This window comes from Sphingomonas sp. (genome assembly GCF_026460985.1).
Classification (GTDB): Bacteria; Pseudomonadota; Alphaproteobacteria; order Sphingomonadales; family Sphingomonadaceae; genus Sphingomonas.
The window spans coordinates 1-56,405 of the sequence record NZ_JAPKNM010000117.1; the positions used below are offsets into that span (position 1 = coordinate 1).

Genomic DNA, 56,405 nt, shown 5'->3' on the forward strand with positions numbered 1-56,405 from the left:
GGGCAATGAGTCTTTTTGAGCGCGCAGACGCGCGCACCCACCCATGATCGGGTGAACAGCGCCCCGCGCTGTTCAGGCCATGCCGGGGGCATGGCCGGCCCGATCATCCCTCCCTTGCAGGGAGGGGCGTACTTGCGGTTCAAGCCGCGTCGCGCCGCACCGCGAGCTGGTCGTGCAGCTGGCGGATCGAGCCCATCAGCTGCGTGCGGTCGATGCGGGCGGCGGCGAGCTCGACCTGGGCCTCGCCCAGCTCGATCGCGCGCGCGGCGACGCGGGCGTCGAGCGCGAGGTTGGAGCGCTTGAGCTCCTCGACCCGGGCGGCGCGTGCCAGCGTGCGCTCGATGCGCGCGCCCAGCACCTCGAACGCGAACGGCCTGGCCAGCAAATCGTCCGCGCCCGCGCCGAACGCCGCCACCGCGGCGGCCGGGTCGGGCGTCTCGCTCAGCATGATCACCGGCAGGTCCTCCGTGTCGCGCGATCCGCGGATCTCGGCGAGCATGTGCAGCGCCGCGCTTTCGGGCGCGAGCGCGTCGATCAGCACGAGGTCGAAGCCGCGCGCCGAGACGAGCTCGAGCGCCTGGCAGGCCGAATCGGCGAGCACGACGAGATAGCCGAGATTGCCCAGCCGCTGGGCGATCTCGTTCAGGCTCGCGCGGCTGCTGCCGGCGGCGAGGACGGTCCGCATCGCCTTGCGGCGCGTGCCCGCTGCTGCCTGGACCGAAGCCTGTTCCATTCGCGCTCGAAATCCTCCGATTCAAAGGGGGAGGACCTTAGCCCCGAGCCTCTCTCGAAAGCGTTAAGCGCGGCGATCAGCGGCGCAGGAAGTCGAAGATCTGGCCGACCATGATCTCCATCTGCGGGCGGCTCCTCGCGATCGCGTCGCCCGGCTCGGCGACGTTGATCGCCAGCCCCATCGGGGTCGGCCAGCCGCGCAGCGAATGGGTGATGGTGCGCAGCGCCTGGAGCGTCGATACCGACGCCTGCCATCCGCCCGCAGTGGCGATCAGCCCCACCGGCAGGCCGTCGAGATAGACGCGTTCGTCGCCGCGGAGCTGCTCGACATAGTCGAGCGCGGTCTTGACCAGCCCGGAGAGCGTCCCGTGATAGCCGGGCGATCCGACGATCACCGCGTCGGCGGTGCGCAAGGCCTCGAGGTAGCGGCCGATCGCCGCATTGCCCTCGGCATTGCCCGGCTCGTAATGCGGGAAGGCGATGTCGTCGCCGGTGAGCAAGGTGGTGCGCGCGCCGCGTGCCTCGGCGATCTCGAGCGCCGCCGCGAGCAGCCGCCCGGTCGTCGATTGGTTCCGCAGGGTTCCGCCCAGGGCGACGATATGGGGTGCGCTCATGACGCTTCCGCTAGCCCAAAGGCGCGGGCCGCGCCAGCATCGCGGCCGAACGCTTCAGCGCGTCCCGCCGGATAGTTTGGCGGTGCCGCTCGTTCCGCGTGGATCGTAGAGGAGAGAGTGATGCTCGAGCATGTCCCCCATTGGCTGGGCAGTGCGCTCAAGGGGTTGCGTGCCGGCGTCGACAAGCTCGCGATCGCGCAGCCCGAATTGGGCGCGTTCGAGGCGCTGCATCTTGCCAGCCCCGCCTTCGCCGACGGCGCCCGGCTGCCCGAGCGCTTCACCGCCGACGGCACAGGCGTATCGCCGCCCTTGTTCTGGACGGGCGTTCCCGAGGGCACCGAGCGGCTCGCATTGATCGTCGAGGATCCCGACGCGCCCGCCCCGCAGCCGCTGGTCCACGCCGTCGTCTGGGGGCTGTCGCCCGAAGGCGCGTTGGCCGAGGGCGCGATCCGCGCTGACGGCGCCGGGGGCGGCGATGGCAGCGATGTTGGCCGCAATTCCTATCTCGGCGAAGGCTGGCTGCCGCCCGATCCGCCGACCGGGCACGGGCCGCATCACTATGCCTTCCAGCTCTTCGCGCTCGGCCCCGGCCCGGATCCCGGCGACACGCCCGGCCGCGGCGCGCTCCTCAAGGCGATGGCCGGCCGCGTCCTCGCCGCCGGCCTGCTCACCGGCACCTATTCGCGCGGCGAGGAGGCGCCGGGCGGGCCCGTGCGGAGTACAGCGGTGGCTTAGGGTGAGATCGATATTCTGCCCCTCCCTGCAAGGGAGGGGTAGGGGGTGGGTGCGCGCGTCTGCGCGCTCAAAAAGACTCATCGCCAAGCTGAAAGCGACGGACGAGGCATCGAGCCTCGCCCGTCACTACCCACCCCTGACCCCTCCCTTGCAGGGAGGGGAATTCAAATGCCTGTCGATCCTAACCGTTGACGATCGTCCCCCCGTTCGGGTGGAGCACCTGGCCCGACATGTAGCTCGCATCCTCGCAGGCGAGGAACAGGAAGCTGGGGGCGACTTCGTTGGGCTGGCCCGGGCGGCCCATCGGCGTGTTCTCGCCGAAATGGGCAAGCTTCTCGGGGCGCGCGCCGCCCATCGGGTTGAGCGGAGTCCAGATCGGCCCGGGCGCGACGGCGTTCACGCGGATGCCCTTCTCGACCAGGTTCTCGGACAGGCTGCGCGTGAAGGCGGTGATCGCGCCCTTGGTGCTCGAATAGTCGAGCAGCTCCTTCGAGCCTTGGTACATCGTCACCGAAGTGCAGTTCACGATCGCCGCGCCCTGCTTCAGGTGCGGCATCGCGGCCTGGGTGAGGAAGAACATCCCGAAGATGTTGGTCTGGAAGGTGCGCTTGAGCTGCTCTTCGGTGATGTCGGTGATGTGCTGGTCGGGATGCTGCTCGCCGGCATTGTTGACCAGCACGTCGATGCGGCCGAACTTGGCGACCACCTCGGCGATCGCGCGGTCGCAAAAGGCCTTGTCGCCCAGGTCGCCGGCGATTGTCAGCGCCTCGCGCCCCTCGGAGCGGACGATCTCGGCGGTCATCGCGGCGTCGTAATGCTCGCAGAGATAGAGGATCGGGACATGCGCGCCTTCGCGGGCATAGAGCGCCGCCACGGCGCGGCCGATGCCGCTGTCCGCGCCGGTGATCACCGCCACCTTGTCCTTCAAGCGGCCGGAGCCGGGGTAGCGGGGTTCCCAATCGGGCTTGGGCTCGAGGGCGCTTTCATGTCCGGGCAGCGCATCCTCGTGGATCATGTCGATCGTGTCGGTCTCGCGCATCGGCCTGGCTCCAAAGGGAGGGACTTGCCGAAGGAAACCGGTGCGGAATGCCGGAAGTTCCGTTTGTTTGTCGCCGCTTGGCCGCGGCGGGGCAGGGTTCAGGCGAAGAGCGACGAACCCTGCGTGGCGGTGGCGAGGATCATCGTCGCGGTGATACCGAACGAAGCGAGACCCAGCAGGACAGAGCGAACCATGGCGAAATACTCCTTGTTACCGGACCGGCTCAGGCGATCGGGACGACCGGGGTCGAGAAGACCACGAAAGCGACGGTGAACAGCACGGCGCCGACGGCGGCGAGGGCATGATGGAACGAGTCGAGACGAGCGGTCATTGATCTTACTCCCTGGTGGTATCGGCTGCCGGACCATCCGATTGCCGATGCCAGCTTTATTGCAGGGGGCGTGCCAACTTTGGTAAGTAGTTGAAAACTATGATAGCGCGTTCAACGCGCCGCGAAAGTTGGGAAAATTTTCGCGAGAGGTTGGCGTAAATTACCAATCAGAAGCGGACAGCGAGTGTCCGATATCGGTCACCCGACCAGGAGGCAGTTCCGGCCGGCGGTCTTGGCGGCGTAGAGCAGCCGGTCGGCGCGGTGGAACACGGTCGACAGGCCGTCGCCCGGCTCGGCCGCGGCGAGGCCGGCGGAGAAGGTGATCTCGCCGAGCGGCGCGTCGGTCTCGCGCAGCCGGTAGCGCTTGGTGGCGACCGTGGCGCGCGCGGCGTCGAGCGTGGTGCGCGCGGTCTGGATGCTCACGCCGGTGAACAGCACCGCGAACTCCTCGCCGCCATAGCGCGCGACGAGGTGGCCGGCGCAGGTCTGGCTCAGCGCCTCGGCGATCGCCTTGAGCACCCGGTCGCCGACGGCGTGGCCGAAGCGGTCGTTGACCGACTTGAAATGGTCCACGTCGCACACGGCGAGGCAGATCCGGGCGCCGGACGCCGCCTGCGCGGCATAGGCCTCCTCGAGCGCGCGGCGGTTGGGCAGGTCGGTCAGCGGATCGCGCCGGGCATTGTCGCGCGCTTCCTCGAGCTTCTCGCGCAGCTCGCTGGCCTCGCGGGTCGCGCTCTCGAGCCGCTCCTCGGCGCTGCGGACGCGTTCGATCATCGTCGCGGTGATGCGCGCAACCTCGCCGATCACGGTCGAGCCGCTCCCATCGCTCGAGCGCGAGATCGCCTCGGCGCTCGCGGCGAGATCGCGGCCGAAGCCCTGGGTCTCGGCGCGCATCGCGGTGACCATATCCTGGAAGCCCTCGACCTGCATCTGCGTCGCGGCGACCAGTCCGTCGGCCTTCTCCTTGGCGACCTTTGCGTTGGGTTGGACCTCGGTTCCGAGCTTCTCGATGTCACGCTGGGTGAGACGGACGCCGCCATCGGTCAGCGCATGGACCGCGCGCGCGAGCGGCCCTTCGGGATTGGCGAGCAGGTGATAGGCGAACGCATAGTTGCCGGGATCAGGGTCGAGCCGCTGATCGACAAGGAAATCGCCGATTCGGTCGTAAAGGCGGCGCGACGAATCGCTTTGACTTGCCGCCCGGACGGCCCTTGCGCCGACCATATGCCTTAAACCCCTGTGCATTCGGTTGCGTACGGTGCTTGCGGTCCCGCCCGCATATCTGTTCGATCAGGGGTTTAGAGGCGAACTGCTAACATCCGGTGAGCAAATGCTTTCCCAAGCGTGAAGAACCTAGCCGCGCTTCGCCGCCTTGTATTTCCGCACCGCGTCCAAGGTCAGCCGGATGTGATCGGAGGGGTTCATGTCGGTGTGCGCGAACAGGATCTTGCCGCTGGGAGCGATCACATAGCTGGTGCGGCTGGTGACCGTCGTCGGCGTGCCGTCGGGCTTCTTGAGCAGCACGTCATAGCCCTTGATCACCGCCGGGCTCGCCGCGGCCACCGCGAACTTGCCCGCGCAATGCTCGCTCGAAAAGGCGACGAGCTTGTCGACATTGCCCGCGGTCATCCCGATCACCGTCGCGCCGGCCGCGGTGAAATCGGGGAGCTTCGCGGCGAAGGCGGCCGCCTCGGCATTGCAGCCGCCGGTGAAGGCGGCGGGGAAGAAATAGAGCACGACGGGGCCCTTTTTGAGCGCCGCCTTGAGGCTGACGCTCAGCGGCTTGCCCGCCATCGCGCCCGCCGCGCTGAAATCGGGCGCCGTCGCCCCGGGAGCGAGCGCCGCCTCGACCGGCAGCGACAGCGGCAGGAGCAGGGCGGCGAGGAGAAGCTTGGTCCGCATGGCGTCACTCCTTGGGTTATCGGGTCAGTTTGAGTCTATCGGGTCAGGGCGATTCCGATTCGCGCGTGCGTATCGTTCACGCGATAGTCGTCGAGCGCTTCACCATAGCCGGTAAAGGCCTGGCCGAAGAGATAGAAACCGACGCCCCCGCCGAGCGCCGCGAGCGGATAGGAGGCGAACAATTCGGCGCCGCCGCGCCTGGTGTCGAAATTGCCGCGGCCGGTGAGCGCGATCTTGAGCCCGTCCTTCTGCTGGATCGTGGCGGTGAGCGCGGTGTAGCCGAGATAGTCCTTCACGTCGGGTGCGGTGCCGAAGCGGCCGACATAGAACCAGGCCTGGGGCGCGACGTCGAGCCGCCAGTCGCCGCCCAGGTCGAAGCTCTTCTCGACTCGGCCGAAGATGCGATTGACGTCGATCGAGTCGACCATGCCGCGGCCGTTCGAATCGTGCCGCCAGCCGAGCGCGACCCTGGTGGTCTCGTCGAACGGGATGTCCGCATAGACTTCGGGGCTGTAATTGGTCGAGCGGAACGGGCCCGAGGGTTCGCGCAGCGCCCAGAACATCGTCTGGGTATAAGCGAAGCGGAGGTTGCCGAGCTTGAGCGGCGCATCCTCGGCGAAGGGACGGAAGGCGAAGCTCACCTGGAGCTTGCCGCCCGAATCGCCGGTGCCGAACACGCCATAGACCGGCTCGTGCGGCTCGAAGCGATCGAGGAAGGCCGAGGACGTGCCCGTAGAGCTCTGGACCACGGTCTCCTCGGCGGCGATCTTCGCGGGCGGATGCTGGTCGGAGGGCGGAATGGCGACGTTGGCGACGCTCACGGGCACGTAGCGCGCCTTGGCGAAGCCGCCGGGGGCGATGGTCGGCGTCGGGCCAGGGACGCGCTCGAGCACGAGGCGGGTGCCGTCGACCGCGGTCACTTCGATCTGGCGCGGCCCCGCATCGGCGATCGGCGCGGCGGTCTCGTTGACGAGGAACACCTCGACGCCGCGCAGCGCCTCCACTTCGGAGGCTGGCTGGGCCGGCACCGCGCGCAGCTGCGCGGCGGCGGGCGTGGCGGCGCAAAGGCCCAGGGCAAACAGGATCAGACGCATTGCCGAAACGACTGGCAGCGCTTTGTGACCTTGGCGAGTCAAAAACGGACGCGTAGGGCGGCGGGCATGGCCGTTTCCGAGACCGATATCGCGCTTGCCCAGCGCCTTGCCGACGCCGCCGGCGCCGCGATCCGCCCGCGCTTCCGCGGCTCCTTCGGGCTCGAGGCCAAGGAGGACCTGTCTCCGGTGACGCTCGCCGACCGCGAGGCGGAGGAGGCGATGCGCCGGTTGATCGTGGCCGAGCGGCCGATGGACGGCATCATCGGCGAGGAATTCGGCGTGCGCGAAGGCAGCAGCGGGCGCCAATGGGTGCTCGATCCGATCGACGGCACGCGCGCCTTCATCGCCGGCCGACCGATCTTCGGCACGCTGATCGCGTTGATCGAGGACGGCTGGCCCCTGCTCGGTATCATCGACCAGCCGATCATCGGCGAGCGCTGGGTGGGCGTCGCCGGTCGCCAGACCCTGTTCAACGGCAAGCCCGCCCAGGCGCGCGCCTGCCGCGAGCTCAAGGGCGCGATCCTCGGCACGACCTCACCCGCTCTGTTCGACGATCACCAGCTCCACGCCTTCGAACATCTCGACGCGGCGGTGACGAGCACGGTGCTCGGCGGCGACTGCTACAATTACGGCTGCGTCGCGAGCGGCTGGCTCGACGTGGTCGTAGAGGCGGGACTGAAGCTCCACGATTTCGCCGCTTTGGTACCGGTGGTCGAGGGTGCGGGCGGGCGGATGTGCGACTGGCAGGGCGACCCGCTCCACGCCGGCAGCAACGGCGAGGTCGTCGCCGCGGGCGACCCGGCGCGGATCGAGGAGATCCTCGAGGCTTTGGCCTGCCGGGGGCATTGAGGCGGCCACTGCTGGGGTCAGAAATTAGCCGTCACCCCGGCCTTGGGCCGGGGTCCACGGTGCCGTCATACGAAATCCTCTCGCCGCTTGTCCAACGCCAGCCTCCCGGTGGACCCCGGAACAAGTCCGGGGTGACGGGGTAGGCAAGGTCGATCGGTGCTATTCCTTCACCGGCCCGCCGATCGTCCAGGTGTGGCCGAACGGATCGACCACCTCGCCATAGCGATCGCCCCAGAACTGGTTGTCGAGCGGCATGCGCACCGTCGCGCCCGCGGCGAGCGCGCGTTCCCACCATTGATCGGCGTCGTCGACGCGTAGGTGCAGCCCGACGCCTGCGGGGACCGAGACGCCGCCGGTATATTCGGGGAAGTCGTCGTTGAGCATCAGCGAGCCGCCGTTGATGAGGAGATGGCTGTGCATGATCCGCTTGCCGTCGTCGGTGAGATGGCGGCCGGTTTCCTCGGCGCCGAAGGCGGCCTTGTAGAAATCCACCGCCGCGCTGCCCTTGCCTTCGCGGATGGTGAGGTGCGGGGTGACGCCGGGCATCGCAATCCGGTCTTCGGCCATGCTCGTTCTCCTTCGAGTCGGGTGGAGGGAATGTAGTCCGAACAGGGATGGTGCAGAAATCCTCCCCGGAACGGGGAGGGGGACCATCGCGTCAGCGATGGTGGAGGGGAGCCCGCTCTCCACCAGCGATATCGTGTGAGGAGGCCGGGGCCCCTCCACCACGCAACTGCGTTGCGCGGTCCCCCTCCCCGTTCCGGGGAGGAATTTTTGCTCAGAAAATCCCCAGGAACTTCTTGCGCTGCTTCCGGCGCTCCTCGTTCGAGCGCGTGCCGTCCTCGGACTTGGCGGTGGTGCCCTTGCCGACATCGTCGCGGGGCTTGCCCTTGTCGGTGCGCTGGGCCTGGGCCGCGGCGCCGGCGAGCACGGGGCCGCAATCGGCGGCCTTGGCGTCGCCGATGTCGACGAACGCGATCACGCTCGCGAACGGGCTGGCGAGCACGCCGAGCCCGAGCCCCGCCCCGGCGCGCGCGAGCAATTCGGGGCTGATCACTTGGATGCTCGGCCGCGCGAAATAGCCGCCGATGCCCACCGGCGACTGGCCCGCGAACAGGCTGAACTTCTTGCCGTCGGCGCGGAAGGCGAGGTCGATCGCCTCGTTCCTGAAGCTGAACCCGCCGCGGCCGAGCATGACGTTCTTCTGGGTGTCGATCAGGATCGGGTCGGCGGCGGCGATGCCGTTCCGCACGCTGAAGCCGATCAGCCCGCAATTGATCTGGACCGGCTCCTTCAGTTTCTTCTCGAACATCTTCTGGATGAACACGCCGATATCGAGCTCGGAGAGCTGGACGTTGCGCGTCCAGAAGCTGCCCTTGGGCAGGATCACCGCGATGCGGCCGTTCGAACTGGCCAGCGAATCGCGCACGCTGTTGCCCGATCCGGTCATCTGCACGCGCGCCTTCAGGGTGCCGCTCGTCCCCGATTCCTCGACGCCGAAGCCGGCGAGCAGCACGCCCATCGGAGTGGGTGAGAGGCGGATGTCGTAGTCGGTGAAGACCGGATCGCGGCGCGCGTCGATCGTGATGTCCGAAGAGACCGTGCCGCGCGCCATGCTGAAGTTCAAAGGGCTCAGCTTGAGCAGGCGGTCGTCGAGATCGAGGCCGAGCGTGATGTTCGACACCGGCAGGCTCTCGGCGCGGACGGTGCGCACCGTCCAATGCACCTTGGCGTCGAAGTTCCTGAGCGCCTCGACCCGCAATGGCGCGTCGGGGAGGATGCGTGGGGTGCCCGTCGCCCGGGTCACCACCGCGCCCACGGCCGATGCCTGGGGGCTGTAGCCGACGAACGGCCCGGCATCGACGATGTCGAGCACGTGCGTCGCGAGATCGGCGGTGAGCAGCAGCCGCGGCTCGTGCATCGCCAGGGTGAAGCGGCCCGCGAGATCGCTGGCGCCGAAGCGGCCGCGCAGCCCGGTGAAGCGCCATTCGTCGCCTTTTTTGGTGAGCGCCGAGCGGAGGCGATAATTGCGCGTGTCGGGGACGGCGATGCCCGCGACCGAGAAGACGTCCGCCAGGTTCTGGCCGCGCGCGTCCATATGGAGGTCGGCGCCTTCGATCTCGGTCGCGCCGGGGAGCGTGCCCGAGACGTCGACCGCGGTACGGACGCCCTCGACATGGAGCTGGAGTCGGTTCCGGCCACCCGACACGGTGGCGTTGGGGGTGAGCAAGGCGCCCGCCATGGTGAAGCGCGTGCCCCGCGCCGTGCCGTTGCCGTCGAAGCGGATCGTGCTGGCGAACTGGGTGTCCTTCGCCTCCACGGTGTGGATGCGGATGCCCGCGGCGATCTGCATCCGCGGGTCGACATAGCGGATCAGCGTGCCCTGGACGAGCGCGCGGCGGATGATCGGCAGGTCGAGCGGCTCGCCTTTCTCCTCGCTGAAGGTCCAGGTGTTGCGCCGGCCCTGCGCGTCCCATTGCAGGTCGACATGGCCGTCCTCGAGCCCGAGCCAGTTGATCCGGCGGTTGCCGGTGATCAGGCTCCAGGTGGAGATGCGCGAATCGATCCGCTTCGCCGAGAAGAAGTTGCCGCGTCCGGCCCATGCGGGGTTGGAGATGGTCAACCCCTCGGCGACGAACCGGAGGTTGAACGGCGCGAAATAGAGCTGGAAGTCGCCTGCGACCTTCACGTCGCGGTGTGTCTGCGCGGCGACGACCTTCTCGAAGCTGGGCTTGAGGAAGCGGCCCTTGGTGACGAACAGCATTGTCCAGGCGAGGACGAGCAGCCCCAGGAGGGTGGCGACGACCGCGATGGCGCTGGCGAGCGGCGTGCCGAGCGCGCGTGCGGGGCGGTCGGGCGAATCGCTCGGCGGGGGAGCCGTCTCACGGGCGGCGATGGGCGCGTCCCGATCAGCCATCCCTAGGAAAAAGCCTGTAGGCTCCGAGGGTTCCGCCTCCATCATTACCCCGGCAAGGGGTCGGAGCGAGGGCGGCGGCGGGACTCCGGTTGCATTGCGGCCCGTCTGCGGCTATGCGCCCCGCTTTCCTCGAACGTCAGGAACACGCCCGGCCATCAAGGGCTGCCGCGGCTGCTCGCACGTTCGAGTTTGTAAGGAGACCAAAATGCCCAAGCTCAAGACGAAGAGCGGCGTCAAAAAGCGCTTCAAGTTCACCGCCACCGGCAAGGTGAAGCATGGAGTCGCCGGCAAGCGCCACCGCCTGATTTCGCACAACGCGAAGTATATCCGCCAGAATCGCGGCACCTCCGTGCTCGCCGATGCCGATACGGCTCACGTGCGCCAGTGGGCGCCGTACGGCCTGAAGTAAGGAGGGCCTGACACATGGCACGAGTTAAGCGTGGCACGACCACCAAGGCGAAGCACAAGCGCATTCTGGATCAGGCGAAGGGCTATTACGGCCGTCGCAAGAACACGATCCGCATCGCGCGCCAGGCCGTCGAGAAGGCCGGCCAATACGCCTATCGCGACCGCAAGGTTAAGAAGCGCACGTTCCGCGGCCTGTGGATCCAGCGCATCAACGCCGGCGTCCGCGCCGAGGGCCTGACCTATTCGCAGTTCATGCACGGGCTCAAGCTCGCGGGCATTGAGCTCGACCGGAAGGTTCTGGCCGACATCGCGATGCACGAAGGCGAGGCGTTCAGCGCCATCGTCGCGCAGGCGAAGGCGGCACTGCCCCAGGCCGCCTGAGCCAGGGACACACGCAGGAATATGGGGCGTCGGTGGTATCCACCGGCGCCCTTTTTCTTTTGGAATGCCGTCATCCCGGCGAAAGCCGGGATCTCGTGCCACAAGCCGACCGCTCGCCGCCTGAGGTCCCGGCTTTCGCCGGGATGACGAAAGCGGGTCGGCATGAAGAAAAGGGCAAGCGAAATGGCGATGCAGACCTGGTGGATCTACGTCACGGCGGTGTTCCTGATCGCGGGGACGCCGGGGCCGAACATGCTCCATGTGATGGTGCAGAGCATCCACCATGGGCCGCGCCGCGCGCTCTTCTCGATGGCGGGGCTGATGAGCGCCGTCCTGCTCTGCCTGCTCGCTTCCGCGGCGGGGCTCGGCGCGCTGCTCAAGGCGTCGCCCGCGCTCTATGAGGTGCTGCGCTACGCCGGCGTCGCCTATCTGGTGTGGCTGGGGATCAAGGCGTGGCGCGCCCCGGTCGGCGGTGCCGCGCGCGATCCGCACACGCGGCGCTCGGCCCGCGCGCTCTACGCCACGGGGCTCGCCACCGGCCTTTCCAATCCCAAGCTGATCATCTTCGCCGCGGCGCTCTTCCCGCAGTTCATCGACATGGAGCGGCCCTTCTGGCTCCAACTCGCGGTGCTGGTGGCGAGCTTCGTGGCGATCGAGGCGCTCTGGTACGGCGTCTATGCGCTGGGCGGGCGTTCGCTCGCCGGCTGGCTGGCACCGGCCAATCGCCAGAAGCTGTTCAACCGCGCCACCGGCGTGATGTTCATCGGCTTCGGCGGCGCCCTGCTCGGCAGCCGGGCGTAGCTGCTGGGACAGGTCCGAAAACACGCCCCTCCCTGCTTGCAGGGAGGGGATGGGGGTGGGTGCGCGCGTCTGCGCGCCTAAGAAAGACTCATTGCCCAGCGTCGAAGCGACGGACGAGGCACCGAGCCTCGCCCGTCGCTACCCACCCCCAACCCCTCCCTGAAGGGAGGGGAATAGAGTAGCGATTCGCCCTAACCGTCGAGATACGCCCGGTAGAACACCGTTCGGAACTGGCGCGTCCACGGTACGAAGACCTTCGGCTTCCCCTTGAGCGTGCTCTTCACCAGCTGCTTCGCCGCCCAGAGCGGGTGATCGGTGCGGCGGCTCCAATGCTCGACGCGCCCGAAGCCCAGCCGGCCGAGCGTCTGCTTCATCTGCTCGATGCCCGAGAAAACGAGATGGTCGGGCAGCAAAAGCTCGCCCGGATAATCGGCGCGCGAGGGCAGGTCGCCGCCGTTTCCGGTCTCGATGAACAGCGAGCCGCCTGGCTTGAGCCGGGCGCGGATCAGTCCGCCGAAATGCTGGAAGTCGGGGATGTGCGAGAAGACGTTGATGATCGAGATCACGTCGTAGCTGCCGGTCACTTCCTCCAGCGTCTGCGCGGTGATCGGCACGCCGCGCTGCTGGGCGCGCGCGACCTTCACTTCCATCGGATCGATGCCCAGGGCCTGCACGTCGGGCAACGCGCGCTGCACCGCCTCGACGAACTCGCCATTGCCCGCGCCGACGTCGAGCCAGCTGAGGCCCTTCTCGCCTTCGAAGAAGCGGCGGACGATGCCGGCGTAGAAGGGCACCTTCCAGCCCTGGCGGTGCAGCCTCTGGTCGAGGGTGCCGTCCTCGGTCGGGTGGACGCCGTCGCGCGCGGCGGCGGAGATGTCCTCGGCGCGCGGGCGCTCGCGGATATAGACGGTGCCGCAGCCGGCGCATTTGACGGCGTTGTAGCCGTTCTCGGATGCCCAATGCCGATGCCCGTCGCCTTCGCAGCAGGGGCAGTCGACGGTCTCGAGTCTTGCCTGCATCAACATCGGTCGCCTCCACGCTACCCAGTCGGCGACGCGGGTGGTCTCATGAGTCGGGAATGGCGGGAAGCGGGCTGCGTCGTCCCGCCCCGCCCCCGCGATGGGCCGCGCGGGCGGGCGAATCTTGCGCGGGAGGGTTGACCTCGTGCGCACTCTGGGGTTCGGGCCTTTTCCATGACCACCGATCTCGAACAATTGCGCAGCGACTTGCTCGCGTCGATCCAGGCCGCGGCGGGGCTCGACGCCGTCGAGGCGCTGCGCGTCCATGCGCTCGGCAAGCAGGGCGCGATCACCGGGCTGCTCAAGACCTTGGGCGGGATGAGCCCCGAGGAGCGCCAGGAGCAGGGCCCGCGCATCCACGGCCTGCGCGAGGCGGTGACCGCGGCGCTAGCGGAGCGCAAGGCGGGCCTCGAGCGGCTGGCGCTCGACGCGCGGCTGGCGCGCGAGACGCTCGACATGACGCTGCCGGTCGACGCGGTGCCGGCGGGCTCGGTGCATCCGGTCAGCCAGGTGATGGACGAATTGGCGGAGATCTTCGCCGATCTCGGCTTCGCAGTCGCCACCGGTCCCGAGATCGAGGACGACTGGCACAATTTCACCGCGCTCAACATTCCCGAGAGCCATCCGGCGCGGGCGATGCACGATACCTTCTATTTCCCGCCCGAGGCAGATGGCAGCCAGAAGCATCTGCTGCGCACGCACACCTCGCCGGTGCAGATCCGCACCATGGTGAAGGACAAGCCGCCGATCCGGATCATCGCGCCGGGCCGCGTCTATCGCTCGGATTCGGACGCGACGCACACGCCGATGTTCCACCAGATCGAAGGTCTGGTGATCGACAAGGGGATCACGCTCGGCCACCTCAAATGGACGCTCGAGACCTTCCTCAAGGCGTTCTTCGAGCGCGACGACATCGTGCTCCGCCTGCGCCCGAGCTACTTCCCCTTCACCGAGCCTTCGGCGGAAGTCGATGTCGGCTACTCGGTGGTGGGCGGCAAGCGCGTGATCGGCGGCTCGGAGGGCTGGATGGAGGTCCTCGGCTCGGGGATGGTGCATCCCAAGGTGATCGCCGCCTGCGGGCTGGATCCGAACGAATGGCAGGGCTTCGCCTTCGGCACCGGCGTCGACCGCCTCGCGATGCTCAAATACGGGATGGACGATTTGCGCGCCTTCTTCGACGGCGACCTGCGCTGGCTCAGACACTACGGCTTCTCGGCGCTCGACGTGCCCACGCTGAGCGGGGGAGTCGGCGCATGAAGTTCACGCTGAACTGGCTCAAGGAGCATCTCGAGACCGAGGCTTCGCTCGACGAAGTGGTCGAGGCGCTGACGCGCGTCGGGCTCGAGGTCGAGGGCGTCGAGAATCCGGGCGAGAAGCTCGCGGCGTTCCGCGTCGCCAGGGTGCTCACCGCCGAGCGCCATCCACAGGCCGACAAATTGCAGGTGCTGACCGTCGATACCGGCGAAGGTGCGCCTTTGCAGGTCGTGTGCGGCGCCCCCAATGCGCGCGCGGGGCTGGTCGGCGTGCTCGGGCTCCCGGGCGCGGTGGTTCCGGCCAACGGCATGCAGCTCAAGATCGCCGCGGTGCGCGGAGTCGAATCGAACGGCATGATGTGCTCGACGCGCGAGCTCGAGCTGGGCGACGACCATGAGGGGATCATCGAGCTCCCCGCCGACGCGCCGATCGGCACTTCCTATCCCGATTATGCCGGATTGAACGACGCGGTGATCGACGTCTCGATCACTCCCAACCGCCAGGACTGCATGGGCGTGCGCGGCATCGCGCGCGATCTCGCCGCGGCGGGGCTGGGGACGCTCAAGCCGCTCGCTGTCGATCCGGTGCCGGCCAGCGGTGCCGGGCCCGAGGTGCGGATCGAGGCGCCCGACGGCTGCCCGGCTTATTTCGGCCAGACCGTCAGCGGCGTGACCAATGGCGCCTCGCCCGGCTGGATGCAGCGCCGCCTCAAGGCGATCGGCCAGCGTCCGATCTCGGCTTTGGTCGACATCACCAACTATGTGATGATCGATCTCGGCCGCCCGCTGCACGTCTACGACAAGGCCAAGCTCTCGGGCGCGCTCGTCGTGCGCAAGGCCAGGGCCGGCGAGCAGGTGCTCGCGCTCAATGAGAAGACCTACACCCTCGACGAGACCGTCACCGTGATCGCCGACGAAAACGGCGTGCACGATATCGGCGGGATCATGGGCGGCGAGGATACCGGCGTGTCCGCGACCACCACCGACGTGGTGATCGAATGCGCCTTCTTCGATCCCGACCATATCGCGCGGACCGGACAGAAGCTCGCGCTCACCAGCGATGCGCGCTCGCGCTTCGAGCGCGGGGTGGATCCGGCCTTCCTCGAGGACGGCATCGCGATCGCGGCGCGCTATGTGGTCGACCTGTGCGGCGGCAGCGCGAGCGAGGTGACCCGCGCGGGCAATTTGCCGCATGTCGGCATCGTCACCGGTTACGATCCGGTGCTGGCCGAGACGCTGGGCGGGCTGGCCATTCCCGTGGAGCGGCAGAAGGCGATTCTCGAGAGCCTCGGCTTCCGTGTCGAGCCGCTCGACGCGAACGGCGATCCGACCGATCTTTCCGCCTTCGATGCGCTGCGGGTCACCGCGCCGAGCTGGCGCCGCGATGTGGACGGCCCCGCCGACCTGGTCGAGGAAGTCATCCGCATCGAGGGTATCGACAAGGTCCCCCCGACTCCGCTCGACCGCGTGCCCGGCGTGGCGCGCCCGACCGCGACGCCCGAGCAGAAGCTCGAGCGCAAGCTGCGGCGCACCGCGGCGGCGCGCGGGCTCAGCGAGGCGGTGACGTGGAGCTTCATCTCCGAGGCCGAGGCGGCGCCCTTCGGTGGCGGGGCGTGGAGCCTCGCCAACCCGATCAGCGAGGACATGAAGGTCATGCGGCCTTCGCTGCTCCCCGGCCTGCTTGCCGCGGCGGAGCGCAACCTCAAGCGCGGCGCGAGCGGCGTGCGGCTGTTCGAGATCGGCCGGCGCTATCTCGCCGACAAGGAGCGGCTGACGCTCGGCGTGGTGCTCGCGGGCGATCGCTCGGCGCGCGGCTGGCAGGGCGGCAAGGCGCAGCTTTTCGGCGCGTTCGACGCCAAGGCCGAGGCGCTGGCCCTGCTCGAGGCCGCGGGCGCGCCGGTCGCGAACCTGCAGGTGATGGGCGAGGCGGGCGAGGTCTACCATCCCGGCCAGTCGGCGACGCTGCGGCTCGGCCCCAAGACCGTGCTCGCTTCGTTCGGCATGGTCCATCCGAGCGTGCTCAAGGCGTTCGACCTCGATGGCGACGTCGCCGCGGTGGAGATCTATCTCGACGCATTGCCCACGAAGCGCGGCAGCGGCTTCATGCGCCCGGCCTATACGCCCCCGGCATTGCAGGCAGTGACGCGCGACTTCGCCTTCCTGGTGCCGGCCGATCTGGCCGCGGGCGATCTCGTCCGCACGGTGAAGGGCGCGGACAAGGCGGTGATCGTCGACGCGCGCCTCTTCGACATCTTCACCGGCACCGGCGTGCCCGAGGGGCAGAAGAGCCTCGCGGTCGAGATCACGCTCCAGCCGGGCGAGAAGAGCTTCACCGATGCCGAGCTGAAGGCGGTGGCCGACAAGGTCGTCGCCGCGGCGGCGAAACTCGGCGCGACGCTGCGGGGATAGGCGGATGATCGACCGGTTTCTCGAAGGGTTCAACGCCCTGCATGAGTATCCGGGCGACATTCCCACGCCGATCCTGCTCGCCGGTGATTTCGATCCGCACGAGCGGCATGATCGCTGGGGACTGCACATCGATGCCGAACTCCGGATGGTGGGGCTCGGCAGCGCTGGCGGCGGCTGGCAAATCTCGACGGGGGACGAGGACGGTGACGACTGGGAGGTCGCCTATTCGATCATCGACGCCGATGTGACCGACCTTGAACTCGGTTGCGCGCTCATCCGGCTGCAGCTGGCCGAGCTGGGCTGCCCGCCGGGGACGCTACTCCAGCACGGTGACTTCGAGGATCGCTGGGACGGCGAGCGCTGGCATCTTGGGGAAGCGCGGTCGATCTATGAGGACGATCTGTAACGAAATACCACGTCACCCCGGCCCCTTCGGCTGCCTGTAAAGCAGGCGCTCAGGACAGGCTTGTGCCGAGGTCCAGCGGGAGGCAAGGGCAGCGTTAGAGGCTCCGGCGTCCCGCGGGAGGCTGAGTGGATCCCGGAACAAGTCCGGGATGACGACATGGAGAAATGCATGCCCATTGCTCTCATCACCGGCGTCACCGCGGGGATCGGCGAGGCCGCGGCGCGGGCGTTCGTCGCGGCGGGCTGGAAGGTGATCGGTACCGGGCGGCGCGCCGATCGGCTGGCGGCGCTCCGGGCGGAACTGGGCGACGCGCTCCACACGCTCGAATTCGACATCCGCGACGAGGCTGCGCGCGACGCCGCGCTGGACGGGCTGCCCGAGGCGTTTCGCGGGATCGACCTGCTGATCAACAATGCCGGGCTCGCCTTGGGGCTGGAGCCCGCGCAGCAGGCGTCGCTCGCCAACTGGACGACGATGATCGACACCAACATCGCCTCGCTGGTCTCGATCACGCATAAACTCCTGCCGGCGCTGATCGCGCGCAAGGGTGCGATCATCAACCTGTCGTCGGTCGCGGCCAATTATCCCTATCCGGGCGGCAACGTGTACGGCGCGACCAAGGCGTTCGTCCGCCAGTTCAGCCTCAACCTGCGCTCGGACCTGATCGGCACCGGGGTGCGCGTCACCTCGATCGAGCCGGGGATGGTCGAGACCGAGTTCACCCTGGTGCGCACCGGCAGCCAGCAGGCGTCGGACAAGCTCTATGGCGGAGTCGATCCGATGACCGCCGAGGACATCGCCGCGACCATGCTGTGGGTCGCCCAGCAGCCGCCGCGCCTCAACGTCAACACGATCGAGTTGATGCCGGTCAACCAGGCCTGGTCGCCCTTCCTCGTCCACCGCGCGGGCTGAAACGCGCTAGCGCAGCTTGCGCCACACCGACCAGGCGATGGTGCCGTTGCCCGAGGCGCTGGCCGGCACCGCATAGCGGAGCACGCCGTCGCGGTAGCTATATTCGCGCCTTTGCTCCTTGCCCTCCCAATTGGGCCAGGATGCCGATTCGACGCTGAAGACCAGGGTCCTGCCGTCGGGAAGCGCGCGGACCCGGCCGAAATGCGTGCTCGAGCCGAGCGCCGCGGCGCGATATTCCTCGGCCGTGCCGCGCGTCTTGTCTCCCGCGGCGAAGAGCGGGCGATCCGGGCGGAAGATCTGGATCGAATAGCGCCCATCGGCATCGACCATCATCCGCCCGCGCGGATGCTCGCCATAAGCGGTGGCGCGGCTGCCGTCGGCGAGGATCTCATAGGCCGAGGCGAGCTCCCAGCTTCCCTCCAGCACGAGCGGTTCGGGCCGCGGCTGAGCCGTCGCGAGCGGGAGCAGTGCGAGTGCGATGAGCATGCGAATCTCCGTAACCAGTTAATGAGGTTACAGTAGAGCGGAGCAGTGGATAACTTGTCAAGCCGGTTACTCGCTCCTAGCTTCGCCCGCATGGTTTCTCCCGCCCCTCCCGCGGAGCAGCGCGACGGTTTCCGCTTCCGCGGCGGGCATCGCGCGCTGGATCTGGTCGCCACGCTCGCGGCGCGCCTCAAGCCGGTGCCCCGCGATCTGCTGGCGCTTCCCGGGGACCTGGATCGCTGGCTGTGCGCCGCCGGACTGCCTGCCGACATCCGCGCTACCGACGCCGATCTCCAGTCGGCGCGGCGATTGCGCGAGGCCGTTCACGATCTCGCCTTGGCGCGGATTGCCGGGCGACCCGATCCGGCTTCGGCGCGTGCCGATCTCAATGGGCTCGCGTCGGGGCCGGCCGCGGCGCCGCAGCTCGATGCGGAAGGTGCGCTGGCGTGGCAGGGGAGTGCCACCGGACTGCTGGCGGAAGTCGCGCGCGAGGCGGTGCTGCTGTTCGGCGGCGCCCAGGCCGCGCACATCCGGCAATGCGAGGCCGACGGCTGCGCTATCCTGTTCCTCGACACGTCGCGTTCGCGCGACCGCCGCTGGTGCTCGATGGCGGCCTGCGGCAACAAGGCGAAGGTCGCCGAGTTCCGGCGCCGCAAGGCTTCGGCCGAATGAGGGATATTGGATGATCGAGATCGGCTCCAGCGAACTGACCGCGGCGATCAACCCGCTGGGCGCGGAGCTTTCGCATCTGCGCGACGCGGAGGGGCGCGAGCTGATGACCGATGCCGATCCCGCCTTCTGGAACGGGCGGGCGCCCTTGCTCTTCCCGATCGTCGGGCGGCTGATGGACGACAAGTACAGGCTCGATGGCAAGGAATATCCGCTGCCGCAGCATGGCTTCGCGCGGCGGCAGGCGTTCGAGGTGATCGAGCAGGCGGCGGACCGGGCGGTGTTCCGCCTGACCGACAATGACGCAACGCGCGCGGTCTATCCCTTCGCCTTCACGCTCGATGCCGCGTTCACGATCCGGGGCGCGACGCTGGCGATGGACATCACCGTCGCCAACACCGGCGATCGCGACATGCCGGCGAGCTTCGGCTTCCACCCCGCCTTCGCCTGGCCCCTGCCCTATGGCGCGGCGAAGGCGGCGCACCGGATCGTCTTCGCGCAGGACGAGCCCGGCAGGCTCGCCGCGATCGTCAGGGGCGGCTGGATCGACGCGGACGGCTGGGAGAGCCCCGTCGAGGGTCGGGTGCTGCCTCTCGACGATGCGCTGTTCGAGCGCGACGCCCTGGTGTGGAACCCGGTGCGCAGCCAGTCGCTCGCTTATGGCGCCGAAGGCGGGCCGCAGCTCGTCTGCGACTTTCCGGATACGCCCGCGCTGGGGCTGTGGATGAAGCCGGGCGCGCGCTATCTGTGCATCGAGCCCTGGCACGGCATCGCCGACCCGCACGGCTTCGACGGCGAGATCTGGGACAAGCCGCTGATGCAGCGTTACGCGCCGGGCGAGGCGCGCACCTTCACCATGAAGGTCACGCTGGCTTAGGTCGAATCGACACTAAATCCTCCCCCGCCAGGGAGTGTTGGGTTGGATTGCCCCGGCAATCCAAGCCCGTGCCGGGGGCACGGGCGACCCAACACTGTGGCGCCGAAGGCGACGGAGGGGGAGGTAGGCAGCGCCCTTTCCAGTTGAGCGCAGTGATTCCGCCCCCTCCGTCAGCCTGCGGCTGACACCTCCCCCTGGCGGGGGAGGATCAAGGAAGCCAAATATCGCTCCGTCTCAGTCGTCGAGCGTATAGACCGTGTCGCCGATGAACAGCATGCCCCGGTCGATCTGCGGCGGCGTCTTGCGCGAGCCGAAGGCGAAGAAGCGCCGCTCGCTGCGGCCGTCGGGATGGGTGAAGGTGATCGTGTGGCGATCGACCGCGAACCGGCCCTGGCCGGCGCGCTTCGCGGCCACGCTCGAGGCGACGCCGGTCATCGCGCCGCTGTTCGTGGCGCCGGTCGAGCGGGCGGTGGTGAACACCCCGCCGGCGAGGAAATTGTAGCGGTTGTTCGTGGCGATCATCACCTCGCCGCCGAACGCGGTATTGCCGCCGCCGCCGACCGTCTCGTAGCTGCCCGAGAGCGCGGCGGCGCCGGCCGCCGGATAGGCCTTGAAGAAGCGGCCCTGCTGCAGCGCATAGTCGTTCGCGCGGCCCTTGGAATCGGTGAGGACGAAGCGGTCGCCCTGGCGCGACCAGCGGCCCCAGTCGTCCGGGCGGCGCGCGCGCTCAGCGGCGAGGTCGACATCCTCGAGCGCGGCATCGTCGATCTCGTAATAGCTGCCATCCTTGAACAGCACGATCGGCTCGAAGTTCAGCGTCACCATGCCGCCCACGCCGAAGCCGCCGACCGATCGGAAATAGACGTCCGCGACCCTGGCCCAGTTGCCGCCATGCGCGGGCGGGGCGCCGCGGGCGGCAGGCGCAGCGGGTGCGGCGGGTGCCGGCGGTGGCGACCCGGCAGCGGCGGTGCCCGCCGGCGCGGCGCCGGTACCCATGGCGGAGAGGCACGCTTCGCCGGTCGGCATCGCCGCCTTTTTCTCCTGGCCCAGCGGGATCGCGGCCATGCAGATGGCGCGGCCGCGCGGCACCGAGAGGAAGAAGAAAGCCACGCCCGGCGCGCTGTTGAACGACACGGCCTCGATGCGCATCGGCGTGCCGCGCATGTTCACCTGGGTCGGCTTGGCATGCCGGCCGATGCCGCCCTGGCCCGCACCGACCTTCTCGATCACCCCCGGCAGCACCGAATCGACATCGGCGCCTTCGGGAACCGGGATCAGCATCAGCTGGACATCGGGCGCGCCGGGCACGGGAATCCGGGTCTGCGCTAGCGCGGGCGCCGCCGCGCCGATCGCCAGTGCCGCCGCGCTCGATCGCCACCACCGCCGTGCCGCCATCGCCTCACCTCGATCAGGACCGTCCCGGTTGCGCCGGAGGATTGCGACTACGGGGTTGCGCGCCCAGCCGGCATGCTTCGGGCCGTGGCCGGATCGGGACGAACAGTGGCGCCGGCGGGATCATCGCAGGCGTTGCGGGTATCGAGCACAGACCCTAGAGGGCCGCATGCCTTCCGACCACACCAACGACCGTCGTACCTTCGCGATCATCTCGCACCCCGACGCCGGCAAGACCACGCTCACCGAGAAGCTGCTGCTGTTCGGCGGTGCGATCCATCTCGCCGGCGAGGTCAAGGCCCGCGGCGCCGCGCGCCGCGCGCGCTCGGACTGGATGAAGATCGAGCAGCAGCGCGGCATCTCGGTGACCAGTTCGGTGATGACCTTCGAGCGCGAGGGCATCACCTTCAACCTGCTCGACACGCCGGGCCACGAGGATTTCAGCGAGGACACCTATCGCACGCTCACCGCGGTCGATTCGGCGGTGATGGTGATCGACGTCGCCAAGGGCATCGAGAGCCAGACGCGGAAGCTGTTCGAGGTCTGCCGCCTGCGCAACGTGCCGATCATCACCTTCGTCAACAAGGTCGACCGCGAGGGTCGCGAAGTGTTCGCGACGCTCGACGAAGTGGCCGACCTGCTCGCGCTCGACGTGACGCCGATGACCTGGCCCGTGGGCATGGGCGGCAATTTCGAGGGGATATACGACCTCGCCACCAGGCGCCTGCTGCTGCCCGAAGGGAATAGCCGCGAATTCCAGGGCAAGGTGATCCAGACCAGCGGCCTCGACGATCCGCAGCTCGATGCGATCCTCTCGGCCGAGAACCTCGCCAAGCTGCGCGAGGATGTCGAGCTGGCGCAGGTCGGCTATCCCGAGTTCGATCCGGTCGCCTATCGGCACGGCGACCTTACCCCGGTCTATTTCGGCTCGGCGCTCAAGGAGTTCGGCGTCGATTCGCTGATCGAGGCGCTCGCCGCCTTCGCGCCGCCACCGCGCGCCCAGCCCGCCGAGCCCGCGCCGGTCGAGCCGACGCATGACGAAGTCACCGGCTTCGTGTTCAAGGTCCAGGCGAACATGGACCCCAACCACCGCGACCGCATCGCGTTCATGCGGCTCTGCTCGGGCACCTTCAAGCGCGGCATGAAGCTGACGCCGACCGGGCACGGCAAGCCGATCGCGATCCACTCGCCGATCCTGTTCTTCGCACGCGAACGCGAGCTTGCCGACGAGGCCTATCCGGGCGACATCATCGGCATCCCCAACCATGGCACGCTCAGGGTGGGGGATACCCTGTCGGAGCGCGCCGACGTGCGTTTCACCGGGCTGCCCAATTTCGCGCCCGAAATCCTGCGCCGCGTCGCGCTCAAGGACCCGACCAAGACCAAGCAGCTGCGCAAAGCGCTCGACGACATGGCCGAGGAGGGCGTGACCCAGGTCTTCTATCCCGAGATCGGCTCGAACTGGATCATCGGCGTGGTCGGTCAGCTCCAGCTCGACGTGCTGCTCAGCCGGCTCGATGCCGAGTACAAGGTCGCGGCGGGGCTCGAGATGGCGCCGTTCGAGACCGCGCGCTGGATCTCGGCCGAGGACCCGAAGGACCTCGCCGAGTTCATGAGCCTCAATCGCGGCGCGATGGCCAAGGACCGCGACGGCAACCCGGTGTTCCTCGCCAAGTCGGCGTGGGAAGTGGGCTATATCGCCGATCGCTATTCCAAGGTGAAGTTCGCCGCGACACGGGAGCGGTGACCTCCGTCGGCTTCCCCTCCCTGCAAGGGAGGGGATCAAGGGGTGGGTAAGAAAAGGTCGGGCTCGATGCCCGGCCTTTTCTTCTTCACGATCCGCTCCATGGGCTCGCCTGCGGCTCGCACCCACCCCCAGCCCCTCCCTTGCAGGGAGGGGAGCAGTTCAATCCACCCAATCGCGCCCCAGGAACCGGCTAGCCAGCGCCATCAGCGCGCCGGCGACGAGGTACAGGCACAACCCCGCCGCGATCGCGTAGCGCAGGGCCTCGTCGCCATAGCTGGGCGTCAGCGCCTTGGAGAGCGATCCGATCGCCCAGCTGCCCAGGCCGAGCCCGATCAGGTTGTTGATCAGCAGGAAGCTCGCCGAGGCGGTCGCGCGCATGTGCGCCGGCACGAGGTGCTGGACCGCGGTCAGCACCGGGCCGAGCCAGACATAGACGAGCGCCTGGGGCAGCAGGAACAAGGCGAAGGCGAGTCCCCAGCTGCTCGCCAGCACGCCGGCGACGAACAGGGGCGCCCCCGCCGCATAGCAGATCGCCGGCGCCAGCGCGTACCAGCGCCGGTTGCGCGCGCCGAGCCGGTCGCCGAGCCAGCCGCCGATCAATATGCCCGCGACTCCGCCGGTGAGCAGCAGCGCGCCGAAGAACTGGCCGGTCTCGACCAGGCTCAATCCGAAGCTGCGCTGCATCAGGCTCGGCAGCCAGAACGCGACGCCATAGCCGCACATCGATCCCGCCGCCGCGCCGAACGCCATCAGCCAGAAGGCGGGCTTGGCGGCGAGGATCCCGAAGACGCGGGCGACAGGGACCTGGTTCTCGGGGGTGGCGGGGGCGCGCGGCCGATCCCTGACCACCAGCTTGAACAGGGGCGCGATCAGCAGGCCGGCGAGCCCGACGGTGACGAATGCGGTCCGCCACTCGATATTCTGGGCTATGTAGCCGCCGAGCAATACGCCACCGGCCGCGCCGAGCGGGATGCCGAGCGAATAGATCGACAGCGCCCGTGCCCGTCGCTCGGGCGGGAAATAGTCTGCGATCAGCGCATAGGAAGGCGCGACCCCGCCCGCCTCGCCGACGCCGACGCCCAGGCGGAAGAGGAACATCTGCGTGAAGTTCTGCGCGAGCCCGCACAAGGCGGTGAACGCGCTCCACACGCCGAGCGACACGGTGATCACCCAGGTCCGGCTCGTCCGGTCGGCGAGCAGGGCCAAGGGGATCGCCAGCGTCGAATAGAGCGCGGCGAAGGCGAGCCCGCCCAGCATGCCGAGCTGCGCGTCGTCGAGCCCCAGGTCCTTCTTCACCGGCTGGGCGAGGATCGAGAGGATCTGCCGGTCGAGGAAGTTGAAGGTGTAGACGAGCAGCAGCATCGCCAGCACGACGGCGGGGTAGCGGCGGCTGGCGGGGGCGGTTTCGGGCATCGGGGTTCCCTGGAAGCAAACGAGCCGGATGTCATCGGACACCCGGCTCGGAAAATGTCAGGCGCGGGCGCCTGGGATCAGAACCGCACCTCGAAGGTGCCGGTCACGGTACGCGGCGGGCCGTAATAGCCGATCACCGAATTGCCCGTGAGCGCACCGGGGAAGTTGTACCCGCCGACGCGGTAGCGCGTGTCGGTCAGGTTGCGGCCGGCCACGCCGATCCGGTAGCGGCCGCCCTCCGAGGTCCAGTTGAGCGCGGCGTCGACCAGCGCATAGCCGTCCTGATCGAGCGCGGGGGTGGCGAGCTCGAACATCTGGGTGTCGCTGCGCAGCGATACCGACGGGGTGAACGCGATCGTGCCCCCGGCAAGGTCTTCCGACCAGGTCGCCGAGACGTTGGCGGTCCATTCGGGCGTGTTCTGGAACGCGCGCCGATCGGCGACGTCGACCGGAGTGGTGCCGCCGGCGATGAAGGTCAGGAACTCCTTGTAATCGGCATGGGTGTAGCCGATCGCGGCGCTTGCGGTGAAATGCCGCGAGGGCACCGCGCGCATCTCGAGCTCGAAACCGTAGATCTCGGCCTTGCCGGCATTGTCGACGAAGCTGGCGATGCCACTCGGCAGCGCCGGCACCTGGATCGTGACCTGCTGGTCCTTGTAGTTCGAGAAGAAGCCGGCGAGGTTCACGAACAGCTGGCGGTCGAGGAATGCGCCCTTCATGCCGAGTTCCCAGCTGTCGATCGTCTCGGGCGCATAGCCGTCGACCGTGGTCGGAGTGAACACCGCGTCGCCGCGCATGTCGAAGCCGCCCGATTTGAAGCCCTGGCCGTAGCTCGCGTAGAAGTTGAGGTCGGCATTGGGCTGGTAGCTCAGGCTCACGCGCGGCGTGAATTTCTCGAAGCTGCGGCTGTTGGTGTAATCGGTGCGGATCAGCCCGGGCACCGCGGCGGCATTGCCGAAGACGGGGCTGCGGATGCCGGTATAGTTGCGGCGGAAGACCGTGCCGGTCTTGTCGTCCTTGGTATAACGCGCGCCGACCGAGATCTTGAACTGCTCGGTCAGATCGAAGCTCAGGTCGCCGAACGCGGCATAGCTCTTGGTGAGCACGGTGCCCGAGGTCAGCGTGGTGGTGTTGAGCAGTCCGACGACCGTGTCGAACGCGCCGCTGGCGCGGCCGTTGAGATAATAGAGGCCGACCACGCCCTGCGCGCGGTCGCCCTGGTAGAGCAATTGCAGTTCCTGGGTGAACTGGCGGTCGTCATATTGCGCGGGCACGTCGAGCGTCGGCAATTCGGTGTTGTCGAAGTCGATCAGCGTGTCGGTATGGCCTTCGCGCCACGCGGTGATCGACTTGAAGGTCAGCGTGTCGGTCAGCCCGATCTCGCCGGTGACCGAGAGGCCCTTGGTCTCGACGCGATTGTCGTCGCCGATGCCGGCGCGGGTGTCGTAGACGCTTTCGGTCGGCGTGTAGATCGGGTTGGTGCCGTTGGGCAGCAGGCGGGTGCCGTGGCGCGGCAGCGAGGTGTCGAGGATGCGATCGCCCGCGACGCGCACGAAGATATTGTCCGACGGCGTCAGCTCGGCCGAGAGCCGGGCGGCGAGGACGTTCTTGTTGTACTGGTCGACGCCGGTGGTGAGGTTCTCGCCATAGCCGTCGCGCCAATATTGCGCGATCGCGCCGCCGAACGACAGGATGTCGCCGACCGGCACGGTGACCTGGCCGATCAGATCGACCTGGTTGTACGAGCCATAGGCGACGCGCGCCTTGGCCTCGAAATCATGGCCGAGCCGCCGGGTGACATACTTCACCGCGCCGCCGATCGTGTTGCGGCCGTAGAGCGTGCCCTGCGGACCGCGCAGCACTTCGACGCGTTCGACGTCGAAGATGTCGAGCACCGCGCCTTGCGGCCGCGCGACATAGACGTCGTCGATATAGAGCGCCACGCCGGGCTCGAAGCCCCAGAGCGGATCCTGCTGGCCGACGCCGCGGCTGAACGCGATCAGCGTCGAGTTCGAGCCGCGCGCGATCTGCAGCGTCAGGTTGGGCGTCTTGTCCTGCAGCGCGGTGATGTCGGTCGCGCCGGTGCGCGCCAGCGTGTCGCCCGAGACGACCGACATCGAGATCGGCACGTCGATCAGGCTTTCCTCGCGGCGGCGCGCGGTGACGGTGATCTCGCCGGGATCGTCGGCGGCTGCCTCTTCGGTCGTGGCCGCGGGGGTCTGCTCCTGCGCGAAGGCAGGCGCGGCGGCGAGCGCGGTCAAGGCCGCGCCGGCGTACAGAATCGTGCGGGCGGTATTCAGGCGTGTCATGGTTTCCTCCCCAGAATTCGACCCGGTCTCGTGCGGGTTGTAAGCTGTTGCAGGAGGCTATACTGAAACCTGAACCGGGTTTCAACTTGGAAGAATGTTCGGATTGGAAGACAGGGGGAGAGGCAGGATGGCGAGCGGACAGGGCAACGTCCCGGCACCGCCTGTGCCGGCAACCGACGCGGCGAGCGCGGGCAAGGAGCCGCGCACCGCGCGCGGGCGCAGGACGCTGCGCGCGATCCTCGACGCGGCGGCGGCGGAGTTCGGCGAGAAGGGGTTCCACGAAGGCTCGATCAGCGGGATCACCCGCCGTGCCGGCGTCGCGCTGGGCAGCTTCTACACCTATTTCGATTCGAAGGACGCGGTGTTCCGCGCATTGGTGCGCGACATGTCCGAGCAGGTGCGCGAGCATGTCGCGCCCGCGCTCAAGGACGCGCCGGGCCAGATCGCGGCCGAGCAGGCGGCGCTGCTGGCGTTCATCAAGTTCGCGCGCACCCACAAGGAGATCTACCGGATCATCGACGAGGCCGAGTTCGTCGATCCCGAGAGCTTCCGCATGCATTACGCCACCACCGCTGAGCGCATCGCCAGGCGGCTCCAGGCGGCCGCTGCGCGTGGCGAGGTGCGCAGCGACGTCGGCGAGGTCCATGCCTGGGCGATCATGGGGATGAACGTCTTCCTCGGGCTCCGCTACAGCGTCTGGCAGGAGGACGTCTCGCCCGAGGCGATCGCGGAGACCGTGGCGGCGATGCTGGCGCACGGCATAGCCCCCGGCACATAGCGAACCGCACCTTCGGCCCGCCATCCCTCTATAATGGAGGGTCGGGATGGTTCCGGCGAAGCCGAGGGTCGAATGCGTATCCTGTTCTACCTGCCGGTGGTGACGCCGCTCTGGTTCGAGGAGGTGATCCTGCCCCTCGTCCGGACGTTGCGGGCGCATGCCGAGGTCCATGTGCTGGTGCCGCTGCTCTGGCGCAATACCGGCATCGGGACGGCGCAGCTCACGGAATGCGCCGGGCTGGGCGACGTGCACTGGCATGTGGTGGACGGCGCCGGGCATGAGAGCCTGCGCACCGCGCCCGACGATCCGGAAGGGCTGATCGCCTTCGTCCGGAGCATCGCCCCCGATTATGTGCTGTGCCGTTCGGCCGAGACCGATACGGCGGCGGCGTTTCCCGGCACGGTGCGCTACCTGATGGAGGCAGGCGCGCCGCCGCTCGCGATGGACCCCTGGGCGCTCGCGCTGCACGAGGGCATCTTCGATTTCGGCGCGATGCCCGAACTCGACGCGGATGCCGGGGAGCAAGTCGAGGCGGCGTTCGCCTCGCGCTGGGAGGAGGCGTGCGACCGGCATGCGCACAGCTGGCCCTATTCCCTGTCGCGGAGCGAAGCGCTGGCGCTGATGGGGCTGCCGGAGGACCGCCGGATCGTCGCGGTGCCGCTCGAATATGAGCATGAGGAGAATTTCTACCCGATCCAGCACCGCTTCGCGCGCAACCTGGATCTGGTCGCGCACCTCGCCGCCTGGCTTCCCCCCGATTTCGTGCTGGCGCTGACCAATCACCCGCTCAACCGGCTCCACGGCGCCGATGCCGAGCTCCGGGGCATGGTGGAGGGCTATGGCGGGCGGGTGCGGCTCGTCGAGCTGGCGGAAGCGGGCGCCGCCTCGACCAACCTGCTGGTCAAGCATTGCGACGGCATGGTCGTGCAGAATTCCAAATGCTTCGCCGCGGGCGCCTTTTTCGGGCGGCCGATGCTTCGCATGTCGCGGCGGCGCTCGGCCGCCTGGCTGCGCATGCACGACGATCTCGACGCCTTTGTCCGCGCGTTGCGGGACGGATCGGCCGCCGTGCCCGATGCGGACGCGGCGCGGCGCTGGTTCGCCTGGCGCGTTGCGGGCGAGGCGTTCGGCGCGAAGACCGTCGGTGCCGCCGAGTTCAGCGAGCGCCTGCGCGCGCCCGCTTCGCCGGCCCGCTGGGAGGGCGGACTGGCGCGCTACGATCAACACCAGCCCAGGAGCTGCGAGGATGCCTAACCCCTATAAGGACATTTCCGTCATCATTCCCGTGCGCGAGGGATCGAGCCGCGTACGCGAGAAGATCTTCCTGCCCTTTCACGACGAAATGTCGCTGCTCGACTGGAAGATCGCCCAGGTCAGGCAGGTCCAGGACCCGTCGCTCATCTTCCTGAGCTCCAATTCGGAGCGGGTGCGCGAAGTGGCCGAGCGCAGCGGCGTGCAGTTCCTGCCGCGCAGCGACTATCTGAGCACCGGGCACGACGCGACCTTCACCGAAGTGATCACCGGCGTGGTCGCGGGCATCGCGACGCCGCATTTCGCCTGGGTCACCGTGGTGGTGCCGCTGATGCGTCCCGACGAATATCGCGAGGGCTTCGAGATGTACCTGCAGCAGGTCGTGCGCGATCGCAGCCATGACAGCCTCGTCTCGGTAAACCTGGTGAAGGAATATTATTGGGACGCCGAGCGCGCGCTCAACTACCGCGCCGATCGCAACCACACGATCAGCCAGGAGCTTCCCGACTGGTTCCGCGTGACCAACGGCCTGTACATGCGCTCGCGCGAGGACACGCTGCGCGAAGGCTATTTCCTCGGGCCCAAGCCGTGCATGCACCGCGTCTGCAAGGCGTCCGGAATCGATATCGACGAATATGAGGACTATGAGGTCGCGATGGCGATGAAGTCCTTCTATCTGCGCAGCGAAGCCGAGCGCGCCGCGCTGGCGGCCTGAGCGCAGGCTCAGGCCTAGGCGGGAAGCGGTTCGGTCATTTGCCCTTGCCGAGCTTGTCCTTGAGCGCGGCGGCGAGCGGGCTTGGCGGGCCGGCCGCTTCCTCGCTGACCACGCCGGCCTCGCGGAGCGCCGCCGCCGCATTGGGGCCGCGCGGGAAGGGGTCGAGCGCGAGCGCGAGCGTCTCCGCCGCGGCTTCGCCCAGGTCCAAGGCCGCGCCCGTATAGAAGACGGTGTCGAGATCCTCCTCGGCGAGCTCGACTTCGTCCTGGCTATCGTCCTCGCCCGGTTCGGGCAGGAAGCGGATCGCGAAATCCTCCTCGACCACGGCGGGCAGCGGGTCGCCGGTGATGCTGCAGGCCTGGATCACCGCGGCCGAGAGATGCCCGTGCGCGAGCACGCCGGCCGCGTCGCGGCGGAGCATGAAGCGGGCCGAGAGCGAATCGATCGCGATCAGGTCGAAGCGGCGGGCGAGCGCCGCGCGTTCGTCCGGCGATGCCTCGACCGCCACCTTGCTCTCGGCGGGGCCGATCTGGTCGAGCCGGTGCGGGCGCGGGAATTCGGGGTTCATCGCGGCAGCGCACCGGCGAGGATCGTTGCGGTGGGCGTGGCCGCCAGCCGGTCGCGCAAGGCGAGCAGCTCGGCCTCGACATGCGCCAGCCCCGCATCGGACGGCGCCTTGCCGCGATAGAGGTTGCGGACCAGCGCCGCGCCGAGCCCTTCGCCGGCGAGGCTCGCGCGATAGGCGCCCAGGCGGCCGCCCACCATGCCCATCATCCGCCCCATATGCTTGCCGACGACCACGTCGCCGACGCCGATCTCGCGCAGCTGGCCGTCCATGTCATGGATGAAGCATTCGGCGAGCGCGGTGCTCGGCGCCAGCGCCTCGGGCTCCCCCTCCAGGCGGAGCAATACGAGCGAAAGCATCGCGGCGATCATGTCGAATCGGCCGTCGATCGTATCGGGGACCTCGCCCTTCGCGTACCAGTGCGGCGCGCGTCCGGCGGCGACGATGGCGGCGTAGAGCTGCGGCGCGGTGCCGCGATCGGGGGCGCCGAACAGGCGCTTGAGCAGTCCCATGTTGGTTCTTCGTCCGTGTGAAAGCGGGCCGCGACCTTGTTTGGCCGCATTTTGCCGCATATTGAGGCGAATGACGCGCGATGCAATGCGCGCTTGTGCTTGCTTCGGCCTGGAGATTTCGATGCCCTTCCCCGTTCGCCTGGCCGGTTGCGCCGCGCTCCTCGCCGCCCTCGGCAGCACCGCCTGCGCGCCGATGAAGACGCACCAGGGCTATGTGATCGACAAGGAGCTGGTCGATTCGGTCCAGCCCGGCGTCGACAATCGCGAATCGGTGCTCCAGACGCTCGGCCGCCCGACGCTGACCAGCCAGTTCAACCAGGGCGAATGGTATTATGTGTCCCGCGACAGCCGGAACTTCGGCTATAGCGACCCCAAGGTGCGCGACCAGACCACGATCCGCGTGCGCTTCGATGCCGCGGGCAACGTCGCCTCGGTCGACAAGATGGGCAAGGAGCTGATCGCCTCGGTCGATCCCTATGGCAAGAAGACGCCGACCCTGGGCCGCAAGCGCAGCTTCTTCGACGACCTGTTCGGCAATATCGGCACGGTCGGCGCCCCGGGCACCGGCGGCCCCTCCGCTCCGGGGCAGTGAAGAAACTTTCTGATCGCTGACGACCGCGTTCTCAAGCGGTTCAGCGGGACTCCTCCAATTTGCGCGGGTGCCGGAAGATGCCGGCCCGGAGAGTTTGGAGGAATCCCGTGAAGAAGATCATCACCGCCGCTTTGCTCGCCGCCGTCGCGATGCCGGCCGTGGCGCTGCCGACCGCCGCGAGCGCGCAGTCGAACCGCGAGCTGCGCCGCGACCGCCAGGATATCCGCGAGGAACAGCGCGAGCTGCGCGACGCCCGCCGTCGCGGCGACCGCAGCGACATCCGCGACGAGCGCCGCGACGTTCGCGAGGCGCGCCAGGAATATCGCGAGGACCTGCGCGACCGCGATCGCCGCTGGGGCGACAATGACTGGCGCGACTATCGCGGGCGCAACCGCGGGGCCTATTCGCGCGGCAACTGGCGGGCGCCCTTCGGCTATACCCGCTTTCGCAGCGGGGGGCGGATCGCGCCCAATTATTGGGGATCGCGTTATGTGATCGCCGATCCGTGGCGCTATCGCCTGCCGCAGGCGGGGCGCTACCAGCGCTGGGTGCGCCATTATGACGACGTGCTGCTGATCGATACGCGCCGCGGCTTCGTGGTGCGGGTGATCCCCGGCTTCTACTGGTAGGCACGCGATCGTCGCGGGGCTCCGGGGCGGTTCAGCTGCCCCGGGGTTCGGCCGCGCCGATTGCGGCGGCGCGGCCGGTGCCCTTGAGCACGGTCCCGAAAGGGGTAGGACCGCGCGATTGAACGCGCGGAAAAGCATTTCGCTCCCGTAGCGAAAATTAGACCCATTCAGCATCCAAATCCCCTCCCTGTAGGGAGGGGTAAGGGGTGGGTAACAACGGACGAGGCTCGATGCCTCGTCCGTTGTTTTTTGCCGAGCAGCAACGAGTCTTTTGAGCGCGCAGACGCGCGCACCCACCCCCAACCCCTCCCTGCAAGCAGGGAGGGGCGCCCAGATGCCAATGTCCGTTGGTCCTGATTAGCTCAGCGGATGGTGAAGAGGATCTGGTCGATCACGCGGCCGCCCAGATCGACCAGCCGCAACCGGTGCTGGCCGCGCCCGGGCAGGATCAGCGGGCGCGAGTCGGCGGAGCCGAGATCCTGCCGGTCGAGCAGCAGGCGATGCCCGGTCACTTCGCCGCTCACCGCCACCGCGAGCCGCTGGCGGTCGATCGGGATATCGGGATCGAGCGCATAGACGCTTCCCGCCACCGGATTGACGATGCGCGGGCGCCGTGCCGCCGCCGGGGCCGCGGCGACCTCGGCCAGCGCGGTGCCCTTCAGGAAATATTCGCGGCGCGGCTGCTCGATCCCCTCGGCGAAGCGGATCGGCCGCGCTTCGATTCCCGGCGGTGCGGGCGCGGGCCTGCTCGGCGCACCCGCGTGCAATGCCATCATGACGTCGCGCCACACCGGCGCCGCGCCGCTGGTGCCCGAGACCGCGCGCATCGGATCGCCCTCGAGATTGCCGACCCACACGCCCACGGTGAAGCGGTCGCTGAAGCCGATGCACCAATTGTCGCGCATCGCCTTCGACGTCCCCGTCTTGGCTGCGGCCCAGAAGGGCAGGCGCAGCGCCGAATCGACGCCGAAGGTGCCGGCTCGCGCGCTGGGGTCGGCGAGGATGTCGGCGGTGATCCAGGCTGCCGCGGGCGACAGGACCTGGCGCGCCTTCGCGTGCGGCGAAGCCTCGGTCAGCCGCAGCGGCGACCAGCGCCCGCCGAGCGCGAGGCTGCGATAGGCGGCGACCTGCTCGACCAGGGTCACCTCGGCCGAGCCCAAAGCGAGCGAATAGCCGTAATATTGCCCGTCCTCGACCAGCCCGCGATAGCCGGTGTCCCACAGCCGGTCGCGGAAGGCGTCGACGCCGGTCAGCAGCAAGGTGCGCACCGCGGGGACGTTGAGCGATCCGGCGAGCGCGATCCGCGCCGAGACGGGACCCTTGAACGCGCGGTCGTAATTCTGGGGGACGTAGAGCCCCGAGGCGGTGTCGAGCTGGACCGGTGAATCGTCGAGGATCGACGCGGCGGTGAGATAGCCCTTCTCGATCGCCTGGGCGTAGAGGAAGGGCTTGAGCGTCGATCCCGCCTGTCGGTACGCCGATGCGCCGTCGACCGCGGGTGCGGTGCTCTCGCCGCCGATCCCGCCGACATAAGCGAGCACGTCGCCGCTGGCATTGTCGACCACCACCACCGCGCCGTCCCTTGCGCGGGTGCCGCCGAGGCCCTGGAGCTGGCGGCGCAGCGCGGCGATCGCGACCGACTGGATGCGGGCGTCGAGCGTGGTGGTGACGCGCGCGCCGGGCGTGTCGAGCAGCCGCGCGGCGAGATGCGGCGCGAGCCCGGGATCGAGCGCGAGGCTGCGCGCCGGGCCGAGCATCGACGCGGCGGCGCCGGAGAAGCGGCCGCAATCCCGGTCATGGCCGAGCGCGCAGGCGCGGCGGGCGACTTCGGTCGATCCCGCGCCCGGATTGGGGAGCAAGGCGGCGAGCAGCAATGCGTCGTCGCGGGTGAGCGTCGCGGGGGTCTTGCCGAACAGCCCGAGCGCGGCGGCGGAGATCCCCTGCGCCTCGCCGCGGAAACCGGCGAGGTTGAGATAGGCCTCGAGGATCTGGTCCTTGCTCCATTCGGCTTCGAGCGCGCGGGCGGCACGCATCTGGCGGAGCTTGTCCCAGGTGCCGCGATGCCCGGGCGTGGCGAGGTCTGGCGCGAGATAGGCCGCGACCTGCATCGAGAGGGTGGAGGCGCCGCGCGCGCGCTTGCCTTCGAGCCGGTCGCGCAGCGCGCCGCCCAATGCCCACCAGTCCACGCCGTTGTGGCTTTGGAAGCGCCGGTCCTCGGCGGCGACGAGCGTGTCGCGGGTGACTTGCGAGACGTCGGCGAGCTTGACCCAGCCGAGGCGGCGCGCCTGATAGTCGACGCGGGTGCTGTCGATCAGCCGGCCGCCCCGGTCGTAGAGCCAGGCCTCAGACGGGCGCCAATCCGCGACCACCTTCGAATAGGGCGGCAGCGGCGGCGGGCGGGTGACCCAGGCGAGCGAGGCGAAGGTCCCGATGAGCAAGGCGCCGAGCGCGAGTACCACGCGCATCGGGGTGAAGATGCCGCGCCAGCCGCGCTCGCGAAATGCGGCGCGCTGGCGGCGGAGCCAGGCGGCGAGGGCTTCGGGGAAGCCGTCGATGCGCGCGATCAGGGCTTTGAGATCGGGCAGCTTCATCGCGCTACCCGAGGGTCACCCTCACCCTTCCGGCGCTTCGCGCCTCCTTCCCTCTCCCGATGGGAGAGGGAAGGGGCCCGCCGCCGAAGGCGGTGGGAAGGGTGAGGGTGAGCGCGATGCATTACCGCTCCGCCACCGTCATCACCGCATTGGGCAGCTGCGCGCGGATCTCGGGCGAGTACATCGCCTCCACCCGCGTCGCCGGCAGGCTGAACCGGCCCGCGGCGTTCAGGCGCATCACGTAGGAGATGGTGAAGTTGCCGCGCGGTACCCAGCCGTAATAAGCCCGCCACGAGCCCTGGCCGCGCTCGATCCAGTTGGGCGAGACGCCCTCGGCGGTTCCCGCTTGGCTGCCCAGCATCTCGGACTGGCCGCCCAGGCTGCCGATCACCGTCGCGCCGGTCGGCACCGGATCGTTGATCACCACCCAGTTGCGCTCGGCCGATGCCTCGACGCTGATCGTCACCTTGATCACGTCGCCGCGCGTGTAGCGCCCGGGCACCAGCCCCTGCACCACGCTGACCTGCTTCGTCATCCTGTACCCCGCCATCAGCGGCTGGGTGAGCGGCACCGCCGCCTTGACGCGGACGAACGCCCAGGGCCCGGCACCGCCCGACTGGCGCAGCACCAGAGGGCTGGTCGCCGCCGGCAGCGGCAGGCTGAAGCTGCGCTGCGGCTCGAGCAAAGGCCAGGGCCGGCTGACGCTCGCGCTGCCGAGGCTGGCGCTGGTCACCCCGGCGATCGCCTCCGCGGGATAGGCCGCCATGAATTTCCGGGCGACGATCGTGCCCCAGGCATTGCCGGTGGTCGTCCCCCAATGGCCGCGCTGCTGGCGCATCGCCACGCCGACCATCATCTTCGCCGAATCGTCCTGCCAGCCGGGGCGGCCGAGCGTGACGAGCACCGCCTTGATCGCCGCCTCGTCGTCCGACGACATCAGCCACCAGGGCATGTTGCCCTTGTCGCTGAGGTCGATCCGCGTGCCTTCATAGACCAGCCTGGTACGTAGCACCCGTTCGGCATCGGCGCGCAGCTGCGCACCGTTGGCGAGGCCGGGGACGCGGCCGAGCGCGGCGAGATAGTCGGCGAGCGACGAGGTCGGCATCTCGGCCGGCGCGATGCCGAGCTGGCCGAGCATCGCGCCGGTCGCCGCGCCCTGCCGCGCCAGCGCCGAGAAGGCGGCGATCCGCTGGAGCCGGACATCGCCATAATCCTCGCGGCGGAGGCGGCCGTCGAGCACTGCCTTCATCGCGTCGATCGCCTTGGCGCGGGGGCCCTCGGGGAGCGGCAGCCCGGCCTCGCCGCTGATCGACAGGATGTACGCCGTCAGCGCCTCCGATCCCGCCCATTCGCCGGGGAAGTAGCGCAACAGCCCGTCGCCATCCTGATAGGCCGGGAGCTCGGCGGCGATGCTGTTCCACATCCCCGTATCGCCCAGCGCGATCGCGCGCGAGGTACGCTGCTCGAGGCAGCCATAGGGATAGGCCGCCATGTAATCGCGCACGCCCTGGAGCGGCGGGGCGAGCGTGTCGGCGAGCGACACCTCGACCATGCCGAAGCCGGGCAGCGCGCCCGCCGGCGGGGCGATCGAGAAGCTGGTGCCTTCGCCGACTCGGGCGAGGCTCGCCGCCCAGGTCTCGACCGGCACCGCCGGGATCACGTCCTGCGCCACGGTCACGCGATCGACCGCCTTGCCGTCGGCCGATTTGGCCGAGACCGTCCAGGTCAGCTTGCCGGCCTGGTTCGGGGCGGTGAGGTTCCAGCTGACCGGCGCGGCGCCGCCCGCCGGGATCTCGACGGTGAGCGGCTTGCCGGTCGCCACCGCGGGGTTGAGCGCGACGGTCGCGGTCACCCGCATCGGCTTGTCCGATCCGTTGCGCAGCGTGAACATCGCCCCGAAGCTGTCGCCGGTGCGCACCACCTGCGGCACGCCCGGATAGATGCTGAGGTCCTGCTGGGTGCGGACGCTCGCCTCGCCGGTGCCGAAGAGTTGCGCGCCGTTGGTGGCGATCGCGACCAGCTTGAACGACGTCAGCGCGTCGGACAGCGGCACCGCCACGCGCGCGCGGCCATTGCCGTCGAGCGGGACCCTGCCCTTCCACAGCAATACCGGCTGGAAATTCTCGCGGTTGAGCCCCGAGAGATCGCCGCCGCCACCGCCGCCGGCCTCGACCGCCTTCTTGCCATAGTGCCGCTTGCCGACGACCTGGGTCTGCGCGGTCGAGGTGAGCACCGAGATCGGCCGGTCGCCCATCATCGCAGTGAGCACGTCCCAGCTCTCGTTGGGGGCGAGCTGGAGCAAGGCCTCATCCACTGCTGCGAACGCCACATCCGCCTCGCGCGCCGGCGATCCGTCGGGGTTCTTTACCTGCACCTCAACGCTGGCGGTGTCGCGCGCGGCATAGGTCGGCTTCTCGGCCTTGACCGCGACGCTCAGGCGATGCCCCTCCCAGCCGACCTTCACCTTGGCGATGCCCATCCGATAGGCCGGCTTGGCGAGGTCGACCGTCGCGGTCGGCTTGCCGCCGTCCTGGGAGAAGGGCAGCCCCCAGTCGCGTGCGAGATTCGAGCGCCAATTGGCCCAGCCCGAGACGCGGCCGCGCACCGCCATCACCGAGACATAGACGTCGGGGGCATAGGAGCCCGGCATCGGGACCTCGATCACCGGGTCCTTGCCGCTGAGGCCGACGACGAAGCTGGAGAGCACGCCCTCGCGCTCGACGGTGACCAGCGCGGTCGCTTCGCGGAAGGGCATGCGGACCTGGAACTTGGCTGTCTCGCCGGCCTTGTATTCGAGCTGCTCGGGGATGACGTCCATCCGGTCGCCATTGTCGCCGCCGAACCACCAATCGTCGTCGCCGACCAGCCAGGTCGAGCGCGTCGCGCGCGCGACATTGCCTTCTGCGTCCTTGGTCGTCGCGACGGCATAGACTTCGCCCGATACGCCGGGATCGAGCTGGCAGCTCGCCAGCCCCTGCGCGTCGGTCGTCGCCGAGCAGGTCGCGCCCAGCTTCGTGGTCTTCATCTGGTTGTCGTATGCGTAGAAGCCGCCGATCAGCCGGCGCCGCGCGGTGAGGATCTCGCGGCTGTAGAGCTCGACCGCAATGTCCTGGTTGGCGAGCGGCTTTCCCGAAGTGTCGAGCGCGACGAAGCGCAGGCGCAGATCGTCCTGCTTCATCAGCCAGCCGTCGGTCTTGATCCCGAGCTGGACCGCGCTGGTGTAGATCGGGATGCGGCGCGAGGCGGTCAGGATCTCGCCATTGGCGTCCTGATAATCCATCTCGATCTGCATGTTGGTCGGCTGGTCGAGGCTCTGGGGGATCTCGACCGAGGTCCGTGCGGTGCCGTCGCCGCCCAAGGTGACGGGCAGCGTCTGGGTCGGTGGCAGCGGCGTCGATTCCTCGTCGGTCTCGTCGTCGCCGTTCAGGGGCTTCACCCCCTCGGTCAGCGCGCGGCCGCCGAAGCTGTAGCTGTCATAGCCGTCGGGGGCGGAGACGCCCTCGAACCAGCCGACGCGCAATTCGACCGGCAGATTGCCCGCGCCGCCGCCCGAAAGATAGCCGACGAACAGGTCGAGCGGCAGCGTGCTCGGCCGCACCGCCGCTTCCTTGGGCCCCGCGATCGAGGCCTTCATCGTCGGGAGCTTATATTCGTCGAGCTTGAAGGACTGGCCGGTATAGGCGATCTTTTCGCTCTCGCCCTCGGTCGTCACGACCTGGATGTCGTAATCGCCCATCTTGGCGCCCTGCGGCGCGGTCCACTCGGTCTCGCCGATGCCGTTGGCGTCGATGCTCAGCGGCAAATCGTACTTCGTGTCCGAGCCGCGATGCGCGAGGCGCAGCGTGCCGGTGAAGGCGGGCGAAGTGCCGAAGCCGGTCGCGATCGGCTGGCGGACGATGTGTTTCATATGGATCGTCTCGCCCTGGCGGACGAGCGCGCGATCGAACACGGTGTGGAAGATCTGGTCCTGCTTCTGCCAGCCATAAGGCAGGTCGAAGTCGTACGGGCGGATGCCCTCGCCCCATTGGGTGAGCGTGAAGCTGAAATCGTCGGCTTTCCGCGCCGAGATCATCAGCGGCGAGGCGTTGCCGCTCTCGCAGCTCGAATAGGTCTCGGGCTCGGGGAGTCCCGCGGGGACGCCGAGCCGGCCCGAGGCATCGGTGGTGCCCTTGGCCAGGAGCTGGCCGGTGCAGCTGTCGGTGATGCGCACCTCGGCGCTGCCGACGCCCTTGCCGCTGTCGAGCGCGGTGACCCAGACCAGGGATTGGTCGCGGCCCCATTTGAAGTGCACGCTCATATTGGTGACGAGCGCGCCCGCGGCGACGTAGCGCGGCGAATTGCGGCCGAGCAATGCGTTGCCGAGCCGCGGGCTGGCGAGCTCGACGACATAGAATCCGGGCTTGGTCAGCGGGATGCCGACGACTTCGAACTCCTTGCCCTTGCCGGGCAGCGAGACCTGGAAGGGCTTGCCCGTGGCGGGGGTGAGCAGCGGCTTCGCACCGGTCTGGTTGATCCGGATCGTCTCGTCGCCGCGCTCGATCGTGTCGGTCTTGGTCTCGGCGGCATCGTCGATCGCGCGCAGCCATTTGGCGATTTCGCCGTCGCCGCCCTCGACCTTGAGGCTCTGCCCGCCGACCGCCATCTGCTTGCCGCCGAGCTGCGGCTCGACATTGCGCACGGTGACGGGGAGCACGCCGCCCTCGGCGGCTTCGAGGATGCCGAAATCGGCGGCGAACTTCACCAGCGGCGGCGCCTCGTCGAAGCGGACGTTTAGCGGGAAACGCTCGGCGTTGGAGAGCTTCCGCCCGCTCTCGTCGGTGACCTCGGTGGGGAGGGTGAGCTTGCCCACGACCGAAGCGGGGAGCGGCGCCTTGAACTTGACGTCTGCGATGGTCGCCTTGCGCTTCTCCTCGTCGGAGAAGATCGGGGTCAGCGCCTTGCCGTCGGGCAAGGTGATGCGGATCGCCTCGGCCTGGGCGCGGGGGATCGGCGCCGAGAAACGCACCCAGGCATCCTGCACCGGGCTGCACCCCGCCTGTGCATTGACGCGCGAGCATTCGAAGCGCGCCGCGAAGGGCTTCCGCACGGTGAAGTCGAAGCGCTGGTCGGTGCCGGCGGTACGCCCCGTCAGGCTGGCCACGTCCTTGCCCCAGACCAATGCGACGTCGCGGCCCGGCGGGAGCGGGCGGCGGCACTTGAGCGCGACGACGTTCGCCGTAGCCTTTTCGCGATCGGCGTCGCTGGCGGGAAGCGCCTTGGGCAGCCCCGCCTCCTCGAGGAAGCTCTGCACTTCCCAGCGATCGGTGCCGAGCCCGGCCAGGACCTTGCCGCGCACGTCGGCGGGCAGCACGTCGACCGGGATCTTCTCGCCCACCCCGTCGACCGCGCAATAGACATTGGCGGCGACCGAGGACGGGCTCGGCGCGAGGTTGGCGGCGACGAGGAAGGTCTGGTCCTCCTCGATCTCGCCACCATAGCGGCTCGGCAGCACCGCGCGCGCGATCGGCCCGCCGCTGTCGACGGTGAACTTGGTCTGGCCGGTGACCGCATAGCCGGCGAGGCTCTTGAGCTTGTCCTTCAAGGTGAAGGTACAGGTCACGCCGCCGGGCAAGGGGCTGGCGAATTCGTGGACATAGGTCTGCTGGTCGACCCAGCGCCCCTCACCGCCGACCGGGCATTCGACATCGAACGGGCCGGCCGCGCGCGGATCGCCGAGCGGGACCATCGCGGCGTTGAACCGCGCGGTGAAGCGCTCGATCGCGCCGCCGCCGACGCCGGGCGTCGCCATCTCGACCTGCGGGCTATTGTCGCCCATCGCCAGCGTGGCGCCCAAGGGAGCGGCGACCAGCGCCAATATCCCGAGCCGGACAGCGAGCTTCATGGCAGCCAATTCCCCCCAAAGGTCGGCGGCATCCTAGCCGTGCCCGGAATGCAGGCCAACGCCGAATCGAGCACCTCCGAAACAGATGGAAATCGTCCCGGCCGCTGCGAAGTAAACTTGATAGTTCCTTAAATACCAAGGAAGATCGTTTCATCCGAATCGGGGGGTTCGCGATGCTGGGGCCGTCATGTTGATCGTCGCGATAGACGCGATTGCGCGCGAAGCGACGTTGTTCGCCGCGATATGGTTCCTCGTCGGCGGCGTGGACGATCTTCTGGTCGACCTGATCTATATCGCCAGGCGTACTCATCTGCGGCTCTTTTCGCGGTTTCGGACGCCGCCTGCCGCGGCGACTCTCGCGGCCGTGCCGCCGGGCAGGATCATCCTGTTCGTCGCCGCATGGGACGAGGCGCGAGTGATCGGCCGGATGCTGCGCACCGCACTCGCCCGGTTCGAGCATGACGATTACGCCATCTATGTCGGTACCTATCCCAACGATCCGGCGACGATCGCCGCCGTCGCCGCGGTGGCGGGGGAGGATCCGCGCGTCCGGCTGGCGATCGGCGGCGCGCCGGGGCCGACGACCAAGGCCGATTGCCTCAACACGCTCTGGCGCGCGCTGCTGCGCGACGAGGCGGCGGAGGGATTCGCGGCGCTGGGGATCGTCCTCCACGATGCCGAGGACATCGTCCACGCGCAGGAGCTCGGCATCTATGCCCGTTGGCTCCAGCATCATGCGACGGTGCAGCTGCCGGTGATGCCGCTGCCGCACCCGCGCTCGCGCTTCGTCGCCGGCCATTATTGCGACGAATTCGCCGAGGCGCATGCGAAGCAGCTCGTCGTGCGCCAGGCGCTCGGCGCGGGGCTTCCGCTCGCGGGCGTGGGCTGCGCGATCCGGCGCGACATGCTCGCGGCGATCGCGGCGGCGCGCGGCGGATCGCCCTTCGACGCGACCAGCCTCACCGAGGATTACGAGCTCGGGCTGACGATCAACGCGATGGGCGGCAAGGCGGCGCTCGCGCGCGTTCCCGAACGGCCCGGCGGGCCGCCCGTGGCGGTGCGCGCCTATTTCCCCGACACGCTCGGCGCGGCCGTGCGACAGAAGGGGCGCTGGCTGACCGGGATCGCGCTCGCCGGATGGGACCGGACGGGATGGCGCAGGGCGGTGCATCTCGCCGATCACTGGATGCGCATGCGCGACCGGCGGGCGACGCTGGCGCTGCCGGTGCTCGCCATCGCTTATTGCGCCTTGCTGCTCTGGGGCGCGTCGCTGGCGGCGCATGTCATGGACCGATCGGCCATACCGGCGCTCGATCCGTTGGTCGAGGTCCTGCTCTGGACGAATATCGCCCTGGTCGGGTGGCGGTTGCTGGTGCGCGCGGCGTTCGTGCATCGCTCCTATGGCTGGCGCGAGGCCCTCTGGTCGGCGCCGCGGGTGTTCGTGGGCAATTATATCGCCCTGCTCGCCGCGCGCCGCGCGATCGGGCTCTATGCGCGGATACTGCTCGGCGCCGCGCCGCATTGGGACAAGACCGACCACCAATTCCCCGACCTGCCGGAGCAGGCCGCGCTGTGATCGGGCGGGGGCGGCCGGTCCGCTTTCTCGCCTTGGTCCTGCTGGGCTGGATCGGCGCGCGCTTCGCCTTGCTCTGGTCGCAGACCGGCTCGCTCCCCGAGGCGATCGAGGCGATGGTGCCGCTGGCATCGGCCGAACCCGGCGCGGGGGCCGTGGCGGCACCTCCGCAGGTCCATTCCGTCACCGCGCTGCGAAAGGCGCGGATCGCTGCCGTCACGCCTGCCGGAGCGCTGGCAGCGGCGCGTGCAGTGCTTCCCGAATCGGATCCGGCGCGCGTCCAGATGGCGCTGCTCGCGCTCGTCCAATATGGCACGCCCGCAACCGTCGGTGTCGCCACGGTGCCGCTGCCGCCGGCCGCTCAGCCCGAGCGGCTGCCGGGCCTGCCCTCGCGCTGGTCGGCGAGCGCCTGGTTCGTCGCGCGGCCCGGCACCGGCCTCGGCGCGGCGCCGGGCGGGAGTCAGCTCGGCGGCGGTCAGGCGGGGCTTCGCGTCGCCTGGCTGCTCGCGCCCCGCCAGCGCATCGCCGCCTTCGCCCGCGTAGCGACGCCGCTCCGGGGCAAGGGCGCCGAAGGATCGATCGGGCTCGAATGGCAGCCGATGGACGCGCCGGTGCGACTCGTCGCCGAGCAGCGCTTCGGGCTCGACGGCAGCCGGGGCGGCCCGGGCATCGGCGCGATCGCCGGCTATGACGGCACGATCGCGGGGCTCAGGCTCGAATCCTACGGCCAGGCCGGCGCGATCCGGCGCGCGCGCACCGAGCCCTATGCCGACGGCGCGGTCCGCGCGACGCGGACCCTGGCCGAGGGCGACGGCATCCGCCTCGCGTTCGGCGGAGGCGCCTGGGGCGCGGCCCAGCGCGACGCGGCGCGCCTCGATCTCGGCCCCTCCGCGACGCTCGCGCTGCCGCTCGCCGGGCAGGACGTCCGCCTCGCGCTCGACTGGCGCCAGCGCATCGCCGGCAACGCCCGCCCGGGATCGGGCCTCGCGCTCACGCTGGGGAGCGATTTCTAGATCGTATCGACATTCAAATCCTCCCCGCCAGGGGGAGGTGGCGCCGAAGGCGTCGGAGGGGGAGGTAAGCAGCGCCCTCTCCAACCGAGCGCAGTGCTTCCGCCCCCTCCGTCACGCTATGCGTGCCACCTCCCCCTGGCGGGGGAGGATGGAAAGTCCTCGCTCGCCTGAATGTCGATACGACCTGGAGCGCCACGTTGCTCACCGGACAATAATTCCCCAAACCAGCCGCGGGCTTTTGCAGTCCCGTGCAAACGCGGTATCGCCTTCATCCAATGGATCTCTACCTCCCCATCGCCAATCTGTCGGTCAACGCGCTGGTGATCGTGGCGCTGGGGCTGGGCGTCGGGCTGCTCTCGGGCATGTTCGGGGTGGGCGGCGGGTTCCTCACTACACCCTTGCTGATCTTCTACGGCATCCCGCCCACCGTCGCCGCGGCCTCGGCCGCCAGCCAGGTGACCGGCGCGAGCGTATCGGGCGTGTTCGCGCATTTCCGGCGCGGCGGGGTCGACGTGCACATGGGGCTGGTGCTGGTCGTGGGCGGCGTCATCGGCAGCATCGCCGGCGCGGTATTGTTCCGATTGCTCCAGGCGAGTGGTGCGATCGATACGGTGATCGCGGTCCTCTATGTGCTGATGCTCGGCTCGATCGGCGGGCTGATGCTCCACGAATCGGTGACGGCGGTGCGCGTCGGCCGCGGTGCCGCCCCGCCGCGCCCGCGCAAGCGGCGGCACCATCCGCTGGTCGCGATGCTTCCCCTGCGCTGGCGCTTCTATCGCTCGGGGCTCTACATCTCGCCGCTCGCGCCGCTGCTGCTCGGCTTCTTCACCGGCATATTGACCGTCCTGCTCGGCGTCGGCGGCGGCTTCATCCTGGTGCCGGCGATGCTCTATCTGCTCGGCATGGGCACGCAGGTGGTGGTCGGCACCTCGCTGTTCCAGATCCTGTTCGTCACCGCCGTGGCGACGATGGTCCACGCCACCACCACCAAGGCGGTCGACATCGTCCTCGCGGTGCTGCTGCTGCTCGGCTCGGTGGCGGGCGCGCAGCTCGGCGCGCGCTTCGCCCAGAAGGCCAAGCCCGAATATCTCCGCCTCACGCTTGCTTTGATCGTGATCGTCGTCGCGCTCCGGATGCTGCTCGGGCTCGCCTGGCGGCCCGACGAGATCTTCTCGGTCGAGCTGCTGTGAAGCGAGTGCTTCTCTTTGCTTCCGCTGCGCGGAAGGGCGGCACCAGCCCGCTCCCCCACCCGGCCACCCATAATATACTGCCGTTGGGTGGCCGGGTGGGGGAGCGGGCCGGCACCGCGAGAGCAAGCGCTTTGCTGATGCTCGCGGCCCCGCTGCTGATGGGGCAGGCCAAGCCCGTGCTCGTCCCCGACGTCTCGCAGCGCGACATCGAGATCGCCTATTCCTTCACCGGCGCCGAATTGCTGCTGTTCGGCGCGATCCTCTATCCGAGGGGGCGCGCGCCCGACCCGGAGGACGGGCCGGTCGACGTGGTCGTGGTGGTCAAGGGGCCGACCCAGGCGATCCTGGTGCGCGAGAAGGCGAAGGTCGCCGGGATCTGGGTCAACGCCGAATCGATGCGCTATCGCTCGGCGCCGAGCTTCTATGCGATCGCCTCGTCGCGCCCGATTCGCGGAATCGTCGACCAGCGCACCCGCGCGATCTTCGAGCTCGGCGTCGACAGCCTCCAGCTTTCGCCGGCCTCGGGCGCGATCCCCGAGGTGCAGCAGCGGTTCGACCGCGGGCTGGTCGACCTGCGCACGCGCAGCGGCCTCTATTACGAGGCGCCGGGCGCAGTGGAGATCACCGGGGGCGTGCTCTATCGCGCCCGGCTGAACATCCCCGCGCGCGTGCCGGTGGGGCGCTTCACCGCCGAGACCTTCCTGATCCAGAATGGGCGCGTGCTTGCCGCCGCGGTGCGGCCGATCGACATCCGCAAATCGGGCTTCGAGCGCTTCGTCGCGAGCAGCGCCGAGCATTACTCGATTTCCTACGGGCTGGTGGCGGTGGCGCTGTCGGTGCTGTTCGGCTGGGGGGCGGGCGCGATCTGGCGGCGCTTCTAGGGACCCGGGCCGTATCGGCATTCAGCCTTCTCAATCCTCCCCCGCCAGGGGAGGTGGCGCACGCAGTGCGACGGAGGGGGCGGAATCACGCCGATGGTGAGTTGCCGTCCTCCCCCTCCGTCAGCCTGCGGCTGACACCTCCCCCTGGCGGGGGAGGATCGGAAGCGGCAGGGGCTCAACCACGCGCGTCCGATCAAAGCCGAATGGCGTTTCACCCCAATCCTCGGACAACCCAATATTTACGCTCGTTGCTTATGGTCCCCCGCGCAACCCCCGGGGAGTATCCGATGGAAGGTCAGTTCGGCGCGCGCGCCCTCGACAATGCCGCGCCCGTTTCGTCGGGAGACGCGGTCTCGCCGCGCGGCCAGCTCCGCGCGATCGGCGCGGTGTTCGATATCGCCGGCTCGTCGAGCCAGGTGATGTTCGATCCCGCCGAGATCGAGGCGCTCGCCGCCAACAGCGACGTCGCGATCGCCAATGCGGGGCAGGTGGGCAGCCAGGTCAAGATGCGCGTGGGCAATACGTGGCTGATCGCCAATGTCCGCTCGCTCCGGCTCGACGGCAATGGCGACCGGATCGCGGCGCAGGTCGATTTCCTCGGCGAGGGCGACGAGGAGAAGCTGACCGGCAAGCTCTACAAGTTCCGCCGCGGCGTCACCCGCTATCCCACGCCGGGCTGCGCGGTGTTCCCGGTCTCGACCGCCGACCTCAAGCAGATCTACGCCGCCGACGGCCGCGCGCATATCGAGATCGGCAACGTCTATCCCACCAAGGACATCCGCGCCGCGCTCTATGTCGACTCGATGCTCGGCAAGCATTTCGCGCTGCTGGGCTCGACCGGTACCGGCAAGTCGACCGCGGCGGCTTTGATCCTCCACCGGATCTGCGAGCTCGCGCCCCAGGGTCACATCGTGATGATCGACCCGCACGGCGAATATGCCAGCGCGTTCAAGAATACCGGCGCGCTCTACGACGTCTCGAACCTGCAGATGCCCTATTGGCTGATGAACTTCGAGGAGCATTGCGAGGTGTTCCTGACCACCTCGGGCTCGGACCGCCAGGTCGACGCCGACATCCTCGCCAAGTGCATCCTGCTCGCCAAGGGCAAGAACCGGCTGGCGCAGGAGTTCGGCAAGCTCACCGTCGACGCGCCCATCCCCTATCTGCTCTCGGACCTCACCCAGATCCTCCAGCTCGAAATGGGCAAGATGGACAAGGCGACCGACACGGCGCCCTATCTGCGCCTCCGCAGCAAGATCGACGAGATCAAGGGCGATCCGCGCTACGCCTTCATGTTCTCAGGCATGCTGGTCGCCGATTCGATGGCGAACTTCCTCGCGCGCATCTTCCGCCTGCCGGGCGACGGCAAGCCGATCTCGATCATCGACGTGTCGGGGGTACCGAGCGAGATCACGTCGGTCGTGGTCGCGGTGCTCAGTCGCATGGTGTTCGACTTCGCGATCTGGTCGCGCGGCGAGGCCAAGCGCCCGGTGCTCCTGGTCTGCGAAGAGGCGCACCGCTACGTCCCCAACGAGCGCAACGCCGACGGCTCGTCGGTCGGCCGCATCCTCAGCCGGATCGCCAAGGAAGGCCGCAAGTACGGCGTCTCGCTGGGGCTGATCACGCAGCGCCCCTCGGACCTTGCCGAGGGCGTGCTGTCGCAATGCGGCACGATCCTGTCGATGCGATTGAACAACGAGCGCGACCAGGCCTTTGTGCGGGCGGCGATGCCCGAAGGCGCGCGCGGCTTCCTCGATTCGATCCCGGCGCTGCGCAACCGCGAGTGCATCGCGGTCGGCGAAGGCGTCGCGACGCCGATCCGCCTGCTGTTCGACAGCCTCGAGGACGGCAAGCGCCCGGCCTCCGACGATCCCCTCTTCTCCGAATTGTGGCGCATGACCGGCGGAGAGGAGCAGATCCTCGAGCGCACGATCAAGCGCTGGCGCTCGCAGGGGAAGTAGCATCTGGGGTTCCCCTCCCTGCAAGGGAGGGGCTAGGGGTGGGTATAGAAAAGGCCGGGCTCGATGCCTGGCCTTTTCTATTTCACCAGCCGTCCGAAGGGCTCGCTGCGCTCGCACCCACCCCCAACCCCTCCCTTGCAGGGAGGGGAGTCTTTCAATCCTCGTCCTTCGCGCCGCGGCCCACCGGCACCGCCAGCAGTTCGTGCAATTTCGAGCGGAAGGCGCCGAGGTCGCTGCCGGCCAGCTGGCGCATCGAGGTGAACGATACCGAGCGCGGGTTCACCGCGGCGCCGTTCTTGTAGAGCTCGTAGTGCAGATGCGGGCCGGTCGACATGCCGGTGCTGCCCACCGCGCCGATCAGCTGTCCCTTGCGCACGCTCTGCCCACCCCGGACGAGGATGCGGCTGAGATGGCCATAGCCGGTGCCGAAGGCGCCGCCATGGTCGAGCTTGATGAAATTGCCATAGCCCGAGCTGCGACCGGCGAACTGCACGACGCCGTCGGTCGCGGCATAGACCGGCGCGCCCCAGGGCGCGGCGATGTCGATGCCCCGGTGCATGCGGGTATAGCCGAGCAGCGGGTGGCGGCGCATGCCGAAGCTCGACGAGATGCGGCCCGCGGCGGGCATCGCCATCATGCCCGTCCTGCTGCCCTTGCCGAGTCCGTCGAACCACTCGGTCTTGCCGTTCGATTCCCACGGCATCAGCTGGACCCTGGAATCGCAGCCGCTGACGCCGGCATAGAGCAGGTTGCCCAGCTGGACCTCGCCGGTGGCGGCGCGTGCCTGCTTGACGATGATGTCGAACTTGCAGTCCGAGCCGAGCCGCGAGACGGGCACGCGCGTGGCGAGCGTGCGGATATAGGATTCGACCGCCTTGGCCGGAGCGCCGGCGGCGCGGGCCGAGCGATAGAGGCTCGATCCGATCGCGCCCTGGACGCGCAGCGGCGTATGATCGATCGCGATCGGGATCTGCTTGAGCGCGAGGCCGCTGCCGTTCCGCGCGACTTCGAGCTTGAGGTCGAAGCGGGCGCGGAAGGCCATGTTCTGCAAGGGGCGCGGCTGCGACTTGTCGGTGCGGCGGCCGAGCGTGAGGTCGAGCGTGGTGCCCGGCTGGATCTCGTTGAAGGCGACGGCCCTGGTGACGAGCGCGCCGACCTGCTCGGCATCCCTGGCGCCGACGCCCGAGCGGCGCAGCACGCTGAGCAGCGCCTCGCCCGAAGCCAATTTGACGCCGTCGAGGCTGATCATCGGGCGCTCGGGCGTGTCGGTGAGCGGCGAGACCAACCGGGTCGCGGCGACGCGGTAGCCGGTGGTGCCGCCCTTGCCGAGCGGCGCGATCGCCTGAGCGCGCGCGGCGTCGAGCTCGGCGCCGGTGAAGGCGGGTGCGACGGTGCCGTAGATCGGGGTCTCGAAGCCGGGCGCCATCAGGAAGGTGAGCGCGCACAGCCCCAGGCAGGTGGCGGCGCCGCGATACCAGGTGAGCGAGCCGATCCGCGCGCCGAGATCGGGGGCGAGGTCGAGATTGGCGAAGACGCGGCGCTTGAGCTTGGTGCTGAGCGCGGTGCCGGGCACGGCCGCGAGCGCAGGCGCACCGGCCGCGCCGCCGCCGAGCTCCAGACCATGATCGTTACGCAGGAACAAGGCGCGATGCCCCCCGAAGAACCCGTCGTCGAAAATGTCGCCACCCCCGGCGAACACTGGATCAGTGTGGAAGAGAGCATTTAAAGTCAAATTAAGCAGCCCATTCCGTTCCCAGTCCTGCGGCGACCCGTGCGGGCGGCGGGACAAAGGGATGCCCATGTTTGAATGTCCCAATAAATCAACATAGTTAAGGAAGGTTCGCAATCAGGGGGTGTTGCTTAAGGGCTGACTCGGAACGATGTTGGTGAACGATCATGAGTCAGTTCGCACGTTCGCCGGTCACCGCGGTGCTCGGCCCCACCAATACCGGCAAGACCCATCTCGCCGTCGAACGGATGTGCGGCCATGCCAGCGGCATGATCGGCTTCCCGCTGCGGCTGCTCGCGCGCGAGATCTACGACCGGGTGGTGAAGCTCAAGGGCGTGGAATCGGTCGGGCTGATCACCGGCGAGGAGAAGATCCTGCCGCCCAAGGCCCGCTGGCTGCTGTGCACCGCCGAGAGCATGCCGGTGGAGAGGGAAGTGGCGTTCGTCGGGCTCGACGAGGCGCAATTGGGCGCCGATCCCGAGCGGGGCCATGTCTTCACCGATCGGCTGCTGCGCGCGCGGGGGCGCGAGGAGACGATGATCCTCGGCTCGGACTCGCTCAAACCCATGCTCAAGGCCCTGGTCCCCGAAGCCGAGATCATCGGCCGGCCGCGCTTCTCGACCTTGAGCTATGCCGGCGCGAAGAAGCTCTCGCGCCTGCCCCGCCGCTCGGCGATCGTCGCCTTCTCGGCCGAGGAAGTCTATGCGGTGGCCGAGGCGCTGCGGCGGCTGCGCGGCGGCGCGGCGGTGGTGATGGGTGCGCTCTCCCCGCGCACGCGCAACGCCCAGGTCGCGATGTTCCAGGCCGGTGAGGTCGACTATCTCGTCGCCACCGACGCGATCGGCATGGGATTGAACATGGACGTCAACCATGTCGCCTTCGCCAGCCTCGCCAAGTTCGACGGCCGCCGCCAGCGCCGCCTGACCGTTGCCGAGATGGCGCAGATCGCCGGGCGCGCGGGGCGGCACCAGCGCGACGGGACCTTCGGTGCGCTCCATGAGGAGGGCCCCAACGCCTTCACGCCCGAGGAAGTGCTGGCGCTCGAAGCGCATCAGGTGCCGCGGCTCGAACGGCTCTATTGGCGCGAGGGCGAGCCCGATCTGACCAGCATCGAGGCGCTGATCGCCAGCCTCGAGGCCAAGCCCACGGCCGAAGTGCTGCGCGCCGCGCCCGAGGCGACCGACCTCGCGGTGCTCAAGCGGCTGGCCGAGGAGGATTGGGTGCGTGCGCGGGTGCGCTCGCCCAGGATGGTCGCGCGGCTCTGGGCGGCGTGCGGGCTTCCCGACTTCCGCAAGCTCGGCGTCGATCCGCATGCGCGCTTCGTCGGGCGGCTGTTCGGGCATCTCTCCGAGAGCAACGGCCATGTCCCGCACCAATGGTTCGCCGACGAGATCGCGCGGCTCGACAATATGGGCGGCGACGTCGAGACGCTCGCCGGGCGGATCGCGGCGGCGCGCAGCTGGGCCTATATCGCGCACCGCGCCGACTGGCTGGAAGACCCGATCCACTGGGCCGAGCGCACCCGCGCGATCGAGGAGAAACTGTCCGACGCGCTCCACGCCAGCCTGACCCAGCGTTTCGTCGACAAGCGCACCACGGTGCTGCTGCGCCAGATCGGCGCGGACGCGTCGAACCTGCCGGTGACGATCGGGCCCGAGGGCGAAGTGAGCGTCGAGGAGCATCCGCTCGGGCGGCTCGAGGGGTTCCGCTTCACCGTCCAGCCCGACGCGCGCGCCGCGGACAAGCGCATGCTGCTCGCGGCGGCGGAGAAGAGGCTGGCAGGGGAGTTCAGGAAGCGCGGCGTGGCGCTGGTGGAAGCTAGCGACGAGGAACTGCACTACACCCCCGTTCGCCCCCGGACTGGATCCGGGGTTGTCGAAGCGCCGTCCTTGAGCTCAGGAGAGAAGAAGAACTGCCCTTCGACAAGCTCAGGGCGAACGGGAGTGGTTTGGCGTGGTGTTCCGGTGGCGACGTTCCAGCCCGGTCCAAATCTCGTTCGCCCCCGGATCGTGCTCGATCGCGCGCTAGACGTACTCGATCCGCAGGCGCGCAATGCCGTGCAGGCGCGGCTGGAGGCGTGGTTCGCCGGGCAGGTCGCCCTCCATCTCCCTACGTTGGCGAAGCTCGACGCGGCGAGTCGCGATCCCGCGGCGGGCGGGCCACTGCGCGCGCTGGCGAACGCGCTGCTCGATGCCGGCGGGCTGCTTCCGCGCCGCGCCGCCGCCGCTCTGGTCGAGGCGCTCGACGGCGACGCCCGCAAGCGGCTGCGGACGATCGGGGTGACGATCGGCACGCTCGACCTGTTCGCGCCGGCCCTGCTCAAGCCCGGCGCCGCGCGCTGGCGGCGCGAGCTGATGGGGCTGGCGAACGCGCCGCCAGAGGGATCGACGGTGCTGGCGCGAAACGCGCCGGGCGCCGATCTCGTGCACGGCTTTCGCCCGTTGGGCGCGCAGGCGGTGCGCGTCGACCTGGTCGAGCGGATCGCCCGGGCGGCGCATGATGCGCGGCAGGGGCGGAAACCGTTCGCGCCCGATCCCGCGCTGGCGACGTCGATCGGCCTCAAGCCCGAGACGATCGCGCGGCTGATGGCGCAGCTCGGCTTCAAGACCGCCAGGGCGCGCGACGGCGAACCGCAGCGCTGGATCTGGCAGGGCCTCGTGCCGGTCGCCAAGCCCAAGGCCGCGCCGACCGACAATGCCTTCGCCGTGCTCGCGGGGCTGCGCGGTGGCTGACGGCGACAGCATCCGGCTCGATCGCTTCCTGTGGTTCGCGCGGCTGGCGAAGACGCGCAGCGCCGCGCAGGCGATCGCCGAGAAGGGCACCTTGCGCCTCGACGGGCGGCGGATCGAGCGCTCGGCGGCGGCGGTGCGCGTCGGCGCGATCATCGTCTTCCCGCTCTACGGCAAGGTCCGCGCGCTGCGCGTCGAGGCGCTGCCCAAGCGCCGCGGCCCTCCCGCGGAGGCAGCGCAGCTATATACCAGCCTCGAAATCATAGCCCCCAGAAACGTTGACGCCGCAGAGTCCGAGGCATAGCAGGGGCCCGAGTCCAGACCTTTGCCGCTCAGGGGAGCCGACCTGCCATGACCTATGTCGTCACCGACGCCTGCATCCGGTGCAAGTACATGGACTGTGTCGAGGTGTGTCCGGTCGACTGCTTCTACGAGGGCGAGAACATGCTCGTCATCAATCCCAGCGAATGCATCGACTGCGGCGTCTGCGAGCCCGAATGCCCGGCCGAGGCGATCCTGCCCGACACCGAGAACGGGCTGGAAAAGTGGCTCGAGCTCAACCGGACCTATTCGGAGGAGTGGCCCAACATCACCCAGAAGGGTGATGTCCCCGCCGATGCCGACGCGCTAAAGGGCGAGGAAGGCAAGTTCGAGAAGTATTTCTCGGCGGCTCCCGGTACGGGAAGCTGATCCCGGCGCGCCGGCGGCGCGCATTGCCCACAAGAATCTTCGCCGCAGTGCACATAAATGCGCTGCAGCGATGACGTGCGGCTGGTAATTTTGTTGCAAGCGTGTTAAATAGACCGCGACGGGGGCGATGAATCGCCCTTCCGCCCGGAGAAGCATACGTTGTTGTCCCGAACCGCCTGCCGGGCGCCGCGCGCGCCAGGGCCGACGCCGCAATCGTTCGGGACCGGTTATTCACGGAAAGGTCTCTAGCACATGGCTGCCAAGGCGCTGTCCTTCGATGTCGGCGATTATGTCGTTTACCCCAAGCACGGCGTGGGCCGTGTTATCGAGCTGCAGAAATCCGAAATTGCGGGAATGCAGCTCGAGCTCTACGTGCTGCGCTTCGAAAAAGAGAAGATGACGCTGCGCGTGCCCACCAACAAGGCCGAGAGCGTCGGCATGCGCAAGCTGTCGAGCGACAAGACGCTCAAGGAAGCGCTCGAGACGCTCAAGGGCAAGCCCAAGGTCAAGCGCACCATGTGGTCGCGCCGCGCGCAGGAATATGAAGCGAAGATCAATTCGGGCGACCTCGTGTCGATCGCCGAAGTGGTCCGCGACCTGTTCCGCGCCGACGACCAGCCCGAGCAGAGCTATTCGGAGCGCCAGATCTTCGAAGCCGCCGCCTCGCGCCTCGCGCGTGAGCTCGCCGCGATGGAGGAGGTCGACGAGCCGACCGCGCTCGAGAAGATCCTCGAGATCCTGCGCAAGGCCGCAGCGGTCTGGAACAAGGACAAGGTCCCGGCCTGAGGGGCTCAGATCGGTGACTTTCGGCAAGGGGCGGACCGGCAACGGCCGCCCCTTTTCCTTTGCCGGGACATGGTGTATTGCGCAAGCAACACACAAGTTCGGGAGAAGGAAATGCGTATGTTGCTGATCGTCGCATTGTTGCCGCTGGCCGCGTGCCAGTCGAACTGGGAGAAGCAGGGCCAGGCGGCGCAGGCCAGCGGGACCGGCGCCACGCGCAGCTTCGCGGCGAGCGGCTTCACCGGCGTCGAGCTCCGCGGCCCGGACGATGTCGACGTCAAGACCGGCCAGAACTTCTCGGTGACCGCCGAGGGCGACTCCAAGGTGCTCGACCAGCTCGACATCCGCGTCGTCGACGGCGCGCTGCGCGTCGGGCGCAAGGATTCGAAGGACCGCTGGTTCAACAGCGATCACGGCGCGCGCATCCATGTCGTGATGCCCAGGCTCACCGCCGCCTCGGTCTCCGGCTCGGGCGACCTGGGCGTCGACCGCGCCGAGGGCGATTTCGCCGGCGCGGTGGCCGGTTCGGGCAACCTCAACATCGCCGAGCTGCGCGCCAATGCCGCCGACCTCTCGATCGCCGGCTCGGGCGACCTCAACGTCGCCGGCAACGCCGCGAAGCTTTCCGCCTCGGTCGCGGGCTCGGGCGATATCGACGCGGTACGCCTGACCGCGACGAGCGCCGACGTGTCGATCGCCGGCTCGGGCAATGTCCGCGGGACGGTCAAGGGGCCGGCCTCGGTCTCGATCGTGGGATCGGGAGACGTCGAGTTGGGCGGCGGCGCCAAATGCACGGTCAGCTCGGTGGGCTCGGGCGAGGCGCGCTGCATCTAGGGCTTGTCTGGGCGGGCGCGGCGGGCGAGTGTCGCGCGATGCGATCGCTGCTCCTCGCCCCGCTCCTGCTGCTAACCGCCGCGGCGCCCGCGCAGGAGCGCGGCTTCATGGTCGGCAGCTTCGAGCGGCTCCGCGTCGAAGGGCCGTTCGAAGTCGAGGTCGTCACCGGCCCGCCCCGGGCCGTGGCGACCGGCGACCGCGTGGCGCTCGATCAGGTCACCGTGCGCACCACTGGCGACACTCTGGTGGTGAGCGCGGGTCCGCTCGCCTGGGCGGGGCGCAAGGGGACGACGCTGCCGAAGCTGCGCGTGTCGGTGCCCGCATTGCGCGGAGTAGCACTCACCGGCGGCGCGCGGGTGCGGGCGGCGGAGATGCGCAGCGGCAGGGTCGAGCTCATGCTGACCGGCGGGGGAAGCCTGGACGTGGGCGGCATCAAGGCCGACGACCTGGTCGTGAGCCTCACCGGCACCGGCGCGATCACGCTCGCGGGCACCGCGGCGCGCGCCAGGATACGCAACTACGGCGCGGGATCGGTCGATGCCGGCGCGCTGATCGCGGGCGACGCGAACCTGACCTCCGAGAGCAGCGGCGACATCCGCATCCAGGCCCGCTACACCGCGCAGGCGACCGCCCTGGGCAGCGGCGGGATCAGCATCGCCGGCAAGCCCGAATGCACGCTGCGCGGCCCCGGGCCGATGACCTGCTCGGGGACGATCCGGCGTTAGGTTCTCAACCTAGGCCGCGAGCGGGAAGCGGAGCAGGCGGTCGTCGAGCGGCACCAGAGCCTGCGCGCCGCGGCCGACGGCGCGGACGATCTCGGGATGGTGCGCGTCGAGCCCGCCGGTGAGCGATCCGAAGGCGGGCAGGATCAGCTTGCGCGCCGTGGCGACGAAGCAGCGGCGCGACACTTGCCGCCCGCGCATGCTGATCCGGAGCTTGGGATGGAAATGCCCGGAGAGCTCGGGTCGCGGATCGCCCGGCTCGGCCTCGTGGCGCAGGACCAGGCCGTCGATCTCGGCCTCCTCGACGATGCTCCCGCCGCAATGATCGACCAGCAGCGAATCATGGTTGCCGGTGATCCAGTGCCAATCGACCCGGCCGGTCAGCGCCGTCAGCAGCGCGCGCGCGTCGTCGGGCAGGCGCTCGCAGCCGGCCGAATCGTGGAAGCTGTCGCCGAGGCACCAGAGTTCGCGCGCGTTCGTGCGGTCGACCAGGGCCGCGAGCGCGGCGAGCGTCGCCAGCGAATCGTAGGGCGGCAGCATCTGCCCCTTGCTGGCGAACCAGCTGCCTTTCTCGAAGTGCAGGTCGGCGACGAGCAGCGCCGACCGGGCGGGCCAGTAGAGCGCGCCTTCGACGAGCGCCTGGAACGCGTGACCGCCGAACGAAAGGGGAACCATGTTCCGCCTATCCCGCCGGTGGGGCGGCGCTGTCAACCTGAACTGTCACCCCGGCGGAGTTGGATCGACACTCAAAATCCTCCCCCGCCAGGGGGAGGTGGCGCCGAAGGCGTCGGAGGGGGAGGTAGCGATGACCTCTCCAACCGAGCGCAGTGATTCCGCCCCCTCCGTCATGCTTCGCATGCCACCTCCCCCTGGCGGGGGAGGATTGAATGGCCTCCGCGCGACTGGAGTTTGTCCCCTCAGGCCGTCGCAGCCTCCGGCGCGTCGGCGAGTGCCATCGCGCCCAGCCGGTCGAGGATGCGCACCCAGGAGCGGATGCCCTTGTGGAAGCTGTTGAGGTCGTATTTCTCGTTGGGCGAGTGGATGTTGTCGTCGTTGAGCGCGAAGCCGACCATCACGCTGTCCATGCCCAGGATCGATCGGATCGAATTGACCACGGGGATCGAGCCGCCGCTGGCGAGGAGCGCGGACTTGCCCCATTCGGCGTCGAGCGCGGCGCGGGTGGCGGCGAGCGGCGGGCTGTCGCTCGACAGGCTGATCGCGCGCGATCCGCCGCGCACGTTGAATTCGGCCGAGCAATCCCCGGGCAGGCGGGTGCGGACATGCTCCTCGAACGCCGACCAGATTTGGTCAGGATCCTGCTCGCCGACCAGGCGGAAGCTCACCTTGGCATGGGCCTCGGCCGGGATGACGGTCTTGAAACCTTCGCCGATATAGCCGCCCCAGATGCCGTTGATCTCGGCGGTCGGGCGCGCCCAGCTCTGCTCGAGCACGCCGACGCTCTTCTCGCCCGCGGGGAGGCTGAGGCCGACATCGCTCAGGAACGCCTCGGCGTCGAAGCCGAGCGCGTCCCAGCTCTCGCGGACGTCCGGGCTGATCGGGCGCACGCCGTCGTAGAAGCCGGCAAGCGTGACGCGGCCGTCGGCGTCCTTGAGGTCGGCGAGGATGTTCGCGAGCACCTGGATCGGATTGCGCGCGGGACCGCCATAGAGGCCCGAATGCAAGTCGCGCGCGGGGCCGCGCACGGTGACCTGCCCGCCTGCCATGCCGCGCAGCCCGATGGTGAGCCCCGGCGTCGCGGTGTCCCACATCGACGTGTCGCAGATCAGCGCGAAGTCCGCCTTGAGCTCCTCGGCATTGGCGTGGAGGAACGGCTCGAGGCTCTCGGATCCCGATTCCTCCTCGCCCTCGAACAATATGGTGACGCGGACGGGCAGCTTGCCGGCGGTCTCCTTCCAGGCGCGGCAGGCCTCGATGAAGGTGCGCAGCTGGCCCTTGTCGTCCGATGCGCCGCGGCCGACGATCGCCTTGGTGCCGTCGGCGCGCGTCTCGAGCACGGGATCGAACGGGTCGCGCTTCCAGAGTTCGAGCGGATCGACCGGCTGGACGTCGTAATGGCCGTAGAACAGCACGTGC

The 56,405-nt window shown here is 69.0% G+C and carries 48 protein-coding genes (1 of these 48 running past the window's edge); 28 read left to right on the forward strand and 20 right to left on the reverse strand.

The window, feature by feature from the left end:
• Nucleotides 1–139 precede the first annotated feature (139 nt).
• Nucleotides 140–733, reverse strand: a complete 594-nt coding sequence (locus MT490_RS18840) for a response regulator (protein ID WP_297391123.1) — start codon at nt 731–733, stop codon at nt 140–142.
• A 76-nt stretch (nt 734–809) separates the two neighbouring features.
• On the reverse strand, nt 810–1,346 hold the full coding sequence (locus MT490_RS18845; RefSeq protein ID WP_297391125.1) for an NAD(P)H-dependent oxidoreductase: 537 nt from the start codon (nt 1,344–1,346) through the stop codon (nt 810–812).
• A 120-nt stretch (nt 1,347–1,466) separates the two neighbouring features.
• Between MT490_RS18845 and MT490_RS18850 the strand changes: the two genes are divergently transcribed.
• Nucleotides 1,467–2,081, forward strand: a complete 615-nt coding sequence (locus MT490_RS18850) for a YbhB/YbcL family Raf kinase inhibitor-like protein (protein WP_297391127.1) — start codon at nt 1,467–1,469, stop codon at nt 2,079–2,081.
• A gap of 181 nt (nt 2,082–2,262) precedes the next feature.
• Here MT490_RS18850 and MT490_RS18855 read toward each other — a convergent pair whose 3' ends face one another.
• The 4 genes from MT490_RS18855 to MT490_RS18870 form a co-directional block, all read right to left on the reverse strand.
• Complete coding sequence (locus tag MT490_RS18855) at nt 2,263–3,120, reverse strand: SDR family oxidoreductase (RefSeq protein WP_297391129.1); 858 nt, start codon at nt 3,118–3,120, stop codon at nt 2,263–2,265.
• Between the two features lie 529 nt (nt 3,121–3,649).
• Nucleotides 3,650–4,675 (reverse strand): sensor domain-containing diguanylate cyclase, encoded by a 1,026-nt coding sequence (locus MT490_RS18860; protein WP_297391131.1) that lies wholly within the window; start codon nt 4,673–4,675, stop codon nt 3,650–3,652.
• Nucleotides 4,676–4,804: 129 nt separating this feature from the next.
• Nucleotides 4,805–5,353, reverse strand: coding sequence for a redoxin domain-containing protein (locus MT490_RS18865; RefSeq protein ID WP_297391133.1), 549 nt, complete (start codon nt 5,351–5,353; stop codon nt 4,805–4,807).
• A 35-nt stretch (nt 5,354–5,388) separates the two neighbouring features.
• Nucleotides 5,389–6,447: a phospholipase A gene (locus MT490_RS18870; RefSeq protein ID WP_297391135.1), complete on the reverse strand. Its 1,059-nt coding sequence runs from the start codon at nt 6,445–6,447 to the stop codon at nt 5,389–5,391.
• A gap of 66 nt (nt 6,448–6,513) precedes the next feature.
• On the opposite strand from MT490_RS18870, the gene hisN reads away from it, so the two are divergent.
• Nucleotides 6,514–7,296, forward strand: coding sequence for a histidinol-phosphatase (gene hisN / locus MT490_RS18875; protein WP_297391137.1), 783 nt, complete (start codon nt 6,514–6,516; stop codon nt 7,294–7,296).
• A 159-nt stretch (nt 7,297–7,455) separates the two neighbouring features.
• Here hisN and MT490_RS18880 read toward each other — a convergent pair whose 3' ends face one another.
• Nucleotides 7,456–7,863 carry a VOC family protein gene (locus MT490_RS18880; protein WP_297391139.1) on the reverse strand — a complete coding sequence of 136 codons (408 nt, stop codon included), beginning with the start codon at nt 7,861–7,863 and terminating at the stop codon, nt 7,456–7,458.
• A gap of 211 nt (nt 7,864–8,074) precedes the next feature.
• Complete coding sequence (locus tag MT490_RS18885; protein ID WP_297391141.1) at nt 8,075–10,213, reverse strand: AsmA family protein; 2,139 nt, start codon at nt 10,211–10,213, stop codon at nt 8,075–8,077.
• Between the two features lie 205 nt (nt 10,214–10,418).
• Here MT490_RS18885 and rpmI point away from each other — a divergent pair, with 205 nt between their 5' ends.
• The 3 genes from rpmI (at nt 10,419) to MT490_RS18900 (ending at nt 11,803) form a co-directional block, all read left to right on the forward strand.
• Nucleotides 10,419–10,622: a 50S ribosomal protein L35 gene (rpmI, locus tag MT490_RS18890; RefSeq protein WP_297391143.1), complete on the forward strand. Its 204-nt coding sequence runs from the start codon at nt 10,419–10,421 to the stop codon at nt 10,620–10,622.
• 14 nt (nt 10,623–10,636) lie between these two features.
• On the forward strand, nt 10,637–11,002 hold the full coding sequence (gene rplT / locus MT490_RS18895) for a 50S ribosomal protein L20 (RefSeq protein WP_297391145.1): 366 nt from the start codon (nt 10,637–10,639) through the stop codon (nt 11,000–11,002).
• Between the two features lie 183 nt (nt 11,003–11,185).
• On the forward strand, nt 11,186–11,803 hold the full coding sequence (locus MT490_RS18900) for a LysE family translocator (RefSeq protein WP_297391252.1): 618 nt from the start codon (nt 11,186–11,188) through the stop codon (nt 11,801–11,803).
• Between the two features lie 191 nt (nt 11,804–11,994).
• On the opposite strand, the gene MT490_RS18905 is transcribed toward MT490_RS18900, so the two are convergent.
• Nucleotides 11,995–12,822: a class I SAM-dependent methyltransferase gene (locus tag MT490_RS18905; protein WP_297391147.1), complete on the reverse strand. Its 828-nt coding sequence runs from the start codon at nt 12,820–12,822 to the stop codon at nt 11,995–11,997.
• Nucleotides 12,823–12,996: 174 nt separating this feature from the next.
• On the opposite strand from MT490_RS18905, the gene pheS reads away from it, so the two are divergent.
• From pheS to MT490_RS18925, 4 genes are all read left to right on the forward strand, one after another.
• Nucleotides 12,997–14,079: a phenylalanine--tRNA ligase subunit alpha gene (gene pheS, locus MT490_RS18910; protein ID WP_297391148.1), complete on the forward strand. Its 1,083-nt coding sequence runs from the start codon at nt 12,997–12,999 to the stop codon at nt 14,077–14,079.
• Nucleotides 14,076–16,484, forward strand: a complete 2,409-nt coding sequence (gene pheT, locus MT490_RS18915; RefSeq protein ID WP_297391150.1) for a phenylalanine--tRNA ligase subunit beta — start codon at nt 14,076–14,078, stop codon at nt 16,482–16,484. The genes pheS and pheT overlap by 4 nt, the downstream gene beginning before the upstream one ends.
• Before the next feature lie 4 nt (nt 16,485–16,488).
• The gene (locus MT490_RS18920) at nt 16,489–16,890 is read left to right on the forward strand and encodes a hypothetical protein (RefSeq protein ID WP_297391152.1); all 402 of its coding nucleotides are present in this window, start codon (nt 16,489–16,491) and stop codon (nt 16,888–16,890) included.
• Nucleotides 16,891–17,058: 168 nt separating this feature from the next.
• Complete coding sequence (locus MT490_RS18925) at nt 17,059–17,802, forward strand: SDR family NAD(P)-dependent oxidoreductase (protein WP_297391154.1); 744 nt, start codon at nt 17,059–17,061, stop codon at nt 17,800–17,802.
• A gap of 6 nt (nt 17,803–17,808) precedes the next feature.
• On the opposite strand, the gene MT490_RS18930 is transcribed toward MT490_RS18925, so the two are convergent.
• Nucleotides 17,809–18,288 carry a lipocalin-like domain-containing protein gene (locus tag MT490_RS18930; protein WP_297391156.1) on the reverse strand — a complete coding sequence of 160 codons (480 nt, stop codon included), beginning with the start codon at nt 18,286–18,288 and terminating at the stop codon, nt 17,809–17,811.
• 90 nt (nt 18,289–18,378) lie between these two features.
• On the opposite strand from MT490_RS18930, the gene MT490_RS18935 reads away from it, so the two are divergent.
• Nucleotides 18,379–18,957, forward strand: a complete 579-nt coding sequence (locus MT490_RS18935) for an ABATE domain-containing protein (protein ID WP_297391158.1) — start codon at nt 18,379–18,381, stop codon at nt 18,955–18,957.
• Between the two features lie 10 nt (nt 18,958–18,967).
• Nucleotides 18,968–19,831, forward strand: coding sequence for an aldose 1-epimerase family protein (locus MT490_RS18940; RefSeq protein WP_297391160.1), 864 nt, complete (start codon nt 18,968–18,970; stop codon nt 19,829–19,831).
• A 234-nt stretch (nt 19,832–20,065) separates the two neighbouring features.
• Here the strand turns inward: MT490_RS18940 and MT490_RS18945 are convergent, their stop codons facing one another.
• Nucleotides 20,066–21,226 (reverse strand): hypothetical protein, encoded by a 1,161-nt coding sequence (locus tag MT490_RS18945; RefSeq protein WP_297391162.1) that lies wholly within the window; start codon nt 21,224–21,226, stop codon nt 20,066–20,068.
• Between the two features lie 166 nt (nt 21,227–21,392).
• On the opposite strand from MT490_RS18945, the gene MT490_RS18950 reads away from it, so the two are divergent.
• The gene (locus MT490_RS18950; protein WP_297391164.1) at nt 21,393–22,970 is read left to right on the forward strand and encodes a peptide chain release factor 3; all 1,578 of its coding nucleotides are present in this window, start codon (nt 21,393–21,395) and stop codon (nt 22,968–22,970) included.
• Nucleotides 22,971–23,129: 159 nt separating this feature from the next.
• On the opposite strand, the gene MT490_RS18955 is transcribed toward MT490_RS18950, so the two are convergent.
• Both MT490_RS18955 and MT490_RS18960 read right to left on the reverse strand, forming a co-directional pair.
• Nucleotides 23,130–24,383 carry an MFS transporter gene (locus MT490_RS18955; protein ID WP_297391166.1) on the reverse strand — a complete coding sequence of 418 codons (1,254 nt, stop codon included), beginning with the start codon at nt 24,381–24,383 and terminating at the stop codon, nt 23,130–23,132.
• 77 nt (nt 24,384–24,460) lie between these two features.
• Complete coding sequence (locus MT490_RS18960) at nt 24,461–26,692, reverse strand: TonB-dependent receptor (RefSeq protein ID WP_297391168.1); 2,232 nt, start codon at nt 26,690–26,692, stop codon at nt 24,461–24,463.
• Nucleotides 26,693–26,819: 127 nt separating this feature from the next.
• On the opposite strand from MT490_RS18960, the gene MT490_RS18965 reads away from it, so the two are divergent.
• The 3 genes from MT490_RS18965 (at nt 26,820) to MT490_RS18975 (ending at nt 29,436) form a co-directional block, all read left to right on the forward strand.
• Nucleotides 26,820–27,470, forward strand: a complete 651-nt coding sequence (locus tag MT490_RS18965; RefSeq protein ID WP_297391170.1) for a TetR/AcrR family transcriptional regulator — start codon at nt 26,820–26,822, stop codon at nt 27,468–27,470.
• 72 nt (nt 27,471–27,542) lie between these two features.
• Nucleotides 27,543–28,724 carry a hypothetical protein gene (locus MT490_RS18970; RefSeq protein WP_297391172.1) on the forward strand — a complete coding sequence of 394 codons (1,182 nt, stop codon included), beginning with the start codon at nt 27,543–27,545 and terminating at the stop codon, nt 28,722–28,724.
• Complete coding sequence (locus MT490_RS18975) at nt 28,717–29,436, forward strand: hypothetical protein (protein WP_297391174.1); 720 nt, start codon at nt 28,717–28,719, stop codon at nt 29,434–29,436. Before MT490_RS18970 ends, MT490_RS18975 begins: the two co-directional genes overlap by 8 nt.
• A 34-nt stretch (nt 29,437–29,470) precedes the next feature.
• Here MT490_RS18975 and MT490_RS18980 read toward each other — a convergent pair whose 3' ends face one another.
• Nucleotides 29,471–30,004, reverse strand: coding sequence for a YceD family protein (locus MT490_RS18980; protein ID WP_297391176.1), 534 nt, complete (start codon nt 30,002–30,004; stop codon nt 29,471–29,473).
• Nucleotides 30,001–30,513, reverse strand: coding sequence for a ubiquinol-cytochrome C chaperone family protein (locus MT490_RS18985; RefSeq protein ID WP_297391178.1), 513 nt, complete (start codon nt 30,511–30,513; stop codon nt 30,001–30,003). Before MT490_RS18985 ends, MT490_RS18980 begins: the two co-directional genes overlap by 4 nt.
• Before the next feature lie 121 nt (nt 30,514–30,634).
• On the opposite strand from MT490_RS18985, the gene MT490_RS18990 reads away from it, so the two are divergent.
• Entirely contained in the window at nt 30,635–31,105 is a 471-nt protein-coding gene (locus MT490_RS18990) for an outer membrane protein assembly factor BamE (protein WP_297391180.1), read from the forward strand.
• A 107-nt stretch (nt 31,106–31,212) separates the two neighbouring features.
• On the forward strand, nt 31,213–31,734 hold the full coding sequence (locus MT490_RS18995) for an RcnB family protein (protein ID WP_297391182.1): 522 nt from the start codon (nt 31,213–31,215) through the stop codon (nt 31,732–31,734).
• A 362-nt stretch (nt 31,735–32,096) separates the two neighbouring features.
• Here the strand turns inward: MT490_RS18995 and pbpC are convergent, their stop codons facing one another.
• Nucleotides 32,097–34,199: a penicillin-binding protein 1C gene (gene pbpC / locus MT490_RS19000; protein ID WP_297391254.1), complete on the reverse strand. Its 2,103-nt coding sequence runs from the start codon at nt 34,197–34,199 to the stop codon at nt 32,097–32,099.
• A 247-nt stretch (nt 34,200–34,446) separates the two neighbouring features.
• Complete coding sequence (locus tag MT490_RS19005) at nt 34,447–40,206, reverse strand: MG2 domain-containing protein (RefSeq protein ID WP_297391184.1); 5,760 nt, start codon at nt 40,204–40,206, stop codon at nt 34,447–34,449.
• Between the two features lie 187 nt (nt 40,207–40,393).
• Between MT490_RS19005 and MT490_RS19010 the strand changes: the two genes are divergently transcribed.
• From MT490_RS19010 to MT490_RS19030, 5 genes are all read left to right on the forward strand, one after another.
• Nucleotides 40,394–41,782, forward strand: a complete 1,389-nt coding sequence (locus MT490_RS19010; protein ID WP_297391186.1) for a glycosyl transferase family protein — start codon at nt 40,394–40,396, stop codon at nt 41,780–41,782.
• The gene (locus MT490_RS19015; protein ID WP_297391187.1) at nt 41,779–42,792 is read left to right on the forward strand and encodes a hypothetical protein; all 1,014 of its coding nucleotides are present in this window, start codon (nt 41,779–41,781) and stop codon (nt 42,790–42,792) included. Before MT490_RS19010 ends, MT490_RS19015 begins: the two co-directional genes overlap by 4 nt.
• Nucleotides 42,793–43,067: 275 nt before the next feature.
• Nucleotides 43,068–43,982, forward strand: coding sequence for a sulfite exporter TauE/SafE family protein (locus MT490_RS19020; protein ID WP_297391189.1), 915 nt, complete (start codon nt 43,068–43,070; stop codon nt 43,980–43,982).
• A gap of 137 nt (nt 43,983–44,119) precedes the next feature.
• Complete coding sequence (locus tag MT490_RS19025) at nt 44,120–44,863, forward strand: TIGR02186 family protein (protein ID WP_297391191.1); 744 nt, start codon at nt 44,120–44,122, stop codon at nt 44,861–44,863.
• 287 nt (nt 44,864–45,150) lie between these two features.
• Entirely contained in the window at nt 45,151–46,824 is a 1,674-nt protein-coding gene (locus MT490_RS19030; protein WP_297391193.1) for a DUF87 domain-containing protein, read from the forward strand.
• Between the two features lie 154 nt (nt 46,825–46,978).
• On the opposite strand, the gene MT490_RS19035 is transcribed toward MT490_RS19030, so the two are convergent.
• Nucleotides 46,979–48,466: a M23 family metallopeptidase gene (locus tag MT490_RS19035; protein ID WP_297391195.1), complete on the reverse strand. Its 1,488-nt coding sequence runs from the start codon at nt 48,464–48,466 to the stop codon at nt 46,979–46,981.
• Between the two features lie 254 nt (nt 48,467–48,720).
• On the opposite strand from MT490_RS19035, the gene MT490_RS19040 reads away from it, so the two are divergent.
• The 6 genes from MT490_RS19040 to MT490_RS19065 all read left to right on the forward strand — a co-directional run bounded on the left by MT490_RS19040 (nt 48,721) and on the right by MT490_RS19065 (nt 54,314).
• Complete coding sequence (locus MT490_RS19040; RefSeq protein WP_297391197.1) at nt 48,721–51,285, forward strand: helicase-related protein; 2,565 nt, start codon at nt 48,721–48,723, stop codon at nt 51,283–51,285.
• Nucleotides 51,278–51,586: a S4 domain-containing protein gene (locus tag MT490_RS19045; RefSeq protein WP_297391199.1), complete on the forward strand. Its 309-nt coding sequence runs from the start codon at nt 51,278–51,280 to the stop codon at nt 51,584–51,586. The genes MT490_RS19040 and MT490_RS19045 overlap by 8 nt, the downstream gene beginning before the upstream one ends.
• A gap of 47 nt (nt 51,587–51,633) precedes the next feature.
• A complete protein-coding gene (gene fdxA, locus MT490_RS19050) occupies nt 51,634–51,972 on the forward strand; it encodes a ferredoxin FdxA (protein ID WP_297391201.1) in 339 nt (112 codons plus the stop codon).
• A 252-nt stretch (nt 51,973–52,224) separates the two neighbouring features.
• Entirely contained in the window at nt 52,225–52,758 is a 534-nt protein-coding gene (locus tag MT490_RS19055) for a CarD family transcriptional regulator (RefSeq protein WP_297391203.1), read from the forward strand.
• Between the two features lie 111 nt (nt 52,759–52,869).
• On the forward strand, nt 52,870–53,589 hold the full coding sequence (locus MT490_RS19060; RefSeq protein ID WP_297391205.1) for a head GIN domain-containing protein: 720 nt from the start codon (nt 52,870–52,872) through the stop codon (nt 53,587–53,589).
• Between the two features lie 38 nt (nt 53,590–53,627).
• Complete coding sequence (locus tag MT490_RS19065) at nt 53,628–54,314, forward strand: head GIN domain-containing protein (RefSeq protein WP_297391207.1); 687 nt, start codon at nt 53,628–53,630, stop codon at nt 54,312–54,314.
• A 9-nt stretch (nt 54,315–54,323) separates the two neighbouring features.
• On the opposite strand, the gene pdeM is transcribed toward MT490_RS19065, so the two are convergent.
• Entirely contained in the window at nt 54,324–54,986 is a 663-nt protein-coding gene (gene pdeM / locus MT490_RS19070; RefSeq protein WP_297391209.1) for a ligase-associated DNA damage response endonuclease PdeM, read from the reverse strand.
• A gap of 242 nt (nt 54,987–55,228) precedes the next feature.
• Nucleotides 55,229–56,405: the 3' portion of a dipeptidase gene (locus MT490_RS19075; RefSeq protein ID WP_297391211.1), read on the reverse strand. It continues 248 nt past the right edge of the window; 1,177 of the gene's 1,425 nt are visible here — the last part of the coding sequence; the start codon falls outside the window, past its right edge; it ends in the stop codon at nt 55,229–55,231.

What these genes read in the sequence shown, in the direction of transcription:
- pdeM (WP_297391209.1), bottom strand. Translation starts at nt 54,986, where the DNA reads ATGGTTCCCCTTTCGTTCGGCGGTCACGCGTTCCAGGCGCTCGTCGAA.
- MT490_RS18880 (WP_297391139.1), bottom strand. Translation starts at nt 7,863, where the DNA reads ATGGCCGAAGACCGGATTGCGATGCCCGGCGTCACCCCGCACCTCACC.
- MT490_RS19030 (WP_297391193.1), top strand. Translation starts at nt 45,151, where the DNA reads ATGGAAGGTCAGTTCGGCGCGCGCGCCCTCGACAATGCCGCGCCCGTT.
- MT490_RS19025 (WP_297391191.1), top strand. Translation starts at nt 44,120, where the DNA reads ATGCTCGCGGCCCCGCTGCTGATGGGGCAGGCCAAGCCCGTGCTCGTC.
- MT490_RS18850 (WP_297391127.1), top strand. Translation starts at nt 1,467, where the DNA reads ATGCTCGAGCATGTCCCCCATTGGCTGGGCAGTGCGCTCAAGGGGTTG.
- MT490_RS18990 (WP_297391180.1), top strand. Translation starts at nt 30,635, where the DNA reads ATGCCCTTCCCCGTTCGCCTGGCCGGTTGCGCCGCGCTCCTCGCCGCC.
- MT490_RS18845 (WP_297391125.1), bottom strand. Translation starts at nt 1,346, where the DNA reads ATGAGCGCACCCCATATCGTCGCCCTGGGCGGAACCCTGCGGAACCAA.
- MT490_RS18920 (WP_297391152.1), top strand. Translation starts at nt 16,489, where the DNA reads ATGATCGACCGGTTTCTCGAAGGGTTCAACGCCCTGCATGAGTATCCG.
- MT490_RS19010 (WP_297391186.1), top strand. Translation starts at nt 40,394, where the DNA reads ATGTTGATCGTCGCGATAGACGCGATTGCGCGCGAAGCGACGTTGTTC.
- MT490_RS19055 (WP_297391203.1), top strand. Translation starts at nt 52,225, where the DNA reads ATGGCTGCCAAGGCGCTGTCCTTCGATGTCGGCGATTATGTCGTTTAC.
- MT490_RS18930 (WP_297391156.1), bottom strand. Translation starts at nt 18,288, where the DNA reads ATGCTCATCGCACTCGCACTGCTCCCGCTCGCGACGGCTCAGCCGCGG.
- MT490_RS18905 (WP_297391147.1), bottom strand. Translation starts at nt 12,822, where the DNA reads ATGCAGGCAAGACTCGAGACCGTCGACTGCCCCTGCTGCGAAGGCGAC.
- MT490_RS18940 (WP_297391160.1), top strand. Translation starts at nt 18,968, where the DNA reads ATGATCGAGATCGGCTCCAGCGAACTGACCGCGGCGATCAACCCGCTG.
- MT490_RS18935 (WP_297391158.1), top strand. Translation starts at nt 18,379, where the DNA reads ATGGTTTCTCCCGCCCCTCCCGCGGAGCAGCGCGACGGTTTCCGCTTC.
- MT490_RS19060 (WP_297391205.1), top strand. Translation starts at nt 52,870, where the DNA reads ATGCGTATGTTGCTGATCGTCGCATTGTTGCCGCTGGCCGCGTGCCAG.
- MT490_RS18865 (WP_297391133.1), bottom strand. Translation starts at nt 5,353, where the DNA reads ATGCGGACCAAGCTTCTCCTCGCCGCCCTGCTCCTGCCGCTGTCGCTG.
- MT490_RS18870 (WP_297391135.1), bottom strand. Translation starts at nt 6,447, where the DNA reads ATGCGTCTGATCCTGTTTGCCCTGGGCCTTTGCGCCGCCACGCCCGCC.
- MT490_RS18840 (WP_297391123.1), bottom strand. Translation starts at nt 733, where the DNA reads ATGGAACAGGCTTCGGTCCAGGCAGCAGCGGGCACGCGCCGCAAGGCG.
- MT490_RS18860 (WP_297391131.1), bottom strand. Translation starts at nt 4,675, where the DNA reads ATGGTCGGCGCAAGGGCCGTCCGGGCGGCAAGTCAAAGCGATTCGTCG.
- MT490_RS19005 (WP_297391184.1), bottom strand. Translation starts at nt 40,206, where the DNA reads ATGAAGCTCGCTGTCCGGCTCGGGATATTGGCGCTGGTCGCCGCTCCC.
- MT490_RS18855 (WP_297391129.1), bottom strand. Translation starts at nt 3,120, where the DNA reads ATGCGCGAGACCGACACGATCGACATGATCCACGAGGATGCGCTGCCC.
- MT490_RS18885 (WP_297391141.1), bottom strand. Translation starts at nt 10,213, where the DNA reads ATGGCTGATCGGGACGCGCCCATCGCCGCCCGTGAGACGGCTCCCCCG.
- MT490_RS19040 (WP_297391197.1), top strand. Translation starts at nt 48,721, where the DNA reads ATGAGTCAGTTCGCACGTTCGCCGGTCACCGCGGTGCTCGGCCCCACC.
- rplT (WP_297391145.1), top strand. Translation starts at nt 10,637, where the DNA reads ATGGCACGAGTTAAGCGTGGCACGACCACCAAGGCGAAGCACAAGCGC.
- MT490_RS18960 (WP_297391168.1), bottom strand. Translation starts at nt 26,692, where the DNA reads ATGACACGCCTGAATACCGCCCGCACGATTCTGTACGCCGGCGCGGCC.
- MT490_RS18975 (WP_297391174.1), top strand. Translation starts at nt 28,717, where the DNA reads ATGCCTAACCCCTATAAGGACATTTCCGTCATCATTCCCGTGCGCGAG.
- MT490_RS18950 (WP_297391164.1), top strand. Translation starts at nt 21,393, where the DNA reads ATGCCTTCCGACCACACCAACGACCGTCGTACCTTCGCGATCATCTCG.
- pheS (WP_297391148.1), top strand. Translation starts at nt 12,997, where the DNA reads ATGACCACCGATCTCGAACAATTGCGCAGCGACTTGCTCGCGTCGATC.
- MT490_RS18980 (WP_297391176.1), bottom strand. Translation starts at nt 30,004, where the DNA reads ATGAACCCCGAATTCCCGCGCCCGCACCGGCTCGACCAGATCGGCCCC.
- MT490_RS18985 (WP_297391178.1), bottom strand. Translation starts at nt 30,513, where the DNA reads ATGGGACTGCTCAAGCGCCTGTTCGGCGCCCCCGATCGCGGCACCGCG.
- MT490_RS19020 (WP_297391189.1), top strand. Translation starts at nt 43,068, where the DNA reads ATGGATCTCTACCTCCCCATCGCCAATCTGTCGGTCAACGCGCTGGTG.
- pheT (WP_297391150.1), top strand. Translation starts at nt 14,076, where the DNA reads ATGAAGTTCACGCTGAACTGGCTCAAGGAGCATCTCGAGACCGAGGCT.
- MT490_RS18965 (WP_297391170.1), top strand. Translation starts at nt 26,820, where the DNA reads ATGGCGAGCGGACAGGGCAACGTCCCGGCACCGCCTGTGCCGGCAACC.
- pbpC (WP_297391254.1), bottom strand. Translation starts at nt 34,199, where the DNA reads ATGCGCGTGGTACTCGCGCTCGGCGCCTTGCTCATCGGGACCTTCGCC.
- hisN (WP_297391137.1), top strand. Translation starts at nt 6,514, where the DNA reads ATGGCCGTTTCCGAGACCGATATCGCGCTTGCCCAGCGCCTTGCCGAC.
- MT490_RS18945 (WP_297391162.1), bottom strand. Translation starts at nt 21,226, where the DNA reads ATGGCGGCACGGCGGTGGTGGCGATCGAGCGCGGCGGCACTGGCGATC.
- rpmI (WP_297391143.1), top strand. Translation starts at nt 10,419, where the DNA reads ATGCCCAAGCTCAAGACGAAGAGCGGCGTCAAAAAGCGCTTCAAGTTC.
- MT490_RS18900 (WP_297391252.1), top strand. Translation starts at nt 11,186, where the DNA reads ATGGCGATGCAGACCTGGTGGATCTACGTCACGGCGGTGTTCCTGATC.
- MT490_RS18925 (WP_297391154.1), top strand. Translation starts at nt 17,059, where the DNA reads ATGCCCATTGCTCTCATCACCGGCGTCACCGCGGGGATCGGCGAGGCC.
- MT490_RS19065 (WP_297391207.1), top strand. Translation starts at nt 53,628, where the DNA reads ATGCGATCGCTGCTCCTCGCCCCGCTCCTGCTGCTAACCGCCGCGGCG.
- MT490_RS18970 (WP_297391172.1), top strand. Translation starts at nt 27,543, where the DNA reads ATGCGTATCCTGTTCTACCTGCCGGTGGTGACGCCGCTCTGGTTCGAG.
- fdxA (WP_297391201.1), top strand. Translation starts at nt 51,634, where the DNA reads ATGACCTATGTCGTCACCGACGCCTGCATCCGGTGCAAGTACATGGAC.
- MT490_RS18955 (WP_297391166.1), bottom strand. Translation starts at nt 24,383, where the DNA reads ATGCCCGAAACCGCCCCCGCCAGCCGCCGCTACCCCGCCGTCGTGCTG.